At 38.7% G+C, this 57,671-nt stretch carries 54 protein-coding genes and 2 pseudogenes (2 of these 56 only partly in view); 4 read left to right on the top strand and 52 right to left on the bottom strand.

All coding sequences use genetic code 11. From position 1 onward, the window contains the following. The 21 genes from recA to T479_RS05185 form a co-directional block, all read right to left on the bottom strand. Positions 1 to 601: the 5' portion of a recombinase RecA gene (recA, locus tag T479_RS05285; protein WP_025218823.1), read on the bottom strand. 464 nt of this gene lie to the left of the window's left edge; 601 of the gene's 1,065 nt are visible here — the first part of the coding sequence; its start codon is at positions 599 to 601; its stop codon lies off the left edge, out of view. A 243-nt stretch (positions 602 to 844) separates the two neighbouring features. After that, on the bottom strand, positions 845 to 2,104 hold the full coding sequence (locus T479_RS05280) for a competence/damage-inducible protein A (protein ID WP_025218822.1): 1,260 nt from the start codon (positions 2,102 to 2,104) through the stop codon (positions 845 to 847). A 17-nt stretch (positions 2,105 to 2,121) separates the two neighbouring features. Then, a complete protein-coding gene (pgsA, locus tag T479_RS05275; protein WP_024361963.1) occupies positions 2,122 to 2,700 on the bottom strand; it encodes a CDP-diacylglycerol--glycerol-3-phosphate 3-phosphatidyltransferase in 579 nt (192 codons plus the stop codon). Between the two features lie 47 nt (positions 2,701 to 2,747). Continuing rightward, the gene (locus T479_RS05270; protein WP_174412969.1) at positions 2,748 to 3,659 is read right to left on the bottom strand and encodes a helix-turn-helix domain-containing protein; all 912 of its coding nucleotides are present in this window, start codon (positions 3,657 to 3,659) and stop codon (positions 2,748 to 2,750) included. A 16-nt stretch (positions 3,660 to 3,675) separates the two neighbouring features. Next, positions 3,676 to 4,464, bottom strand: coding sequence for a DUF3388 domain-containing protein (locus tag T479_RS05265; protein ID WP_024361965.1), 789 nt, complete (start codon positions 4,462 to 4,464; stop codon positions 3,676 to 3,678). A gap of 227 nt (positions 4,465 to 4,691) precedes the next feature. After that, the gene (locus tag T479_RS05260; protein WP_024361966.1) at positions 4,692 to 4,949 is read right to left on the bottom strand and encodes a DUF3243 domain-containing protein; all 258 of its coding nucleotides are present in this window, start codon (positions 4,947 to 4,949) and stop codon (positions 4,692 to 4,694) included. Positions 4,950 to 4,997: 48 nt separating this feature from the next. After that, positions 4,998 to 5,726 carry an elongation factor P 5-aminopentanone reductase gene (ymfI, locus tag T479_RS05255; protein ID WP_025218820.1) on the bottom strand — a complete coding sequence of 243 codons (729 nt, stop codon included), beginning with the start codon at positions 5,724 to 5,726 and terminating at the stop codon, positions 4,998 to 5,000. Beyond that, positions 5,726 to 7,024, bottom strand: a complete 1,299-nt coding sequence (yfmH, locus tag T479_RS05250) for an EF-P 5-aminopentanol modification-associated protein YfmH (protein ID WP_025218819.1) — start codon at positions 7,022 to 7,024, stop codon at positions 5,726 to 5,728. Before yfmH ends, ymfI begins: the two co-directional genes overlap by 1 nt. Then, entirely contained in the window at positions 7,021 to 8,292 is a 1,272-nt protein-coding gene (yfmF, locus tag T479_RS05245; protein ID WP_025218818.1) for an EF-P 5-aminopentanol modification-associated protein YfmF, read from the bottom strand. The genes yfmH and yfmF overlap by 4 nt, the downstream gene beginning before the upstream one ends. A gap of 221 nt (positions 8,293 to 8,513) precedes the next feature. Next, positions 8,514 to 9,473: an ABC transporter permease gene (locus T479_RS05240; protein WP_025218817.1), complete on the bottom strand. Its 960-nt coding sequence runs from the start codon at positions 9,471 to 9,473 to the stop codon at positions 8,514 to 8,516. A 1-nt stretch (position 9,474) separates the two neighbouring features. Next, the gene (locus tag T479_RS05235) at positions 9,475 to 10,521 is read right to left on the bottom strand and encodes an ABC transporter permease (RefSeq protein ID WP_024361971.1); all 1,047 of its coding nucleotides are present in this window, start codon (positions 10,519 to 10,521) and stop codon (positions 9,475 to 9,477) included. Further along, positions 10,521 to 12,068: an ABC transporter ATP-binding protein gene (locus T479_RS05230; RefSeq protein WP_025218816.1), complete on the bottom strand. Its 1,548-nt coding sequence runs from the start codon at positions 12,066 to 12,068 to the stop codon at positions 10,521 to 10,523. Before T479_RS05230 ends, T479_RS05235 begins: the two co-directional genes overlap by 1 nt. A gap of 355 nt (positions 12,069 to 12,423) precedes the next feature. Beyond that, on the bottom strand, positions 12,424 to 13,506 hold the full coding sequence (locus T479_RS05225) for a BMP family lipoprotein (protein ID WP_024361973.1): 1,083 nt from the start codon (positions 13,504 to 13,506) through the stop codon (positions 12,424 to 12,426). A gap of 53 nt (positions 13,507 to 13,559) precedes the next feature. Next, complete coding sequence (locus T479_RS05220; RefSeq protein ID WP_024361974.1) at positions 13,560 to 14,288, bottom strand: GntR family transcriptional regulator; 729 nt, start codon at positions 14,286 to 14,288, stop codon at positions 13,560 to 13,562. A 188-nt stretch (positions 14,289 to 14,476) separates the two neighbouring features. Beyond that, a complete protein-coding gene (locus tag T479_RS05215; RefSeq protein WP_024361975.1) occupies positions 14,477 to 16,771 on the bottom strand; it encodes an FtsK/SpoIIIE family DNA translocase in 2,295 nt (764 codons plus the stop codon). Positions 16,772 to 17,076: 305 nt separating this feature from the next. Next, the gene (locus T479_RS05210; protein ID WP_024361976.1) at positions 17,077 to 18,744 is read right to left on the bottom strand and encodes a ribonuclease J; all 1,668 of its coding nucleotides are present in this window, start codon (positions 18,742 to 18,744) and stop codon (positions 17,077 to 17,079) included. A gap of 324 nt (positions 18,745 to 19,068) precedes the next feature. Then, positions 19,069 to 19,968 (bottom strand): 4-hydroxy-tetrahydrodipicolinate synthase, encoded by a 900-nt coding sequence (dapA, locus tag T479_RS05205; protein ID WP_024361977.1) that lies wholly within the window; start codon positions 19,966 to 19,968, stop codon positions 19,069 to 19,071. Between the two features lie 13 nt (positions 19,969 to 19,981). Next, positions 19,982 to 21,019 (bottom strand): aspartate-semialdehyde dehydrogenase, encoded by a 1,038-nt coding sequence (locus T479_RS05200; protein ID WP_024361978.1) that lies wholly within the window; start codon positions 21,017 to 21,019, stop codon positions 19,982 to 19,984. A gap of 82 nt (positions 21,020 to 21,101) precedes the next feature. Beyond that, positions 21,102 to 21,692: a dipicolinate synthase subunit B gene (locus T479_RS05195; protein WP_024361979.1), complete on the bottom strand. Its 591-nt coding sequence runs from the start codon at positions 21,690 to 21,692 to the stop codon at positions 21,102 to 21,104. After that, positions 21,686 to 22,465: a dipicolinate synthase gene (locus T479_RS05190; RefSeq protein ID WP_024361980.1), complete on the bottom strand. Its 780-nt coding sequence runs from the start codon at positions 22,463 to 22,465 to the stop codon at positions 21,686 to 21,688. Before T479_RS05190 ends, T479_RS05195 begins: the two co-directional genes overlap by 7 nt. A gap of 9 nt (positions 22,466 to 22,474) precedes the next feature. Continuing rightward, positions 22,475 to 22,738, bottom strand: coding sequence for a YlmC/YmxH family sporulation protein (locus tag T479_RS05185; RefSeq protein ID WP_024361981.1), 264 nt, complete (start codon positions 22,736 to 22,738; stop codon positions 22,475 to 22,477). Positions 22,739 to 22,883: 145 nt separating this feature from the next. On the opposite strand from T479_RS05185, the gene T479_RS05180 reads away from it, so the two are divergent. Genes T479_RS05180 through T479_RS05165 form a run of 4 tightly spaced genes read left to right on the top strand, consistent with a single transcriptional unit; the run spans position 22,884 to position 25,363 of the window. After that, positions 22,884 to 23,261, top strand: a complete 378-nt coding sequence (locus T479_RS05180; protein ID WP_025218815.1) for a GntR family transcriptional regulator — start codon at positions 22,884 to 22,886, stop codon at positions 23,259 to 23,261. Then, positions 23,262 to 24,110, top strand: coding sequence for an ABC transporter ATP-binding protein (locus T479_RS05175; RefSeq protein WP_025218814.1), 849 nt, complete (start codon positions 23,262 to 23,264; stop codon positions 24,108 to 24,110). Then, positions 24,107 to 24,733, top strand: a complete 627-nt coding sequence (locus tag T479_RS05170; protein ID WP_024361984.1) for an ABC-2 transporter permease — start codon at positions 24,107 to 24,109, stop codon at positions 24,731 to 24,733. The genes T479_RS05175 and T479_RS05170 overlap by 4 nt, the downstream gene beginning before the upstream one ends. Positions 24,734 to 24,748: 15 nt before the next feature. Further along, positions 24,749 to 25,363 (top strand): ABC-2 transporter permease, encoded by a 615-nt coding sequence (locus tag T479_RS05165; RefSeq protein ID WP_025218813.1) that lies wholly within the window; start codon positions 24,749 to 24,751, stop codon positions 25,361 to 25,363. Positions 25,364 to 25,583: 220 nt separating this feature from the next. On the opposite strand, the gene T479_RS05160 is transcribed toward T479_RS05165, so the two are convergent. The 31 genes and pseudogenes from T479_RS05160 to T479_RS05015 all read right to left on the bottom strand — a co-directional run. Further along, positions 25,584 to 26,807: a M16 family metallopeptidase gene (locus tag T479_RS05160; protein ID WP_024361986.1), complete on the bottom strand. Its 1,224-nt coding sequence runs from the start codon at positions 26,805 to 26,807 to the stop codon at positions 25,584 to 25,586. Positions 26,808 to 26,880: 73 nt separating this feature from the next. Next, positions 26,881 to 28,995 (bottom strand): polyribonucleotide nucleotidyltransferase, encoded by a 2,115-nt coding sequence (gene pnp / locus T479_RS05155; protein ID WP_024361987.1) that lies wholly within the window; start codon positions 28,993 to 28,995, stop codon positions 26,881 to 26,883. Positions 28,996 to 29,277: 282 nt separating this feature from the next. Then, positions 29,278 to 29,547, bottom strand: coding sequence for a 30S ribosomal protein S15 (gene rpsO / locus T479_RS05150; RefSeq protein WP_008178982.1), 270 nt, complete (start codon positions 29,545 to 29,547; stop codon positions 29,278 to 29,280). A gap of 170 nt (positions 29,548 to 29,717) precedes the next feature. Next, positions 29,718 to 30,668, bottom strand: a complete 951-nt coding sequence (gene ribF / locus T479_RS05145; RefSeq protein WP_025218812.1) for a riboflavin biosynthesis protein RibF — start codon at positions 30,666 to 30,668, stop codon at positions 29,718 to 29,720. A gap of 13 nt (positions 30,669 to 30,681) precedes the next feature. After that, positions 30,682 to 31,593: a tRNA pseudouridine(55) synthase TruB gene (truB, locus tag T479_RS05140; RefSeq protein WP_024361989.1), complete on the bottom strand. Its 912-nt coding sequence runs from the start codon at positions 31,591 to 31,593 to the stop codon at positions 30,682 to 30,684. A gap of 77 nt (positions 31,594 to 31,670) precedes the next feature. Continuing rightward, a complete protein-coding gene (rbfA, locus tag T479_RS05135; protein ID WP_025218811.1) occupies positions 31,671 to 32,012 on the bottom strand; it encodes a 30S ribosome-binding factor RbfA in 342 nt (113 codons plus the stop codon). 131 nt (positions 32,013 to 32,143) lie between these two features. Continuing rightward, a complete protein-coding gene (locus T479_RS05130) occupies positions 32,144 to 32,422 on the bottom strand; it encodes a DUF503 domain-containing protein (RefSeq protein WP_024361991.1) in 279 nt (92 codons plus the stop codon). Then, positions 32,422 to 34,707 (bottom strand): translation initiation factor IF-2, encoded by a 2,286-nt coding sequence (gene infB, locus T479_RS05125; RefSeq protein ID WP_025218810.1) that lies wholly within the window; start codon positions 34,705 to 34,707, stop codon positions 32,422 to 32,424. The genes T479_RS05130 and infB overlap by 1 nt, the downstream gene beginning before the upstream one ends. Before the next feature lie 14 nt (positions 34,708 to 34,721). Beyond that, the gene (locus T479_RS05120) at positions 34,722 to 35,030 is read right to left on the bottom strand and encodes a YlxQ family RNA-binding protein (protein WP_024361993.1); all 309 of its coding nucleotides are present in this window, start codon (positions 35,028 to 35,030) and stop codon (positions 34,722 to 34,724) included. After that, entirely contained in the window at positions 35,027 to 35,305 is a 279-nt protein-coding gene (gene rnpM / locus T479_RS05115) for an RNase P modulator RnpM (RefSeq protein ID WP_024361994.1), read from the bottom strand. The genes T479_RS05120 and rnpM overlap by 4 nt, the downstream gene beginning before the upstream one ends. A gap of 206 nt (positions 35,306 to 35,511) precedes the next feature. Next, positions 35,512 to 36,645 (bottom strand): transcription termination factor NusA, encoded by a 1,134-nt coding sequence (nusA, locus tag T479_RS05110; RefSeq protein WP_024361995.1) that lies wholly within the window; start codon positions 36,643 to 36,645, stop codon positions 35,512 to 35,514. 24 nt (positions 36,646 to 36,669) lie between these two features. Beyond that, entirely contained in the window at positions 36,670 to 37,146 is a 477-nt protein-coding gene (gene rimP, locus T479_RS05105; RefSeq protein WP_024361996.1) for a ribosome maturation factor RimP, read from the bottom strand. A gap of 231 nt (positions 37,147 to 37,377) precedes the next feature. Further along, positions 37,378 to 38,781 (bottom strand): annotated as a pseudogene (locus tag T479_RS05100) (PolC-type DNA polymerase III); the annotation flags it as partial. A gap of 109 nt (positions 38,782 to 38,890) precedes the next feature. Next, on the bottom strand, positions 38,891 to 40,321 hold the full coding sequence (locus T479_RS05095; RefSeq protein WP_227665450.1) for a reverse transcriptase domain-containing protein: 1,431 nt from the start codon (positions 40,319 to 40,321) through the stop codon (positions 38,891 to 38,893). Between the two features lie 15 nt (positions 40,322 to 40,336). Then, positions 40,337 to 40,717 (bottom strand): RNA-dependent RNA polymerase family protein, encoded by a 381-nt coding sequence (locus tag T479_RS24020; protein ID WP_227665414.1) that lies wholly within the window; start codon positions 40,715 to 40,717, stop codon positions 40,337 to 40,339. Between the two features lie 719 nt (positions 40,718 to 41,436). Further along, a pseudogene (locus tag T479_RS05090) lies at positions 41,437 to 44,364 on the bottom strand (PolC-type DNA polymerase III); the annotation flags it as partial. A 274-nt stretch (positions 44,365 to 44,638) separates the two neighbouring features. Then, complete coding sequence (locus T479_RS05085; RefSeq protein WP_025218807.1) at positions 44,639 to 46,345, bottom strand: proline--tRNA ligase; 1,707 nt, start codon at positions 46,343 to 46,345, stop codon at positions 44,639 to 44,641. 210 nt (positions 46,346 to 46,555) lie between these two features. Beyond that, entirely contained in the window at positions 46,556 to 47,818 is a 1,263-nt protein-coding gene (gene rseP / locus T479_RS05080; protein WP_025218806.1) for an RIP metalloprotease RseP, read from the bottom strand. Positions 47,819 to 47,864: 46 nt separating this feature from the next. Further along, a complete protein-coding gene (dxr, locus tag T479_RS05075; protein ID WP_025218805.1) occupies positions 47,865 to 49,010 on the bottom strand; it encodes a 1-deoxy-D-xylulose-5-phosphate reductoisomerase in 1,146 nt (381 codons plus the stop codon). 234 nt (positions 49,011 to 49,244) lie between these two features. Beyond that, a complete protein-coding gene (locus T479_RS05070; RefSeq protein ID WP_025218804.1) occupies positions 49,245 to 50,045 on the bottom strand; it encodes a phosphatidate cytidylyltransferase in 801 nt (266 codons plus the stop codon). Beyond that, positions 50,042 to 50,836, bottom strand: coding sequence for an undecaprenyl pyrophosphate synthase (locus T479_RS05065; RefSeq protein ID WP_024362002.1), 795 nt, complete (start codon positions 50,834 to 50,836; stop codon positions 50,042 to 50,044). Before T479_RS05065 ends, T479_RS05070 begins: the two co-directional genes overlap by 4 nt. Before the next feature lie 359 nt (positions 50,837 to 51,195). Next, positions 51,196 to 51,753, bottom strand: a complete 558-nt coding sequence (frr, locus tag T479_RS05060; protein ID WP_024362003.1) for a ribosome recycling factor — start codon at positions 51,751 to 51,753, stop codon at positions 51,196 to 51,198. Next, positions 51,750 to 52,478 (bottom strand): UMP kinase, encoded by a 729-nt coding sequence (gene pyrH, locus T479_RS05055; RefSeq protein ID WP_024362004.1) that lies wholly within the window; start codon positions 52,476 to 52,478, stop codon positions 51,750 to 51,752. Before pyrH ends, frr begins: the two co-directional genes overlap by 4 nt. Before the next feature lie 236 nt (positions 52,479 to 52,714). After that, positions 52,715 to 53,602: a translation elongation factor Ts gene (tsf, locus tag T479_RS05050; RefSeq protein ID WP_025218803.1), complete on the bottom strand. Its 888-nt coding sequence runs from the start codon at positions 53,600 to 53,602 to the stop codon at positions 52,715 to 52,717. Positions 53,603 to 53,703: 101 nt separating this feature from the next. Further along, the gene (gene rpsB / locus T479_RS05045) at positions 53,704 to 54,423 is read right to left on the bottom strand and encodes a 30S ribosomal protein S2 (protein WP_024362006.1); all 720 of its coding nucleotides are present in this window, start codon (positions 54,421 to 54,423) and stop codon (positions 53,704 to 53,706) included. Positions 54,424 to 54,580: 157 nt separating this feature from the next. Beyond that, positions 54,581 to 55,156: a hypothetical protein gene (locus T479_RS05040; protein ID WP_025218802.1), complete on the bottom strand. Its 576-nt coding sequence runs from the start codon at positions 55,154 to 55,156 to the stop codon at positions 54,581 to 54,583. A 9-nt stretch (positions 55,157 to 55,165) separates the two neighbouring features. Then, positions 55,166 to 55,474: a hypothetical protein gene (locus T479_RS05035; RefSeq protein WP_024362008.1), complete on the bottom strand. Its 309-nt coding sequence runs from the start codon at positions 55,472 to 55,474 to the stop codon at positions 55,166 to 55,168. A 31-nt stretch (positions 55,475 to 55,505) separates the two neighbouring features. Next, positions 55,506 to 56,276: a FliA/WhiG family RNA polymerase sigma factor gene (locus T479_RS05030; RefSeq protein WP_025218801.1), complete on the bottom strand. Its 771-nt coding sequence runs from the start codon at positions 56,274 to 56,276 to the stop codon at positions 55,506 to 55,508. A 365-nt stretch (positions 56,277 to 56,641) separates the two neighbouring features. Further along, positions 56,642 to 57,013 (bottom strand): hypothetical protein, encoded by a 372-nt coding sequence (locus tag T479_RS05025; RefSeq protein ID WP_024362010.1) that lies wholly within the window; start codon positions 57,011 to 57,013, stop codon positions 56,642 to 56,644. Then, positions 57,013 to 57,519, bottom strand: coding sequence for a chemotaxis protein CheD (locus T479_RS05020; RefSeq protein ID WP_024362011.1), 507 nt, complete (start codon positions 57,517 to 57,519; stop codon positions 57,013 to 57,015). Before T479_RS05020 ends, T479_RS05025 begins: the two co-directional genes overlap by 1 nt. Before the next feature lie 3 nt (positions 57,520 to 57,522). Continuing rightward, positions 57,523 to 57,671 carry the 3' end of a chemotaxis protein CheC gene (locus T479_RS05015; protein ID WP_024362012.1) on the bottom strand. It continues 484 nt past the right edge of the window, so 149 of the gene's 633 nt are visible here — the last part of the coding sequence; the start codon falls outside the window, past its right edge; its stop codon occupies positions 57,523 to 57,525.

Raw genomic sequence — 57,671 nt, 5'->3', positions numbered from 1 at the left:
ACATAACACCAATTTTTTCACGAATTTGGTTAATGAAAATAGCGATTGTTTTAGACTTATTAATCGCACCTGAAAGCTTACGTAATGCTTGAGACATTAAACGAGCTTGTAAACCAACGTGCGAATCACCCATATCGCCTTCGATTTCAGCTTTTGGTACAAGTGCTGCAACAGAGTCAATAACGATAATATCAATCGCCCCACTACGCACTAATGCTTCTGCAATTTCAAGCGCTTGCTCACCTGTATCTGGTTGAGATAGTAATAGTTCATCAATATTTACGCCTAATTTTTGAGCGTAAATTGGATCTAATGCATGTTCAGCATCGATAAATGCTGCTTGTCCGCCCTTAGCTTGTACTTCCGCAATCGCATGAAGCGCAACGGTCGTTTTACCTGATGATTCTGGACCATATACTTCAATAATACGTCCACGTGGATAGCCACCAACACCTAATGCTGCATCAAGCGCTAGCGAACCACTTGAAGATGTAGCAATTTCTAAATCTGTTTTTTCGCCTAGCTTCATGATAGAGCCTTTACCGAAATTCTTTTCAATTTGTTTTAACGCCTGTTCTAAGGCTGCTTTACGATCACTCATTGTTTTTCCTCCTTTGAAACTGTTCACTGTTTTTATCTATCTCTACTATACTTGTTTTTGAGAGAACACGCAAGAAAAAAGCGAACATTTATTCGATTTTTGTGCAAAATAAAAATTTGGATAAGTTTTTCCTACCCAAATTCTCATTTTGAACTATCATAATCAATGCTATTTTTAGTGTAATAGCTTCATAACCTGTACATGCATCTTACACTTTTAGAAGTGATAGACTTGTGAAGCAAGCTAAATACGTTTCTTGTAACCTCGTGCTTCCAATTGCTGCATTAAATAGTGACAAGTAAACTTCACGGCACGCAATCGGTTTGTATTGCGCATACCCGATAAGTGAAGTAAATACGTAATTGGCTCTTCGTCATCTATGGCAATACCAATCCATACCGTTCCTACCGGCTGATGGTCATGTGCTGTAGGACCAGCCGCACCTGTTAGTCCGATACCGATACTTGTACCAAATTTTTGACGTACTGCACTAGCCATTGCCGCAGCACATTCACTGCTCACAATACCATGCGTATCTAGTAATTGTTGAGAAATGCCAAGCTGCTTTACTTTCGCATCTTCGGTATAGGTCACCAGTCCTCCAATGAGCACGTTGCCTACACCTGGTATTTCAGCCAGCTCTGATTGAAATAAACCAGCTGTTAAACTTTCTGCCGCAGCAATCGTTAAATTATTGTCCTGCAACATTTCCACCGTTTTTGAGGCGAGTGAGTCATCATTTATGCCATATTGATAGTCGCCAACAATAGCACGAATTTCTGCCACTTTTGCAGCAATCAACTGGTGCGCGTCGTCCTCTGATTGGGCCTTCGCTGTTACGCGTAAAGTGACCTCTCCATCAGCTGCTAGCGGGGCAACCGTTGGATTGGTTTGTGTATCTAAAATATCCTGTACATATACTTCTAACTCTGCTTCCCCAATACCATAAAAACGCATTACGTGAGACACAATTACTCCGCCATCATTAAGCATTTTACCAAGCTTTGGCTTCGCTTCAAATTGGAACATCGGCTCTAATTCCTTTGGAGGGCCAGGAAGTAAAATATAAGTGCAATTATCTTTTGTTAAAATCATTCCTGGTGCCATACCATGATGATTAGCAAGCACCTCACTACCTGCTAATATTAGCGCCTGCTTGCGATTATTGTCCGTCATTGAACGGCCTCGTTTAGCAAAAAACTCCTCAATATATGTCAATGCAACTTGATCGAATACAAGGTCTACTCCAAGATGGCGAGCAATCGTCTCCTTCGTCAAATCATCCTTTGTTGGACCTAAGCCTCCTGAAAAAATAATGAGATTAGCGCGCGCTTCCGCTATGCTAATGGCTTCTTCTAACCGTTTTGAATTGTCACCAACAACGGTATGATAAAACACATTAATTCCTAACTCAGATAGCTGATTTGAAATAAATTTTGCATTTGTATTTGTAATCTGTCCAAGTAATAACTCTGAGCCAACTGCAAGGATTTCAGCATTCATAATCCACAAGACCTTTCTTATTTAGACTCAAGTAACACACGTCGATTTAGATAGAAATAATCCCATCCAGACCATAGTGTAAAGAATAATGCAATATATAGCATTATTTTATCAAACGGGATACCGAAATACACAAATATTGTATTGTGTAAAAGGGCTGCTGCAATCGCAACAATTTGTGCCCATGTTTTGATCTTGCCAAGCTGATTGGCTGCTACTACTTCTCCACCGCCTGCAAGAATTAAACGTAAGCCAGTTACAGCAAATTCGCGGCTAATAATAACAATAATAATCCAAGCTGGTGCCATACCAAGCTCTACCATTAGAATAAACGCTGCAGAAACAAGTAACTTATCTGCTAATGGGTCTAAAAATTTACCAAACGTTGTTACAAGATTATACTTTCTCGCATAGTAACCATCTACCCAATCCGTAGTCGATGCAATAATAAAAATAAGAGCTCCCACAAAATGATGGACTGGCATCTCTGCACTAAATAAGGTCATTGTTCCCCAGCCGAAATCAAACATCATAACAATGACAAAAAACGGAATAAGTAAGATACGTGAAATGGTAATTTTATTTGGAATGTTCATTTTACTAACACCTTTCATGATGAAAGAAAGTAGTCATCATAGGATGACTACTGTTCTTTATTGAAATTGACGACAATATTTTGCGTTACGATTTGCTGTGCATACGTTAAAAGCTCGTCATTAATATAGACCTTAGCTTGCGTAGAATTACCTAAACGAATACGTGCATAGCTTTGTGCTGTTGCATCAAACTCTACAATTTCCCCCGCTTTATACACACGCGTATCAGTCAGTAATTCTTGCTGCTGTTGGTTACGAATACCAATAAATGTAGGTCCTGATACTTCAATTCGTATTTTAAATGTATCAGTACCCGTTAAAGTGTAAGATGTTGTAGCGCCATCTGCTTCGATTGTACCTGCTGAAATCGTTTGCTTAACCTCTTCGGTTTTACTATCATCTGGTGTTACATCTTCTGTCTGCTCTTTTTCTGTATTAGCTTGAGCTTTTTTATCTTCTTCCTCTTTATCTTTTTCATTATCTATTGGTTTTGGTTTTTTATCGTACTCCATTACTGGTGGTGTATCATTACTTTCACCCGTTCCTGAGTTGCTTCTATTTTGAAATAGAACCCAAATTGCCACGATAATAACAATAATAAATAAAGCGACAATGACTTTCGGCATAGCCTCCATCATTTTATTCGAAGAGGTTTTTGAAACCTTTCTTCTAGTTGAAGTTTGAGTCAATGATTGGCTAACTTGGTCGTTCGGTGTCCCTGGCAATTCGCTTTTAAATGTCTCTAAAATTTCCTCTGGATTTAACCCAACAGCCTCTGCATATTGTTTAATAAAAGCTCGTACATAAAACGAACCTGGCATAATTGAATAATTGCCTTCTTCAATACCTACTAAATAACGTTTTTGAATTTTTGTTATTTCTTGTAAATCGTCTAAGCTGTAGCCTTTAGACAGTCTCGCCTCTTTCAGTCGAGTCCCTAATTCCGCCACTAATAACACCTACTTTAATATCAAATTAAAAATTAAATCCTCCAAATGAATCGGATTCGGACATCATATGATTTTTTTCCATTATTTCATAAGTAATTTCTTCATCTGGGTGATGCCGTAGTTCAATGATATAATCAAAATCCTCAATCTTATATTCAGAATGCTGAACAAACATATCTGGATGCTCTACAACTTTAATCGAAGGCATATTCATCATTTCACGCACTAATTGCAAATGTCGCTCATCAGCGGAACGACGTGTTACAATGCCATCCAGTATAAAAATATTATTGTCACTGAATTCATCGCCTGCAAGCTTATTACGAATAGTTTGTTTAATCATTGTAGATGATAAAAAAATCCACTTTTTATTGGCACAAACACTTGCCGCAACAATAGATTCCGTTTTACCAACCCGAGGCATCCCACGTATCCCAATGAGTTTATGACCTTCCTTTTTAAAGAGTTCTGCCATAAAATCCACTAAAATACCTAGTTCATCTCGGACGAAGCGAAAAGTATTTTTTTCATCTGCATCTCGAGGAATATAATGACCATGCCTAATAGCTAAACGATCACGGAGTTTTGGTTGTCGAAATTTAGTAACGTGGATATGTTCCATTGTCGAAACAATTGTACGAAAACGCTCAATTGCTTCATCATTGTCTGTATGCACTAGCATACCACGCCGGTCTTCATCGACACCATTTATTGATATAATATTGACACGAAGCATCCCTAAAAGTGAAGCAATATCTCCTAATAATCCAGGGCGATTCACCTGAATTTCATATTCAAAGTACCAATCGCTCAAACACACTCGTTCCCTTCCTATTAGTTAACGTAAAAAATCTTTTATAAGTTCCATCATAGCTGATTTTTTATGTAATGGAAAGTTAGAATACATGGAATTATAGCGTTATTTTTAAATTCTTACTAAAATTTATTGTCCCACCGGAAATAGACTTACATACGTTCCCTTTTCCACGCAAATATCGATTTTTAATATAGAAAAAAGAGGAGAGTAGCTCTCCTCTTTTTTTACTGTACATGTTTATTTTGCACAAGTTTTACGACACAATTCGCCAACGCTTGCTTTTCATCATCAGAGGCAACGCCCCATAAATCCGACAGCACTCGTTCTTGTTCATTTTTAGGGTCGATATTTGTCGCCAAATATTCGCCAATTTGTACAGCAGCTTGTTGAATCATTTTCTTTGGCATACCGCTTGATTCAGCCTGCATAACATTTTGTCCTAAAAAAGATGTCCATTTTTGCCAGTTTTCTAAAATGGTCATATGTTTCCTCCTCCTTTACACATGTAGTATGTGCAAAAAGAAGAGATATTATATGTACCAACCACCATTTAATCGAATTATTTGTCCTGTCACATAATTTGCTTTTCCTGACAGATAAAAACGAACCATTTCAGCTACATCTGTTGTATGACCGACTGAACCTAATGGAATATCTTCTAAAATGTACTGTAGTTCTTCATTACTTAAATGATTATTCATCGAAGTATTGATAAAGCCTGGGGCAATTGCATTAACACGAATACCAGATAATGCAGCCTCTTTGGCATAGGACTTCACAAAAGCATGCTGCGCACCTTTTACCGTTGCGTAAAGTGCTTCTCCAGCAGATCCTGCTTCGCCCCAAATAGAACCGATAAAAAGCACATAACTGACATCATGAGTACGTAGTTTTGAAGATAATAAAGCTGTTAATTGCATCGGGTTTTGCACATGAACACGCCATAATGCATCCATTTCCTCCGCTGTTGTATCCTCCAACAAGGCATAATGTGCTTGCCCGTTCGCAAAAACAATTGCTTGGACACTAAATACTTGTGAAGCCAATTTTTGCGCTGCTTGTATATTTGTAAAATCTCCTTGTACAAGCATAAATTCCTGCGCTGGAAAATCGCCTGCGAGCGTATCACATAAAACTTGTGCCATTTGCTTGTTATGGGCATAATGCACGTAGAGAGACCAGCCGTCTTGTGCCAAACTTCGACAAATAGCACGACCGATCTCACCCGATGCACCTACTATTAGGGCAAATTTTTTCATTATGCGCCCTTTTCTGTTGGTAACACTTTGAATACAGTTTGTTGAGATTCACCTTGGATAGAAGCAAACGCTTTAGTTAAATCTTCAATTGTTAATTCTTCTAAGACAGGGACAACGTCGAATAAATTCATATCATTAAAAGAATAACGTGTAAATTGATTCGCGATAAATTCGATTGAATTTAATGCACGTAAGAAAAAGCCGATTTTTTTACGCTTGATGCGTTCTAAATCTGCACTGGCAAATTGCGCACCTTTTTCGTATTTTTCTAATTCAGCTTTAATGGCTTTTGCTAATGTATCAGGTTCTGTAGAATCAGAGCCAATCAACGCAAAGCCAAAACCTTTTTCTAACGTAAAGTCAAACGCATAGGATTCGTCAATCAAGCCTTCATCATAAACGCGTTCATAAAAGCTTGAAGTTCGCCCAAAAATAAGCTCTAATGCAATTTGTACGGATAGCTCATGTTTTAACATTTCTCGGCCAGACAAATTCGTGTCTTTCGCTTTTAAGCCCATGTAGACCTTTGGTTTTTGCACATCCATGTGCAATGTGCGTTCTTTTACAGCAACATCCGTTGGCTCTTCCTCAAAGAAACGCTGAATTGGTGTAGGCTCTGGGAACTCTTTTTTGCCTTGATTTTCACGTATAAATGCCATCATTTCTTCAGGCTCCACGGCACCAATAGCAAATAATAGCATATTAGATGGATGATAAAACGTATTGTAACACGTATATAGATGGTCAGCTGTAATGCCGTCAATTGATTCAATTGTCCCCGCAATATCAATTTTCACTGGGTGAGTATGATACATATTTTCAATTGTGCCAAAGTATAGGCGCCAATCTGGTTGGTCATCATACATTGTAATTTCCTGACCAATGATCCCTTTTTCTTTATTAACCGTAGCCTCTGTAAAGTATGGCTCTTGAACAAAATTCAATAAAGTTTCAGTGCTTTTATAAATATTATCTGTTGATGAAAATAAATACGCAGTCCGTGTGAAAGAAGTAAAAGCATTGGCTGAAGCACCATATTCGCTAAATTTTTGGAACACATCGCCATCTTCTTTTTCAAACATCTTATGCTCTAAAAAGTGGGCAATGCCATCCGGTACTGTAATGCTTTGCGATTCTCCAAGCGGTACAAATGTGCGGTCAACAGAACCGTACTTCGTTGTGAACGTTACAAATGTTTTTGAGAATCCTTTTTTTGGTAAAATATAGACATCCAAACCATTCTCTAGTTTTTCATAGTAAAGTGTTTCATCTAATTGTTTGAATTCAATTGTTTTCATTGTGCGGTTTGCTCCTTTCCACTTAAGAAATAGACCGCTTCTAACTTCACTTGTTTCGCCATGTCGACAACATCTTCTTTTGTCACAGCTTGCCACTTCGTTGCCCAAGCTTCGACAGAAAATTCCTCTGGTAAATCTTTGTATTGGTCAAAAATTTCAATTTGACCACGCGCAGAATCAAGCGATTCCTTTAACTGATTTGTCAGCATCGCTTTCGTTTGGTCTAATTCTAAATCGGTAATATTCCCTGCTTGTATTGCCACAAGTTGTTCTTTAATCAAATTTAGTGCTTTTTCTTCATTTTTCGCCTCAATGCCAGACACCACAAATAATAAGCCATAATGTGATGCATATGAGCTAGAAGCATAGTAGGCCAAACTTTCTTTTTCACGAACATTCATAAATAATTTGGCATGTGGATAACCACCGAAAACACCATTAAAGATTTGCATTTTAGCAAAATCTGCATCACCAAATCGCACTGGTGTACTAAAGCCAATATGCAGTTTCCCTTGCTTCATTTCCTGTTGTTCGCGTACATAATCATTTTGTGGGTGTTTCTGAGGCACAACAGTTGGAATTTCTTCTGGTACACGATCTTTAAAAGGCAGTGCCTTTTTAAGTTTTGCAACAAGCTCATCTTCATTGATATCGCCTGCAACATAAATATCGATTTTGTCAGTAGTTAGCATTGATTCGTACGCTGCCACTAAAGATGCTGGAGTAATACTTTGGATGTCTTCCACTGTCCCATTTGCTGAAATAGAGGCAGGCTCATTTGGACGTAAAATTTCTTGAAGACGCATCTGTGCAAAGCGAGACTTATCATCAAAAATAGATTCAATACGTTGAATGACCATTTTCTTTTCGCGTTCAACAATGGATTCCTTAAATATACCGTTTTCTAAATTCGGCTCAAAAATTGCTGTATGCATGATGCCTAGCACTTCGTTTAATACACTTGTATTCGCCAAATATTGATCGTTTACGGTTTCAACATTCATCAATACCGTATGCTCGTTACCACGCTTTGATGTATCAAAATACAACACTGTTCCGTATAGGTCATCTAAAAAACTACGAAAAGCAGCAGTTGTTGTATATTTTGCATTGCTATGTTGCAATACATTGGTTAACACCGTACGTTCAGACGCACTTTTGGCTGTTAATGCTCTTCTCCATTTTATCGAGAAATTTACTGTTTTAAATTGGGTCGTTTGTCGGATATGCAAATTGACACCTTTTGCAAAAGGTATTGTTTTAAACATATGAAACCCTCCTATCTTTCTTAATATAACAATGTACTACAAATACTATACATGTCTATTGTCTATAATTGCAAAAAGAATCCAAAGTATGTATGTGGAAAGGTAAAATAATTTACTGCATAAGGCAAAAGACTGGGCATGGTTTGCCCAGTCTTTTTATTCGCTTCATTTCTTTCCAACCTCGTCCAGTCATTCAACGAATAAAACCTGTTGCCTGATACTTATCGTTTGCCTTTAATGTAAGGTTGACCACTTGCTTTTGGTGCATTTGCTTTCCCAATAAATCCGGCTAACGCAAAAATCGTTAATACATAAGGTAAAATTTGTAGATATACTGCTGGAATATCTTGCACATACGGAATTTGATTCCCTGCAATACTTAATGTTTGGGCTAAACCAAAGAATAACGCTGCCCCAAGCGCTCCGATTGGATGCCATTTACCAAAAATCATCGCCGCAAGTGCCATGAACCCTTGCCCAGCAATCGTTGCATGTGAGAAATTCCCTGTAATTGTTTGTGCATAAACCGCACCACCCAGACCACCAAGTGCACCTGAAATAATAACAGCAATATAGCGCATTTTATTAACTTTTACACCCATTGTATCAGCTGCCATTGGGTGTTCTCCTACTGCACGTAAACGTAAACCAAACGGTGTTTTATAAATGATAAACCAAGCACCTATTGCCACAGCAAAGGCTAAAATCGAAGTGCTATATACGTTATGGAATAATAATGGTCCAAAGAACGGAATATCCTCTAAGTAAGGAACAGCAAAACGACGAATTGGTTGTTCAATCATATCTGTCTGACCTTTATCATAAATCATTTTCACTAAGAATACTGTAACCGCTAAACCAAGTAAGTTAATAGCTACCCCAGAAACCGTTTGATCGGCACGGAATGAAATCGCTGCGACGGCATGTAGCAAGGAGAAAATTCCTCCGATAACCACTGCTGCAAGCATTGCCACCCATACTGTTGCGGAACCTAATTGTGATGCATACTCTAAATTGACAAAAATACCAACAAATGCGCCGACAATCATTAAACCTTCTAGCCCGATGTTAACAACACCTGAACGTTCAGAGAATACACCACCGATTGCAGTGAAAATTAATGGTGTCGCATAAAGGATTGCAGAAGGGATGATGAAATATAACATTTCTAAAAAGCTCATGTTATTGTCCCTCCTTTTTCTTACTTAACTTTTGTAATCCTACTCGAATAACATAGCCTGAAGCTACAAAGAAAATAATCAAGGCGATAATAATTGATACGATTTCCTCTGGAATACCTGCAGCATTCGGCATATTAAGCGCACCATATTTTAACGAGCCAAATAAAGAAGCCCCGAATACTACGCCAAGAGGTGTATTTGCCCCAAGTAAGGCAACAGCGATACCATCAAAACCAATCCCTGTGAAGCCAGCTTTAATGGATGCATTTTGGAAAGTACCAAGTGCCTCCATGGCACCACCAAGACCAGCAAACATACCTGAAATCGTCATAGCTAATATAACGTTTTTATTGACACTCATACCAGCATATTCAGCCGCATGTTGGTTAAAACCAACTGCTTTTAACTCATAACCACGCGTTGTTTTTTCTAAAATAAACCACATTACCATTACCATCAGAAGTGCAATCAGAATCCCATAGTGAAGACTTGAGTTGTCTGTTAGCTCTCTTAAAAACGGAGAACGTAATGAAGCCGATTCAAGAACACGTTCTGTTTTAAAGCTACCATCTGACAATTTTTTTATAACAGCGTTCGCAATATAAAGCGCTGTGTAGTTTAACATAATTGTCGCAATGACTTCATGAACTTTAAATTTCGCTTTTAAGAAACCTGCAATAAAGGCCCAAAATGCACCTGCTGCTGCTGCTGCAAGTAATGCCAATGGCAAGTGAATAATTTTTGGTAGTTCAAAAGCATAGCCAACCCATGCTGCTGCAAGCCAACCTAAAATTAACTGACCTTCAACCCCGATGTTGAATAAGCCAGTACGGAAAGCAAATGCTACCGCTAGACCTGCTAAAATATACGGTGTTATTTGACGAATTGTGTTCCCGATTGAATATGAATCTCCAAAAATACCTGTCCAAAGAGCACTATACCCTTGGATTGGGTCATAGCCGCTGACTACCATTACGATAGCACCAACAATTAAACCGATAATGATTGAGATGATAGGAACGAGTATATTAATGACACGATTTGACATTAGTCGTTCCCCTCCTTCGCTATATTTGTGCTATTTTTTTTACTTTGTCCCGCCATTAATAGACCAAGCTCTTGCTCTGTTGTTTCTTTTGGATTTAACTCATCCACAATTTGACCGTCATAAATAACAGCGATTCGGTCTGAAACATTCATTACTTCATCTAATTCAAATGAAATTAATAATACGGCTTTCCCTTTATCACGCTGCTCGATTAGTCGAGAGTGAATAAATTCAATTGCCCCTACGTCTAGCCCACGTGTCGGAAGTGCTGCAATCAGTAGATCCGGATCTCGGTCAATTTCACGACCAATAATCGCTTTTTGCTGGTTACCACCCGAAAGAGCTCGTGCAGGCGTCATCTCGCCATTCCCTGTACGCACATCATATTCTTGAATAACTTGTTTCGCTTTTTCCGATACCTTTTTATAATCCATTACAAAGCCTTTAGCAATCGGTGGTTGATAATATGTTTGGAGTGCAATATTGTGACCGATTGGGAAATCTAACACTAGTCCATGCTTATGACGGTCTTGTGGAATATGCCCTACACCTTGTTCAGTAATTTTACGTGGTTTCATGTTCGTTACATCTTTGCCGTTAAGCTTTACCGTACCGCTTTTCACTTTACGTAAACCCGTAATTGCCTCGATTAACTCTGATTGACCATTACCATCAATACCAGCAATCCCGACAATTTCACCTTTGCGAACATTAAGGTTAAGACCTTTTACTTTATCGATATTACGGTAGTCTGTTACGACTAACTTCTCAATCGTTAGTACTTCCTCGGTTGGATTAGCATCTATTTTTTCTGTTTTAAACTCAACCTGACGACCAACCATTAATTCTGCTAATTGGTCAGGGTTTGTTTCAGCCGTTACAACTGTACCAATCCCTTCCCCTTTACGAATAATTGTCACTCGATCAGATACATCCATAATTTCTTTCAGCTTATGTGTAATTAAAATAATCGATTTACCTTCAGCGATTAATCGGCGCATAATTTGAATAAGCTCTGTAATTTCTTGTGGCGTTAAAGAAGCAGTCGGTTCATCAAAAATTAAAATTTCTGCGCCACGATATAGCGTTTTTAAAATCTCAACACGTTGCTGCATTCCTACAGTGATGTCTTCGATTTTTGCATTTGGATCTACATCGAGCCCATACTTCTCAGAAAGCGCTTGCACCTTTTTCGCTGCATCTTTAATATTGACTACACCCATTCTTGTAGGTTCTGAACCTAAAATAATGTTTTCTGTTACTGTAAAGTTTTCCACCAACATAAAGTGTTGATGCACCATGCCAATTCCCAAATCATTGGCAACATTCGGGTTTGTAATTTTAACAGCTTTCCCACGAACACGAATTTCTCCACCCTCTGGCTGATACAGACCGAAAAGGACGTTCATTAAAGTCGATTTACCTGCACCATTTTCTCCTAGCAGTGCATGAATCTCGCCTTTTTTTAGTTGGAGGGTGATGTTATTATTTGCTACGAATCCACCAAACTCTTTGCGGATTCCAAGCATCTCAATCACGTATTCCAATATTGTCACTCCCTTATTAGGCAATTTTCTCTAAAATAATTTTTATTCACTGGTGTATTTCTTCCTGCCTCTATTACAATACAGCACAACCCTCACCTAAAGATAAGGCATTTTCTAATTGAAAAATAAATTAATACAGGAAAGGTCATCGTTAGAAACCTTTCTTCTATTAACTTGTTACCATCATATCTTAAACTTACGATAATCTAATATAATAATTCTATTTATATATGAAAAAAATATATAAAAATAAAATGTATCCAAACAGAGTATTACAAATAGTCGAAATATAACGATAGATTGAAAAATCATCATAAGGGCAGTTGTAAAGCCCTTATGATGATTAAGAGATGAATTATTTTTCCACTTTTTCTGGAACTACGATTTCACCGCTAGCAATTTTTTCTTTATATTCGTCAATAACAGCTTGTACGTCTGCTGGGATTGCACCACGAGAATCAGCCAGTTTCACACCGTCTTCAGCAAGACCGTAAACAACTGTTGTACCGCCTGGGAATTCACCATTTTTCGCTTTGTTTGAGAAATCTACTACAGCTGTGTTAACACCTTTTAACATAGAAGTTAAAGTAACGTTTGTTTTATCATCTACTTTACCTTCATCATATTGGTCAGCATCTACACCGATTACCCATACGTTTGCCTTAGGGTCTTTTGCTTTACGCTCTTTTGCTTCAGAGAATACACCGTTACCAGTTGCACCAGCAGCGTGGAAAATAATATCTACGCCTGAAGAGTACATGCTGTTAGCCGCAATTTTACCAAGGTCCGCTTTATCAAATGCACCTGTATAGTTGCGTTGAATTTCGATATCAGGGTTAACAGCTTTAGCACCTTCAACGAAACCAGCTTCAAAACGATTGATAACTGGAATATCTACGCCGCCTACGAAGCCGATTTTACCTGTTTTAGACATTTTAGCAGCCGCTACACCTGCTAAAAATGCACCTTCTTGCTCTTTGAAAAGAATAGATACAACGTTGTCAGCTTTTACTTCAGCATCGATTAATGCAAAGTGTTTGTCTGGGTTGTCAGCAGCTACCGCTTCAACAGCATCAGCCATCATGAAACCAATACCAAATACTAGGTCGAAGTTACGACGTAGTAAATTGTTTAAGTTCGTTTCGTAGTCAGCATCAGAAGCTGATTGTAAGTAGTCGAAACCACCCTCACCTTTTTTCAGGTTGTGTTCTTTACCATAAGCTTGAACACCTTCCCATGCTGATTGGTTAAATGATTTGTCATCAACGCCACCAACGTCAGTAACCATTGCTACTGAAAAAGTTTCTTCTGTCTTGTTATCGCCTGATGAAGCATTGTCTTTTGCAGGTTTTTCTTCGTCTTTCGTACCACATGCACCTAAAATTGCACTTGCAGCTAAAACTGATGATAAGACTAAACCAAATTTACGTTTTTTCATTTTGTTAACCCCCCAAGGTATTGTAATTAGCAGGAAAATAATTTAGAAATGTTCTACACCCGTTTACGTACTACATGGAAGCTGAATTTATCAGCTCGGAAATAATTTTTTGAATACAGCACTACTTGATCATTGTCATCGTAATGGAGCTGTTTCAATACTAAAAGAGCTGTTTCACGACCACAATTTAAAATCGGTGATGCTTGTTCATGATACCCAACCGGATCAATATACGTTACAGCATAGGCAACATGAATTTTACCCGATTGCTCAAGTGCCGAGAAAAGGGAAACTTCTTTTTTGTCAACAAAGTCAGTAGGCAGGAAGCTAGCTGGTAGTTTATCTATACAATAAACTACTGGCTCACCATCTGCTGTTCTGACGCGTTCAATCGTGAGTATTTTATCTTCGCCATCACATTGGAAGCGTTTTAAATCTTCATCAGAAGGGATATTCTCAGTTGCCTTTAAAAACTTAGACCCTGGTTCCATACCTGCTGTTTCGATCATAGAAGAAATACTGGATAAATGCTCGATGCCTGATGTAAACAACGGCTTAGGATTGACAAATGTACCAACCCCATGTCGACGCACAATCACATTTTCCTCTTCCAACAGTCGAAGCGCCTCTCTAAGTGTTGCTCGACTTACTCCTAGTGATTTCGATAATTCAAATTCTGATGGAAGTTTTTCATTTTCTTTGAAAACGCCCGTCTCGATGTCAGACTTTAAACGATCAATTACTTGAAGATAGAGATGACGATGATCTGCTTTAATAGTCACATAAATCACCACCAAAATCAGAGATCAGACATCTGATGTACAACATTCCTACTAATCGTTCATAAATATAACATTTTTGCAGAATGAAATAAACTATTTTGAGCAAAATCAATAATAGAAATCATCCTTTCCTTACTTTCGACGCAAACATTTGGACATAAATTCCGCAATGACCCCATGTTTTTTCCTTAATTATCATATTGATGAATTAGCACCTGTCGAGGCTTGCTTCCCTCTGGAGGCCCTACAATACCGCGTTGTTCCATCTGATCGACAATACGCGCAGCACGCGAATAACCAATTCGGAAGCGACGTTGTAGCATTGATACCGAAGCGGTCTGCATATTTACTACTAATTGCACAGCCTCGTCAAATAATTCATCCGTTTCTTCTAAAACAGTCTCTTCTTCACTTGGAATCATCTCTTCCTGGTACTGTGCTTTTTGTTGTTCTATAACAAAGTCAACAACCGCTTCTACTTCCTGATCAGATAAAAAGGCACCTTGCACGCGTTTCGGCTTCGATGCACCAGCAGGTAAAAATAACATATCGCCACGTCCAAGCAGGCGCTCTGCTCCACCCATATCTAAAATCGTTCTCGAATCAATTGCAGATGATACTGCAAACGCGATTCGAGATGGGATATTCGCCTTAATAACACCCGTTAGAACGTCTACACTTGGTCTTTGTGTCGCTAATATTAAATGGATGCCCGCTGCTCGCGCCATTTGTGCTAAACGCGTAATGGAATCCTCGACGTCATTTGAAGCAACCATCATTAAGTCTGCTAACTCATCTACAATAACTACGATGTATGGCAATTTAGGGTGCTTTTCCTCTGTTTGTTCATTGACCTTTTGGACATGCCCATTATAACCTTCAATATTTCTCGTGCCCGTATGTGAAAATAAATCATAGCGTCGTTCCATTTCTGAAACGACCTTTTTCAGTGCTTGTGACGCTTTGCGCGCATCGGTTACAACCGGTGCTAACAAATGAGGGATTCCATTATAAACATTCAATTCCACCATTTTCGGGTCAATCATCATCAGTTTGACTTCATGTGGCTTTGTACGCATTAGTATGGATACGACAATGCCATTTATACACACACTTTTCCCGCTGCCCGTTGAACCTGCCACAAGTAAATGCGGCATTTTATTGAGTTCTGCTAACACAGCTTGTCCTGTAATATCACGCCCTAAAGCTACTTGTAATAGCGATTCCGGCTTTGCTCCGTCTTTTGACTCTAGTACTTCTCGCAATGTAACGATTGCTACCTCACTATTTGGAACTTCAATACCAATGGCAGACTTTCCAGGAATCGGTGCCTCCATCCGAATATCTTTCGCTGCAAGTGCCAATGCAAGATCATCTTGTAGGTTGACAATTTTACTGACTTTTACACCAATATCCGGTAAAATCTCATACTTTGTTACAGCAGGTCCCAAATGAACTTGTGTCACTTTGGCTTTTACACCGAAGCTTTGCAATGTTTGCTCTAGCTTTTTCGCATTTGCCTGAATAACGGAATATTCTCCGCTTTGGTCATGTTGTGGAGGCATTTGTAATAGATTGAATGAAGGAAGCTGATAATCTGCATTTTCCACAGCGTCTGCACTACCAATATGAACATCATCAATAAGCTCTCCGTCTTCAATCTCCGCAGGCTCTACAGTCTGCAATGGTTCTACTCGCTCATGTGACACATTTTGCGTAAAGGCAGAAATAATTGGCTCATGAGGAACTTCCTCTTCTTCCTCATAGGCTGCTTGTACGTGATTGACCGCTGCAACCTCGTCTGTACTTTCCGCTCTGGAACGGCGACTTTTCGGCTTCTTTGGCGTATTTTTTTTCTTTTCTTGCTGCTTTTTTTGCCATTTTCCAAAGAGCACAGGCATTTTTTCAGCTAAATATGGAACGAGTGCTTTTCCTGTAACTAGAATTAAGCCGATAAAGAAAATAACCCAAGCTACCACTTTGGCTCCTGTAGCTTCAAATAATACATGAAGACCGCTAAATAACAGTGCACCTACCATACCACCGCCAAGTGCATTACTTCGATGGACTACACCATCCGTATCGATTAATATTCGCCACGACTCCCTCAAAACAGACTCCGATAATAAACCACCTGATTTTGTTAATTGCTCAAATAAAATACCATGACTAAAAATAGTCAAGCTCATAACAATGAGAACCATCCCTAACATAAGCCGGTCCTTTAGGCTTACTTTTTTCTGTCCAATCATAAGAAGCAATGCGACAAATATAAGCATAAATGGCACTGCAAAATGTAAATTCCCTAAAAGAAACATGGCAATGGTTTGTAAAATACGCCCGATCATGCCATATTCAAAAATCATAATGACCGCAATCGCGATTAAGATGAGCCCTAAAATTTCGTACATGAGCGGATGCATTTCTTTTTTATCGGATGTTGGTTTTGCTTTCGTGACTTTTTTCCTTTTATTACTTGCCATCTTTTTCACCTTCTTTTGCAATCCATTCTATATATGTAGCGAATAATATCATGTAGAACTCGATTATTTCAAAAAAAGGATTTTCCACCGTTTTATCGGCAAGAAAATCCTTCCTCCTTCGCTACTTCTTCAAAGCTTGCTCTACTTTCGACTCCTATCAAAAAACAAGCTTATTTATAAGTGCTTGACTATGTCATGTCACATTTTCATGTAAGACATTTACATACTTTTGACATTCAATCGGTAACGCAGCAAAATGTGGCGTCACTCGTTAGCAATGTGCGTTAAAGAAATCTTTTAAAATTTTAATACTCCATTATGATTGGGATAATCATAGGGCGGCGCTTCGTTTTTTGGAATAAATAAGTATTTAATGTATCACGAATTTCTTGTTTAATATTTGTCCATTCGAAAGTATCTTTCCCAACATATTTTTCAATCACGTTTTTCGCAATTTCAGATGCTTCTACCATCAGTTGCTCTGACTCACGAACATAGACGAAACCACGCGATAAAATTTCGGGACCTGAAGCAATTTTCTTTTGTGCACGGTTTAAAGTGACAACAACAATGAAAATACCATCTTGCGAAAGTAATTTACGATCACGTAAAACAATATTTCCAACATCGCCTACACCGATACCGTCTATTAATACATTACCAGCTTGTACACGACCACTCATTCGCATTTTGCCATTTTTGTATTCGACAATATCACCTTTATCAGCGATAAAAATTTGTGATTTTTGCATACCAAGCTGTTGTGCTAACTTAGAGTGTGCAATCAGCATACGATATTCCCCTTGAACTGGAATAAAGTATTTCGGCTGCATTAAATTCAACATTAGTTTTAAATCTTCTTGGCTACCGTGACCTGATACATGGACATTTTTACTCGATGTCAAAATTTCAGCTCCAGCTTTTGCGATGGAGTTCATCGTATTGGCCATTTGCACTTCCATCCCTGGAGACGGCGTAAACGTAATAAGTACTGTATCATTTTGTTTAATTTTAATGTCTCGATGATGCTTACGAACAATTTTCTCTAACGCATCTAACGGTTCGCCTCTATTACCAGTTGTGATAATAATAATTTCTTCTTCTTGATATTTTTGCATCTCAGAGATTGGAATAATCGTATCTTCTTCTACCGTTAAGTACCCTAACTGTACACCTAAATCAACAGCTTTTTCTAAAGGTTTCCCCACAATAACCACTTTGCGGAATGATTTTTGCGCTTGCGTTAGGACTTGTTGAATACGAATGAAATTAGACGCATAGACAGCTACTAAAATACGACCTGGTGCCGAATGGAATGTTTTTGATAATTGCTCTTCAATCACAATTTCAGATGTCGTATAGCCTGGTCGCTCTGCTTCACAAGACTCCGATAGTAAGATAAATACGCCTTCTTCACCTAACTGTGCCATTTTGGCTAAATCCGGTTTAAACTTACCTGTTGCCGATTGGTCGAATTTAAACTCTCCAGTATGAACAATCGCTCCTTCAGAAGTATGGAACACAACCCCTAACGAATCGGGAATACTATGTGTTGTATGGAAGAATGTCACATACGTAGAGTTGAAATTCATACGGCTACGATTTGTTACTTCAAAGAATTTCACCTGATGTGGTGCAGGTAATTCCTTTAAATGTTCTTTGGCAAGTGCAATCGTTAATTTTGATCCATACACTGGTGCTTTCACTTTTTGTAAAATATAAGCGATTGAACCAATGGCATCCTCATGACCATGTGTTAAGAAAATCCCTTTCACACGCTCTTTGTTTTCTTCTAAATACGTAATATCAGGTATTACGATGTCAATGCCCAACATCTCGTCTTCTGGGAACATTAAACCGCTATCTACTACAAATAGCTCTTCGTCAATTTCTACTACGCACATTGCTTTTCCGATTTCGCCCACACCACCTAGTGGAATGATGCGAATTAATTCATTTTTCTTTTTTGTCAATTTGTTTCCTCCTAAAAAATATCCCGAACAGCAACCACTTATTTTCATTATACGATTTGCAAGGCTTTTGCACAAATTATTTTAAGTGCCAGTCACCCAAACAATTCTATCGTAAAAATCCACTACGCTTTCCGCGGGCACGTTGTAAGCCGAAACTCCTCGCTAACACGCGGTTTGTTGCGGCTTACACCTGCGCCTTCCCCGCTGGATTCTACCTTGAATTTTCACCTAGCTTGTTATGAAATTGTTTGAGTGCCTGGCACCGCAACAATAAAAAAACTATAGATAAACTCTTATTGGCGAGTTTATCTATAGTTTCACTTATTATCTAAAATTTTTAGCTTTTTCTTGGTACGTTTCCCATATTTGGTCGAAGTTCGCTTTTTCTTCATCTGTCATTTCCACCATTGGTAGTCGAACATTTAATGTATCAAAGCCTAGTTTTGTCATCGCATATTTGATCGGTGAAGGATTCGGTTGTGCAAATAGCGCACGCACTAAAGGTAATAATGCTCGATGAATTTTTGCAGCCTGTTCATGCTTTCCTTCTTCAAATAATCTGATCATTAACTGCATATCATTTCCGACAACGTGTGAAGCAACTGAAATGACACCAGCACCACCAATTGCTAACAATGGTAATGTTAATCCGTCATCCCCGCTATAAACTAAAAAATCATCTGCCGCTTCAACGTTTTCAATAATATCGCCCATTTGATCTAAATTCCCGCTCGCCTCTTTAATCCATGAGATATTAGGAATTTTACTTAAATCAACAGACGTCTCGTAGGCAACATTTATACCTGTACGTCCTGGAACATTATAAAGCATCACAGGCAACTTTGTTTCTTTTGCAATCGTCTCAAAGTGCGCGTAAATACCTCGTTGGTTTGGCTTATTATAATAAGGTGCTACTAACATAATGCCATCCGCACCATTTTCCTCAGCCTTATGTGTCATCGCGATTGAATAGGCTGTTTCATTGTCCCCTGTACCTGCAATTACCGGTACACGGCCCGCTACTTTTTCTACTGTAAATCGTACAACTTCAATTTTTTCTTCTGTGGTCATAGTTGGGTTTTCAGAGGTTGTGCCACATGCAACAATGCAATCCGTACCATTATCAATTAAATGATTAATAATACGTTCTAGTTCTGGATAATTAATCGTACCATCTTCTTTAAACGGCGTTATCATTGCCGTTCCAATTCGACCTAAATTCATCCTTACACCCCTCTTATAGTAAGTTATCCTCAAGCATTGCTTCTGCAATTTGAATAGAGTTCAATGCAGCGCCTTTTAATAAATTATCTGATACGATCCATAGGTGGAATCCTTTTTTATTATCTAAGTCTTGACGGATACGTCCTACAAAGGTAGCATCTTCCCCTTCTGCGTAAATCGGCATTGGGTAAGTTTGTGTTGCGATATCATCTTGTAATACAATTCCAGGTGCATTTCGTAATACTTCGAAAATGCCTTCTACTGTTGTCTCTTTTTCTACTTCAATATAAACAGATTCAGAGTGTCCTGAAACAACTGGTACACGTACACATGTAGCAGCTACTTTTAACTCTGGTGCATGCATAATTTTCTTCGTTTCATTAATCATTTTCATTTCTTCATATGTAAAGCCATTGTCAGTAAATTTATCAATTTGTGGAATGACATTACGGGCAATTGGGAAATGACGTTTGTCGCCACCACTCGGTAAAATATTTGCTTCTACATCTTTACCTGCATCCCAGTTTGCGCTTTGTGCTTTTAGTTCTTCAATTGCTGAAATCCCTGCACCAGAAACTGCTTGGTACGTCGATACCAATACTTTTGTTAAACCAAATGTTGCACGGATTGGTTCAAGCGCTGCAACCATTTGGATTGTTGAGCAGTTCGGATTAGCGATAATCCCCTTATGTTTAGCAAGATCGCCGCGATTCACCTCAGGTACTACTAGGGGCACCTCTGGGTCCATACGGAAATGGCTCGTATTGTCAATGACTACTGCCCCGCGTTTAGCCGCTTCTGGCGCAAGCACTGCCGATACAGAACCTCCCGCAGAGAATAAAGCGACATTGACGCCTTCAAAAGCTTCAGGTGTCGCTTCTTCAATTGTATACGTCTCACCATTAAATTCGATTGGTTTTCCTGCGGAACGTGCAGAAGCTAAAAACTTAATCTGTCCGATCGGAAATTTACGTTTAATTAGCTGTTCCATCATTTTTGAACCTACTGCTCCTGTTGCACCTACAACCGCAACTGTTAACTGCTTAGTCATCTGTCATCTCTCCTTGAATACAAGTTCCATAATGTGTGCTATTGTATCATAAAAATACTGAAAATTGTGTGCAATTAATGATTTATTTGAAATATTGTATCAACAGTGGTTGTAATTGCTTTTTCTGCGTAATTGCTGCATGAACCGTGTCGACCATTTGGTCAAAATCAGCAATTAATGAATTGGGTTTTCCATGTGGTGAATCCTGACCAAATGGAATAAAGTAGATGTTTTTCGCATTGAGCAGTTTCATAATATTGATGCCATTTAAGCCCAGTGCATCATTTGTAGAAATACCTAGAACGACTGGGGAGCCATTTCGCAAAGTTGCCTTTGCAGCCATGAGCACAGGACTATCCGTCGCGGCATTGGCAAATTTACTAATACTATTGCCAGTCATTGGTGCTATGACCATTGCATCCAACGGATTGGAAGGTCCAAATGGTTCCGCTTCTTTTATAGAAGAAATAACCTTTTCCCCTGTCAAAGCCTCTATTTTCGCAATCCATTCTTCCCCTGTTCCAAAACGTGTTGCGGCATGTAATACTGAATGCGTAATAATGGGGATAACGGTCGCCCCTGCATCAATAAAATTTTGAATCTTTGGTACAACATCTTCATACGTACAATGTGAAGCCGTAATGCCTAAACCAATTCGTTTACCCGTCAGCAATTTTCTTCCTCCTCTATTGCCTTGCACAAAATTTCTGCCGCATCATGTGCAAAGTATTTCCCAGGTAATGATGGCAATAGTACATACGTTTGCAATTGGTCCGCATCAATATCTAAACAGCCTGGCTCCGAAGCTAAATCATATAACACGGCTGGCACATGATCCTGAAACGATTCTGTAATCCACTTAGCTGGAATCGTATTAATGAAAATCCCATCATGTATGGACCATTTTCGATCGTCTAAATTCGAAGCTTTATAGCCATATGCTTTTGCTTCACTCACTTGTACCACTGAACGCGCAACAATATGCACATTAGCGCCCATCTTTACGAGTAAAGAAGCGAGCATTTTGGCGATGCGACCAAAGCCTGCGATCGTAAAGTTTTGTCCGTAAATACATTTCTGCTCGAGTCCGTAAAACGTGGCGATAAATCCCTCCGCCGTCAACCTTGCATTTTGCCAAATAAAAGACTCCTGTTGCAAGTAACAATTCGTGTCATTTTTTTCTAGCAATTGCTTCCAATGCATCGTTAATCGACCCGTATAAAACTTCACTTGTGATATGCCATACAATTGCTCCACTTCTATCTTCAATGGAAGTATAGGGAGAACAATTTTATTAGGCTGGAACTCTAAAACAAGTTTATTTAACTCCTCATTCCAAACTGAAGTTCTTTTATAAAATACTGTACGTGAAGGACTTCGCAACATCGTCGCTAATTCTTTTAATCTTGAGTCCTCGCCGATTACCAGCCATTTTTCGTTTTCCAAAAGCTCACCTCACTGTAAAAATTCAGACTGTACTGTCGTCGTTTTGTTAAATAAAATACGATCTTCTCCAATTAATATAATTTCATGCCACGGAATCATTTCACTAACTTTTACTTTCTTCTTTTGGAATGGCATTTTTTCTTTAATAATCTCAAATCCATGTATCTTTCCTGTCTGCACATCTAATAGGCATTCTGTGTGTGCCAGTATGCCAAAATGTACACCACCTTCAACTTGAATCAATTCTTTATCCACCATTTCAGATAATAGCATGCCTCATCTCCCTCCTTGAGCCGTTAACCCAATATATGCCGAGTTTTTGCAATTCGTGCCCCATACAAAAGTACTTCTAGGTTGCAACTTTCATACATGCTGTGTATAGTGTGTATATACAGTTATAATCAAGAGGTGAAAATAAGTGCGTATCCATTTAAGCAATGCGAGTGATAAACCAATCTATGAACAAATTACTGTTCAGCTAAAAGAAGCCATTTTAGCCAATAAACTTCACGCAGGCGATGCACTACCCTCTATACGTGCACTCGCCAAGGATCTCAAAATTAGCGTGATGACAACCAAACGAGCATATGCAGATTTAGAGCGAGACGGCTTTATTGAAACGGTAGCGGGAAAAGGTAGCTTTGTTACTGAACGTAACCAAGATTTTTTACGGGAGGAGTTATTGCGCCAAGTAGAGGAGCATTTGCAAAAAGCCGTCAGAACAGCTAAAACCGCCGGACTTGCAAAAGAGGAGTTAGTAGACTTACTTTCATTAATTGTAGAGGAGGACAACTAAATGAATGCCATTGAAATCCATGATTTACACAAAGGCTTTGAAGGCTTTTCACTAAAAGATATTAGTTTTTCAGTACCTCAAGGAACAGTAATGGGCTTTGTTGGTGAAAACGGTGCAGGTAAATCCACTACCATAAAATGCATGCTTAATTTATTAAAAAAAGAATATGGCGAAATTTTGCTATTCGGTAAAGATATTGTCGAATATGAGCTTGCGATAAAAAACGACATCGGTGTCGTTTTCGACGAGCTGCATGTACCTGAAACGCTGAATGCGACGCAACTCGACAAATTTATGAAAAGGGTGTTTAAAACATGGGATTCGAATTATTATTTTGAGCGATTGACGCAATTTAAGGTGCCTAAGCGAAAAAAGGTAAAAGAGTTGTCTCGAGGAATGAGGATGAAGCTATCGATAGCGTTAGCATTGTCGCACCATCCAAAATTATTAATTTTAGATGAACCAACCAGTGGATTAGACCCAATTATACGTGATGAAATTCTCGACTTATTTTTAGCGTTTATGCAGGATGAAACACATAGCATACTATTTTCATCACATATAACAAGTGATTTAGAAAAGATAGCTGACTATATTACATTTATTCATAACGGTGAAATATTATTTAGTGAAAGCAAGGATGTCTTACTATATGATTACGGGATTTTTAAAGGAACGAATGAGGAAATAAGCGAATTACCTGAGCAAGCAATTATTCAAAAACGCGATGGTACTTTCGGGCTTGAAGTACTTGTGCTAAAAAATGAAATAAACGAAGCATTTACCGTTGAAAGACCGACTATTGAGGATATCATGCTATTTTTCGTGAAAGGTAGTGTTCAGCCATGACTGCTCTTGTAGTAAAAGATTTAATGACGATACAGCGTCAGCTAAAGACACAAGCTTTTATACTTATCCCCATGCTGCTTTTTTCCATACTAATGGGGCAAGGATCAATTATTTTTTCCTTTATATTATTTATCCTTGTTATTCAGGCTATTACTGCCCTTACCTACGATGAACTTTGCAGCTGGGACAAATATGTCAATACCTTACCCATTAGCAAGAGCGAAATTGTCCTTAGTAAATACATGCTTAGCCTTGTGTTAATGTTAATTGGTCTGATTATTGCATTACCTGTAGTTTTTATCATGAATCATTTTACAAACGATTGGGGAACCGCTAATTTTTTCCTTACATTCAATCTTCTAATTGGGGCGGCATTTTGTTTGCTTGCTTTAATCCTACCGATTTATATCAAATACGGTTCTATAAAAGGTCGAATCGTTCTAATTGTTTTATGCTTTATTCCTGGTTTACTCATTGGGCTGTTAGAGGAGTATTTTGCAGATGTTGTGATTACGATTTCTAAGCTACAACAGTTCAGCTATTTAGCACCATTTATTGGACTATTTATTTTATGGTTATCTTCTCTAATTGCAACAGCAATCTATAAACGCAAGGATTTTTAAAAAGGGGTGTGCACCATGAAAGCTTTATTATGGCATAGATTGTCCATGCAAAAGGGGCATATTTTTATAGTGATTATCATTAGCTTATTTATAACTTTAATCAACTTCCGTTATTTTAGTAACGCTTCTATCGCCATGTTTGCGTTAATTTTATCTGCAACGATAGTTCAAAGCATGTATACGCAAGATCATAAAGTGAAGTGGGAACTCTTTGTAAACAGTCTTCCTTTAACTAAAAAAACGCAGTTACTAGCGGATTATCTCTATTGCTACAGCTTTATTGCATTACTTTTTATCACATCTGCTCCTATTTACTTTTCATCGTTTTACGAACAAAGTAATCGTTTCGAGCATTTAGCTATTTATTTCGCTAATATTAGCTGTGCGATTTTGCTTATTTGTACACAGTTTTATTTACATCATTTAGCGGAAACTAAAGGGACGCGTTCCTTTAAAATGTTCATTTATATAGTAGGTATTTTTTTCATTAATTTTCCAATTCATTATTACTTAGCAATGGTAGCAGCCAATTTGTCTGTCATACTAATACCAACAGTCCTTAGCGCCATTATTAGTGTTGTCGTTTTTCGAAAATGCCATGTGCTCTATACAGCAAAAGAGATTTTTTAATGCTCTTCAATATGCTAAGCCTCATCATAAGTATCGTGATGGGGCTTTGCTCAAATTTAATTGAGTCCCAATTCCATTCCATGCGCTCGCTTTTGGGAACATATCTCTCACACTTGTGGCGACAATCCCTCTTAAGTATCAGTTTTTCGTAAGAAAAGGCATCCAACATTTGAATCGTTGGATGCCTCGCACTTTTTATATTAGCGTGATCCGCTTTATGTTAAGCTTCAGGTCCGATGATGGAAATCGCTGGCTCAGCTTTTAATATTTTCGAGATAAGACGATCTACAGACTCCATTGTTACCGCATCGATGGACGCGAGTACTTCATCTACTGACCGATGTCTTCGGTGCACTAATTCACTAGTACCATTTCGGTTCATGCGTGCGCCTGTTCCTTCAAGGCCAAGCACAAAGCTTCCTTTTAACTGTTCCTTGGCATTATCTAACTCTTCCTCCGTCACGCCCCCCGCTACGATATCAAGTAATGTGGCATCAATGGTATGTTGCAATTGCGATAGTTGTTGACGACTTGCACTGCCGTAAATTGTAAATGCCCCAACATCTGCGTAGCAAGATTGGTAGGAGAAAATTGTATATGCTAAGCCACGCTCTTCACGTACTTCTTGAAATAGTCGAGAACTCATATTGCCACCAATAATATTATTTAACGCAATAAAGCTATACATATCCGGATCTTTGACGCCAATAGCTGGGTAAGAAAGGGCTAAATGCGCCTGCTCCGTATCTCGCGTTTTCGTTATTTCTCCTGGATGGAACTGAGGATTTGTTAGGACAGGTACAACAGCAAGTGGTGATGCTTCGTAACGTCCGAATAAATCTTCAATCGTAGTTAATAGGGTTGGAGAAATATTGCCTGCCACAGAAATAACAATTGATTCTGGTCCATAATGTTTCGCCATATAATTGCGAATCATATCTGCTGTAAATGTTTTTAACGTAGCGGCGGTCCCTAAAATCGGGCGACCTAGGGCATCATTTGGATACATGACTTCCCAAAGCTTTTCATGCACATCATCATCTGGAGCATCCTCACTCATTAATATTTCCTCTAATACGACTTGACGTTCCTTTTCTAATTCCTCTTCTGCAAATGTCGAATGAAAGAACATATCTGCTAGGATGGAAATAGCCAGCTCTGCATGATGGTCTAAAACTTTCGCATAGTAGCAAGTATTTTCTTTTGAAGTAAAGGCATTTAATTCGCCTCCAATACGGTCAAACTCTTCAGCGATTTGGCGGGCACTTCGCGTTGTTGTACCTTTAAAAAGCATATGCTCGATAAAGTGCGTAATCCCATTTTCCTCTGGTAATTCATAGCGTGAACCAGCATTGACAAATATGCCAAGTGCAACAGATCTAACATGATCAATTTGCTCTGACACAATACGCACACCGTTTTGACATGTATGTACTTGTACCAAATATTTTCCTCCTCTTATACATCCGTTTTATTTAAAAAAGGCTGCGCATCATACGCAGCCTTTTTTTATCAAATTATTTACCTTGTTCTGCGCGTTCTTTTTCTTCTTGAATAACCACTTTACGAGATAAATTCACACGACCTTGTTTGTCGATTTCAATTACTTTTACAAGTAATTGATCGCCTAGTTTTAACACATCTTCCACTTGCTTTGTACGTTCCTCTTGAATTTCAGAGATGTGTAATAAGCCATCTTTCCCTGGGAAGATTTCACAGAATGCACCGAATTTTTCGATACGTTTTACAGTGGATAAGTAGTATTCGCCCACTTTTGCTTCACGTACGATGTCTTCGATAATTTGTTTTGCACGAGCGTTCATTTCTTCGTCTGCTGAAGAGATGTAAATTGTACCATCTTGTTCTGTATCAATTTTTACGCCAGTTTCTTCAATAATTTTATTAATTTGCTTACCGCCTGGTCCAATAACATCGCGGATTTTATCTGGATTGATACGTACAATCACGATTTTTGGTGCATAAGCAGATAATTTTTCACGTGGTTGAGCCAATGTTGCAAGCATTGATTCTAAAATATGCATACGGCCAATTTTAGCTTGAGTCAATGCTTCTTCTAAAATATTACGTGATAGACCGTCAATTTTAATGTCCATTTGAAGTGCTGTTACGCCTTTAGCCGTACCTGCTACTTTAAAGTCCATATCGCCAAGATGGTCTTCCATACCTTGGATATCTGTTAAAATGGAATAATGCTCGCCTTTTTTAATCAGCCCCATCGCGATACCTGCAACAGGTGCTTTTAACGGAACACCAGCATCCATCATAGCTAATGTAGAAGCACAAATTGATGCTTGTGATGTTGAACCGTTCGATTCAAGTACTTCTGATACACAACGGATTGTGTATGGGAATACAGATTCATCAGGAATGACTGCTTCTAGTGCACGCTCACCTAGAGCACCGTGACCGATTTCACGACGACCTGGTCCACGAATTGGGCCAGTTTCTCCTACAGAGAATTGTGGGAAATTGTAGTGATGCATAAAGCGTTTAGATTCCTCAACACCTAAGCCGTCAATAATTTGAACATCACCAAGTGCACCTAATGTACAAATTGATAAGGCTTGAGTTTGTCCACGTGTAAATAATGCTGAACCGTGCGTACGTTGTAATAGCCCTGTTTCAGAAGAAAGTGGACGAATTTCATCCAACTTACGACCATCTGGACGGATTTTATCTTCTGTAATTTGACGACGTACTTCGTCTTTTACCATTTTATCTAAAATAGTATGCACTTGTTTCATTGTTGTTTCATCGGCTTCTTGCTCTTCATAAGAAGCAATGATACGATCTTTCACCGCAGTGATTGCTTCATCACGTGCATGCTTTTCAGCTGTTTGAATAGCGTCATGCATATCAGTTTCACAAGCTGCTTTAATATCTGCTTGAATCGCTTCATCAATTTCAAATAATGTGACAGGTAATTTTTCTTTCCCTACTTCAGCAACAATTTGTTCTTGGAAAGCAATTATTTTTTTAATTTCTTCATGACCGAACATAATTGCTTCTAACATTACTTCTTCAGGCACTTCTAAAGCGCCCGCTTCAACCATGTTAATAGCATCCTTGTTACCCGCTACAGATAAATGGATTGTTGACATGTTCGCTTGCTCAACAGTTGGGTTCACGATGAATTCACCGTCAATATAACCAACTTGTACACCGGCAATTGGTCCATCGAATGGAATATCAGAAATTGCTAATGCTAATGATGAACCTACCATTGCTGCCATTTCAGATGTGCAATCAGGGTCATTAGACATAACCATAGAAATAACTTGTACTTCATTACGGAAACCGTCTGGGAACATCGGACGAATTGGACGGTCAATTAAACGGCTTGCTAGAATTGCTTTTTCAGATGGGCGTCCTTCACGTTTAATAAAGCCGCCAGGAATTTTACCTGCTGCATATAAACGTTCTTCGTAGTTTACTGTTAATGGGAAGAAATCAAGTGGTTTGGGTGATTTTGACATTGTTGCTGTTGCAAGTACAGAAGTATCACCGTAGCGTACTAATGCTGCTCCATTTGCTTGTTTTGCTAACTGTCCTACTTCAATTACAAGTGGACGGCCAGCCCATTCGTAGGAATAGACTTTCTTTTCGTTCATTCAATGAACCCCTCTCTATTATAAAAACACTTACTCGTCTGTATGTACTAATAGTAAGTGTACCAAAAATGCTTGTTCTATGCTAAATATTTCATGAAATAATCATACATTTAAATTCAGTTATTGCCAATTTATTTAGGATTTATTGCTTTATTTGGTTGGAATGGCGTTTTTGCTTGTTTTCATCTTATATTTTTACTTATCTTGTTGCGATTCGTCGTTAGCTAGAAAGTTTATAAACATAAAGAAAAAGCGGGAATAATCCCGCTTTTCGATTGTCAATTAGCGACGTAAGCCTAAACGATTGATTAGTTCACGGTAACGTTGAACGTCAGTTTCACGAAGATATTTAAGTAAGTGACGACGACGACCTACCATTTTAAGAAGACCACGCTCAGAGTGGAAATCTTTTTTGTGTGTACGTAAGTGAGTGTTTAAAGCGTTGATTTCAGCTGTTAAAACTGCAACTTGTACTTCTGGAGAACCAGTGTCACTTTCGTGAGTACGGTACTCAGCGATAATTTCGTTTTTACGTTCTTTTGTAATAGCCATTTGTATTGACCTCCTAAATAATTGTTAAATCCCCATTAGCACAGTAAACGTTGGAGTCATCGGTATACCGAGCTAAGGTTAAGCACTTTATGCACTTATGAATGTTACCATAAAACAATGGGGCAAGCAAGTAATAACATAGCTCATGCCATGTGATGCTGCGGACAGCGCTATTTCATAACATGAAAAAATTGTATAGCCTCTTGCTTATCTTTCTCTATTTGCATTTTTAGCGCTTCAATTCCGTCAAACTTCCGCTCGCTTCGAATACGTTTATACCAAGCAACATGTACTTCTTCCCCATAGATGTTTTTCTCGAAGTTTAAAATATGTACTTCGATAGATAATTGCTTGTCGTTTGGATCTTTAAATGTTGGTTTATAACCTACATTACATACACCATCAAACCAATTATTTTGTACAAGCAGTCGTACTGCATACACACCACTTGCTGGAATGTAAGTACCCTCTAGTGCTTGTACATTTGCAGTAGGAAAGCCGATTGTACGTCCACGTTTATCGCCATGCACCACAATACCCTTTATTTCAAATGGACGGCCTAGAAGCATACGAGCAGCCTCCATATCGCCCTCTTGTAATACTTTACGAATGCGTGTCGAGCTGATTTTCTCAAGCGAGTCAGCTTTCTTATCGACCACCGTTACACCATATTCGCCATTGCTTAAGACACGCATATCTTCCATCGTGCCTTTCCCAAATGCACCAAATGAAAAATCAAATCCTGCTGTAACATGTTGAATATTTAACCCTCGAATAAAGGTATCAATAAAAGCAGCCGGTGACAGCTTCGCAAAGTCTGATGTGAAGTGTACAACAAATACCGTATCAACACCTAGTTCTTCAAACAGCTGCAATTTTTGCTGTAGTAATGTAATATAAAATACTTTTTCATTGCGTCCGCCTAGCACTAATGATGGATGCGGATCAAATGTCATAACGGCAGTCGGGATTTGTCGCTTGCCCCCCTCTTGCTTGGCCGCTTCAATAACCGCCTGATGTCCAATATGTACACCATCAAAAAAGCCAATTGCCAATGAGTACGGCTGGATACTTTCTCGCTGTTGTAATTGGTGTGGGTATTTTAAATGAATGACCTCCATACAAAAAATCCTCCTACTCTATCGTTGGGAACATTTTATGTGGCTTCATCAACCCTTCTTTTGTCGGATGGGCTTGATAAACCGCAAATGCTTTCCCTTTGATTCCAAACACAATTTTATCATGCACCTTTAATAATGCATCTGCTGGAAGCACTTGTCCATTGAAAATTTCTTTTTCAATCGATGATGTTATTTCAATATATGGATAGTCTGATAAGGCATATTCTACTGGAAGAATGCATGTATGAATTTGTTCATTTTCCATTAATTCGGCAACTTGTGCTAGTGTAAAACAATTGTCTTGTGTAAATGTGCCCGATGCAGTTCGCACAAGCTCTTGCATATGTGCAGGATAGCCAAGCGCTTCCCCAATTTGTACAGCTAATGTACGAATATATGTGCCTTTGCTACATGAAATCCTTACAGGGAATGTAATTTCATGCCCTTCGTAAATTTCCTTATCATCAAGTAACTCTAACGCATAAATGGTCACCTGTCTTGTCGGTCTTTCCACCGTTTCGCCTTTACGAGCATATTCATATAGCCGTTTCCCATTGACTTTAACAGCTGAAAACATCGGTGGTGTCTGATTAATAACACCCGTTAAGGAAGCTAAGACATCCAGCAACTCGGCACGCGTAAACGTCTTATTTGTAGTATCTTCCTTAACCGTTTCCCCTTCTGCATCTTCAGTCGTCGTTGTTCGCCCAATGGAAATAACTGCCTCATAGGTCTTCCCTGCATCCGTTAAATATTCGGCAATACGTGTTGCCTGTCCGATACAGATGGGCAGAACCCCTTCTACTCCTGGATCTAAAGTGCCCGTATGGCCAACTTTTTTTGTTCGCAATATTTTTCGTAATTTAAAGACGCAATCATGACTCGTCATGCCACGTTCTTTCCAAAGCGGTAAAATACCGTTCATCTAAATCCCCCTTTTAGTACCATCACATGAAAAAAGCCTGCCTGCATGAAGATGCATGTGGCAGACTTTTACTGTTGTTATTCTTTGTGTAAACCACGTAGTAATGAATCAATGCGGTTACCATACTCAATCGATGAGTCAAATTCAAAGATTAATTCTGGTGTTCGACGTAAACGAATACGAGAACCGATTTCAGAACGGATAAAACCAGCAGCTTTTACTAAAGCTTTTAGCGTTTCCTCACGTTCACGTTCATTGCCTAATGATGTAATATAAATTGTCACTTGTTGTAAATCACCTGTTACATCTACACCAGTAACAGTAACGAAGCCAACACGCGGATCTTTAATTTTACGGCCAATAATATCACCAAGCTCTTTTTTCATTTGCTCAGCAACACGGTTTGAGCGTAGAGACATAATTAGTCACCTCTATTTCGATGTTCAGCTATTTGCGTTAAGCGAATGACTATGTCAATAAAAGGTTTTAAACAAACCTAACACTTTCATTGACAATAACCATCCTAAATCTTACAAATAACCTTTGCTGCTTATAAATAGTCTCGCCACACATTAAGTTGTTCCCAAGACGGATTTGACTGCAAATAATGAAGGGCGTGATTAATTTCACGCTCTGCTGCGTCCTTCGAGGAAGAAACAGCAACAAGCGCTAATTTCGTACGCTGCCATACATTTTGATGGTCAATTTCGGCAATGGATACATTAAACTTCTGTTTTGTGCGCGTAATCATACGCTGTAATACAGCGCGTTTTTCCTTTAACGAATGGGCAGTTTGGATAATAAATTCTACCTCAACGTATACAATCATTATGCACGTTTAACTTCTTCCATAATGTAGGCTTCAATGATGTCGCCTTCTTTAATGTCATTGAAGTTTGTAATCGTAATACCACATTCGTATCCTCTTGCTACTTCTTTTACTTCATCTTTGAAACGTTTTAATGTATCTAATTCGCCTTCGAAGATTACCACGTTGTCACGAATTACACGGACACCAGAATCACGTGTTACTTTACCTTCTGTTACGTAAGAACCTGCGATTGTACCAACTTTAGATACTTTAATTGTTTGACGAACTTCCGCTTGACCGATGATTTTTTCTTCAAATTCTGGGTCTAGCATACCTTTCATCGCTTGCTCAATTTCTTCAATTACTTTATAAATAACGCGGTGTAGACGAATGTCTACGCCTTCTTCCTCTGCTGCACGTTTTGCATTTGTATCTGGTCGTACGTTGAAACCAATTACGATTGCATTCGATGCTGCGGCAAGAGAAATATCTGATTCTGTAATTGCGCCAGCGCCAGTATGAATAATTTTCACATTTACGCCTTCTACATCAATTTTCATTAATGAAGCAGCCATTGCTTCTACAGTACCTTGAACGTCAGCTTTAACGATTAAGTTTAACTCTTTCATTTCGCCTTGACTCATTTGTTCAAATAAGTTATCAAGCGTGACACGTTGTTTTTCAGAACGTTGTGCTTGAATAGCTGTCATTGCACGAGTTTCCCCAACTTGACGAGCTGTTTTTTCGTCTTCGAAGACAACGAAGCGGTCCCCAGCTTGCGGTACATCGTTTAAACCTGTAATTTCGACTGGTGTAGATGGACCAGCTTCTTTTACGCGACGCCCTTTATCGTTAACCATTGCACGAACACGACCATAAGCGTGACCAACTACGATTGGATCACCAACTTTTAATGTACCGTCTTGTACTAATAGTGTTGCAACAGAACCACGGCCTTTATCAAGCTGTGCTTCAATTACAGTACCAAGTGCTAAACGATCTGGATTTGCTTTTAGCTCTCCCACTTCGGCAACAAGTAATACCATTTCTAGCAATGTATCAATACCTTCACCTTTTAATGCTGAAATTGGCACGAAAATCGTATCGCCACCCCAAGCTTCAGGTACTAAACCATGCTCAGTTAATTCTTGCATTACACGATCAGGGTTTGCTGAAGGTTTATCCATTTTGTTGACAGCAACAATAATTGGCACTTCTGCAGCTTTTGCATGGTTAATGGCTTCAACTGTTTGAGGCATCACACCGTCGTCAGCTGCTACTACTAGAATTGTTAAGTCCGTTACTTTTGCACCGCGTGCACGCATTGTTGTAAATGCAGCGTGCCCTGGTGTATCAAGGAACGTAATCTTTTTGTCGCCTTCTGTTACTTGGTAAGCACCGATATGCTGTGTAATACCACCAGCTTCTCCAGCTGTCACTTTTGTATGACGAATTGAGTCAAGTAAAGTCGTTTTACCGTGGTCAACGTGACCCATAATTGTTACTACAGGTGGACGTTCTGATAATTCAGCTTCATTGACTTCTTCTGTTTGCTCGAAGTGAGTTTCTAAATCCGTAATATCTACACGGATTTCTTCTTCAACTTCTACACCGTAGTCTGCGCAAATTAATTCAATTGCATCCTTATCTAATTCTTGGTTAATTGTTGCCATTACGCCAAGCATAAATAATTTTTTAATGATTTCAGATGGTTCACGATATAATTTTTTTGCTAATTCTGCTACTGAAAGCGACTCAACAAAAGTAATTTTTTCTGGTAGTTCTTTTTGTTTAATTGGTAATGTTGGTTGATGCGTTTTTGGATGACGGCGTTTACCACCGTGGATTCCTGGTTTTGGACGTTGGTTGTATCCACCACCGCCTCTGCGATTATTATTATTATTGTTATTATTATTATTTTGTGTCATATTTCTATTTTGATTACCTTTAGTATTCTTAGATTTTTCGTTAGACGAATTTGAGTTTTGTTGCGTATTATAATGATTTGCTTTCGGCGTCGATGTAGCAGATTGCTGCTTTTGTCCATCTTGCTTTTTCACCGATTGCTGTGGTTTTTGTTGTCCATTCGCTTGCGAACGTTGTGTTACATTTTGAGTAGCTTGCCTTGCCTCTCTTTTCTCTGTCGGTGCTTTAAATGATTGATTTAACTTTGCCACAGTATCTTTTTCCAACATAGACATATGGTTCGTTACACTCACATTTAATTTACTTAGCGCTTCAATAACCTCTTTACTCGATTTATTCACTTGTTTGGCATATTCATGAACTCTGATTTTGGTCATCTGCTCACCCCCGATTATTTTTCGTTGAGTAGACTAGACAATTTACTTGCAAAACCTTTATCGGTAATAGCTAAAGCCACACGGGCTTCCTTACCTGTAGCATGTCCTAGATCATAACGATCGCCAATTACATGATACTCAACGTTGTAATAAGTGCATTTATCTTGAATTTTTTTACTAGAGTTTTTAGAAGCGTCGTTTGCAAGCAGTACAAGCTTAGCATTACCATTGCGGACTTCCTTTACTACTAACTCTTCTCCTGAAATAACTTTACGAGCTCTTGCAGCTATACCAAGCAAATTAAACACTGCTTGATTGGTCATAAAATAGCCTCCCTACGAATGAGCAACAGTAGCTCTTCGTATATCTCTTCAGGAATTTTTGCATCAAGTTGGTGCCCTAAAACATTTTTCTTACGCGCGATGTCAACCGCCTGTTCAGACTTTGAAACATAAGCGCCTCGTCCAGGCTTTTTCCCTGAAACATCTACGCTAACCTCGCCCTCTTTCGAGCGAACAACACGAATCATTGCTTTTTTTGGTAGCATTTCTCCAGTAGCTACACATTTTCGAAGTGGTACTTTTTTATTAACCGCCATAAGAATCACCTTTCCTCTCTGAAGCTTCGTAAGAGGTGGACCAGCCATAACCAAAACGCAAAGGTAGAATTTTGTGATTTGAACATTGCGGAGTACAATCCCGTCTCTCAACATTCAAGACCTTCGCCACAGTTCCTGGCTTTATTCAGTCGGCCCAGGACGCCCACTGAATAAAGCCAGGTGACCAGTCACACGGGCTTTCTTACTTATTCTTCGTCGTCTTGATATAAGTCAACTGTAGCTTCTTCGTAGTCACTATCATCAGCAGGTACGAAAGTGCTTGTTGCAGATGGATAAATCCCTAACTCACGTGCATCTGTTTCACTTTTAATATCGATTTTCCATCCAGTTAATTTTGCAGCTAAACGAGCATTTTGACCACGTTTACCAATTGCAAGAGATAATTGGTAATCTGGTACTACAACAGTTGTTGATTTTTCTTCTTCATTTACTTGCACATCTAAAACTTTTGATGGGCTTAATGCATTTGCTACAAATACAACAGGGTCTTCTGACCATTCAACGATATCAATTTTTTCACCATTTAATTCATTGACGATTGTTTGAACACGTGCACCTTTCGCACCTACACATGAGCCTACAGGATCAACTTCTTCGTTATGTGCATGGACTGAAATTTTAGAACGGTCTCCCGCTTCACGAGCAATTGACTTGATTTCTACAATGCCTTCATAAATTTCAGGCACTTCCATCTCAAATAATCGACGTAATAAGCCTGGATGTGTTCGTGAAACGATTACTTGTGGACCACGTGTCGTACGTTCAACCTTTGTAATATATACTTTAATACGATCATGTGGATGATACGTTTCACCTTGGATTTGTTCATTTTGTGGTAATGCAGCTTCTACTTTACCAAGACCCACGTAAATATTTCGCGCATCTAAACGCTCAACTACACCCGTTACAATGTCATCTTCACGATCTACGTATTGCTCATAAATTAAGCCACGTTCTGCTTCACGTACACGTTGAGTAACGACTTGCTTCGCTGTTTGTGCAGCGATACGCCCAAAATTACGAGGCGTTACTTCCTGTTCAACAATATCTTCTAATTGGTAAGCCGGGTTGATGGCCTTCGCATCTTCTAAAGCAATTTGTAAACGGTCATCTTCTACTTCTTCAACAACATCTTTACGTGAAAATACACGAATTGAGCCTTTGTCTAAGTTTAAGTCAACACGAACATTTTGAGCTTGGTTAAAGTTGCGTTTGTAAGCTGTAACTAATGCTGCCTCTATCGCTTCGATTAACACATCTCTTGAAATTCCTTTTTGTTCTTCCAGCGCCGTTAGCGCATCTAACAAATCACTACTCATTTTATTTTCACTCCTAAATATGCATTATGCTGAAAAATCGATGGCAAGTCGTGCCAAAGCGATTTTTTCCTGTTCAATTGTTACTGTAATTTTGCGTGTTTTAATAGGTACTTCCATCACTAATGTATGTTCATCGTATGACGTTAAGTAGCCTTGGAATTCCTTCATGTCCTTAATGGGCTCATAGGTTTTCACATAAATAAATTTGCCAACGGCTTTTTTAAAATCAGTATCTTTTTTTAATGGACGTTCTGCACCTGGTGAAGATACCTCTAAATAATAATTTTGTGTAATAGGATCTTTTTCATCCAACAGTAAACAAAGTCGTTCACTAACTTGAGCACATTGGCCAATGTCAATTCCACCCTCAGGTGTATCTACATAAACACGTAAAAACCAGTTACGTCCTTCTTTCACAAACTCAACATTCACCAACTCAAGATTTAACTCTTCGACAATCGGTGTAGCAAGTTCTTCAATTAAAGATGGTACTTTGCTCATTGTTTCCTCCTGCATTTTCAATTTCAGGCGTAATAAAACAGAAATTCCACCAGTAATGTTGGTGAAATTTGACGGTCTTACCTGCTGTTAGTCTAAAAAATTTGTTTTGCTTCGGTATAACAACAGAAAAGAGCGGGAATGCCCCACTCTTTTGCTGGAAAACTATCAACAAATTATTACCATAAGGATAGCACAATTTACGTCACAATGCAAACTTCCTTATTTTAGACATTAGAAGAGCGATAACTGGTTCGCATCAGGCATACCTTCTAAACAACCTAATTGATCCATATACTCAATTAATGTTTTTGATACACGTCCACGTTGCTGTAAATCTTCTTTCGATAAGAACTCGCCATTTTCACGTGCCGCTACAATGGTTTTGGCAACGTTCGTGCCGAGTCCAGGAATCGCATCGAATGGCGGTATTAAAGAATTGCCATCAATAATAAACTCACTAGCCTGTGAACGATATAAGTCCACCTTTTGGAAGCTCATGCCACGCTCGCACATCTCCAGTGCAAGTTCCATTACTGTCAGTAAGTTTTTCTCTTTCGTCGAAGCATCTAAGCCCTTCATATTAATTTCATCGATTCTTGCACGTATCATTTGGGAACCTTGCGTCATCGCGATTAAATCAAAATCATCTGCCCTTACGGTAAAATAGGCAGCATAATACAAGATTGGGAAATGCACTTTAAACCAAGCAATACGTACTGCCATTAAAACGTAAGCAGCGGCATGGGCTTTAGGGAACATGTATTTAATCTTTTTACATGATTCGATATACCAAGCAGGCACTTTATTTGCTAACATCTCTGCTTCAAATTCCTCTGATAAGCCCTTCCCTTTACGCACAGACTCCATAATTTTAAACGCTAGAGATGGTTCAAGCCCTTGGTAAATTAAATATACCATAATGTCATCGCGACAGCCGATTACTTCTTTTAATACACATGTACCATTTTGTATCAGCTCCTGTGCATTACCAAGCCATACGTCTGTTCCGTGTGATAGACCAGAAATTTGCACAAGCTCCGAAAATGTTGATGGTTTCGTATCTTCTAGCATTTGGCGAACAAATCGAGTACCAAATTCCGGAATGCCTAGTGTTCCGGTCTTACACCCAATTTGCTTTTCTGTCACACCTAGCGATTCAGGTGAACTAAAAATTTTCATAACAACCGGATCATCGGTTGGAATTGTTTTCGGATCTATGCCAGATAAATCTTGCAACATACGAATAACAGTCGGATCATCGTGTCCAAGAATATCGAGTTTTAAAATATTGTCATGAATGGAGTGGAAATCAAAGTGAGTTGTTCGCCACTCCGAATCTTGTGCATCCGCTGGGAACTGCACTGGTGAGAAATCATAAATATCCATATAATCTGGTACAACGATAATCCCACCTGGATGTTGACCTGTTGTTCGTTTAACACCTGTACAACCCTGTACTAAACGGTCTACTTCAGCACCTCGGAAATGAAGGTTATTGTCGCTCGCATAGCCTTTAACGTAACCATATGCTGTTTTCTCTGCAACAGTACCGATTGTTCCAGCACGGAACACATAATCTTCACCAAACAGTACTTTTGTATAGTTGTGGGCTTGCGGTTGGTATTCACCTGAGAAATATGACGATAGGTAAGCATTTGAAGTCATCGCTAGCTTTTCCCCCGTCCCACACCGTGCATGAGGCTTTCACACTCACACGGCGTTCCATCGTTAATATTGTTGAAAGTTAGAGGCTAAGCTTTGGATTTCCTACTTCCGTTCTTAGCCTGTTTAGTTTATTAATTGCTTTTACTTCGAATTTACTAATTATCTTTTGATATTCTTTATTTGTTAGTGGGTCTGAATGATGGATAAGCATATGATATTGCTTGTTGATAATAATTAAATTATCATATTCATCTGTGCCACCAAGAGCTATTGGTTTTCTATGGTGGCAAATTGCTTGATGAGGTGTTAATCTCTCACCTGTAATACCACAACAACCTTTTTGTGCTACATATTTACTTAAGCGGTTATTTTCATACAGAACACTTTTTGATTTATATATTCCTTTACGAAACATTTCAATTTCCCTAACAGACACTTGTTTTAAACCTTTATGAATTGCAAGCCGATCTTTTGCGTTATAAATCGTAAAATCCGGTTTGCGTTGTCCTCGTATATCATGTCGAATTGCTTCAATAGGATATACCAATAATCCATTACTTTTGAATCGAGGATAATTATAGTCTCCATAAAACCTATCAATCACTCCATTTGTTTCTTTTGTTCTCACAAAGATGTTTCTGAACATTAGTGATTTGATATTAGGGTGAACATTATGCCTTATTTCATTAAAGTCTTGCGCTATCCTAGTAGCAATCTTGTAGTAATTTTGCAATCCTAAAATATTTGCATTGAAGTTCATTACCTTTTTTGGAGTAGGATTCTTTCTTAACTTAATAAGTTGATGTCTAATTACGGCTTGTACCTTATCTTTTGCTTTTGGGTCCATTTTTGAATTTACAATATAACCCGTTTTCGCATTTCCTTTTGATACCGCTCTAAATCGAATCCCTAAAAAGTCTGTACCGTTTTTCCGCAAGTTTGTAATTTTACTTTTTTCTTCACTTACCTCTAATCCCAATCGTTCTTTTAACCATTTTTCAACAGCTATTTTTATCCTTCGGGCGTTTTCATAGGAATTTGTGAATATTTTAAAATCATCTGCGTACCGAACTAAGTACATTGGTTTTAACTTTGTTTTCTTTAGAGCATCGGTTTTGTTGCGTTTTAGCTTATAAGGTACTTTTGTAGGTTTTGTTTCCCATTGATTCGAAATCCACCAGTCTAACTCGTTCAATACTACATTTGCGAGTAGAGGAGATAAAATTCCACCTTGTGGTGTTCCTTTTGACGGTACTCCTTCACCTAGTATTTCAGCTTTCAGCATCTTCTTAATAATAGCTAATACTTTTTTATCCCGAATGCCAATCGTCCATAATTGTCTCATAAGTTTTTTATGATTTACGTTATCGAAGAAACCTTTGATATCAATATCAATTACAAAGTGTTGATAGCTGTGATTCACCATATGATAACATCTTGCCAATGCATCGTGTGTGCTGCGTTTAGGTCTGAAACCATAACTTTGTGGGTTAAATTTTGCCTCCGTAATTGGTTCTAATACTTGTTAAAACATTTGTTGTATTAGCCTATCTTCAATTGTCGGAATACCTAGAGGTCTCATCTTTCCATTTGGTTTCGGGATAAATAATCGCCTAACAGCATGTGGTACATAATCTTCAAGCCTTCTTCGGACAAGTTTGACTAATTTATCAGCATTCATTTTATTCAAGTGTTTAATTGTGTGTCCATTAGTACCTTTCGTTTTACTACCTGTATTGCTCTTTAGGTTTCGAAAGGCTAATAAAATGTTCTGTTCAGAGATAATTATCTTATAGATATCTGTAAAGTATCGACCACTTTTACTTTCTTTATAAAGAATATCGAAAATCGATTGTAAACCGAAATATTCGTTGTTTCTTAGCTTTTGTATCATTAGGTCAGCCAACTAATCACTCCTTTGACGAAGCTTTCGTTCTCTTTAGTCATACTAGAATCTGACTTTAATGTAGGTTTGTTTTCAACATTAACGACTTGTGCCCTTCCCTCTGAAATGTTTTGTCCTCCGACTTATTGGATATTCAGTCATCTATGGCATTTCTTCACTGGTACTACGGCACTACTGCCACTCCTTTTAAGTAAGTTATAGCTAATAGCCTTTCCTTACACCGTCGTCAGCGGAATGCAATTTCCTCTTACGTTAGGAGCTTCACACGTTCCACTATTTCTATCTGTACATCTTTCCTTAGGTTCCCCCTAAATTCCGCTAGGCCAGCATGTGCCTATAACACACGATGGATTTTCATAACCAAACGCTTACTCATCCACACCTAGAAGTCCTATTTGGACCCCGCAGCATTTCTACTACGTGACATTCACGAAAAGTCAGTCGAGGGTTCGTCCCAGTCATTCTACTGATTCTAACCATAGAAAGTTTATAGACGCCAGACCTATCATTCACAAGATTGCTCTCTTTCCACAGCCGTACTGTTTGGGTGAACTTCAGCCTACTTTAACGAGCTTCATACAAGTTTCAATTTTGCAGTTATTCACTTGCATGTCGTAGCTTCAGCGAGTATGTTTCAGGGCGTTACTCCGTCATTCCATACTTTGAAATAGTAGTTCTACCAAATTGGTGGCTAATCTTTTCAATTAGCAACGTGTCGCACTCAAATCGATATCAGGTACTTTATCTCCTTTAAAACCAAGGAAAGTTTCGAATGGGATATCTTGTCCATCTTTTTTATAAGGTGTGCCACATTCCGTACAATCTTTGTTCGGTAGGTCATAGCCGGAGCTAACAGAACCGTCATTGAAAAACTCGGAATGCTTACAATTTGGACAAATATAATGCGGTGGTAACGGGTTTACCTCCGTAATTTCCATAAAGGTTGCCACTAATGAAGAACCAACGGAACCACGAGAACCTACTAAATAGCCATCCGCAAGTGACTTTTTCACAAGCTTTGCAGAAATTAAGTAAATCACACCAAATCCATGCCCTAAAATTGACTTTAGCTCTTTCTCAATACGAGCTTTAACGATTTCTGGTAATTCTTCACCATAGATACGGTGGGCCATCTCATACGTTAAATTGGTTACTTCATCATCAGAACCTTCAATTTTAGGTGTATATAAGTCATCCTTAATCGGCTTTACATCGTCAATCATATCCGCAATTTTTTGCGGGTTTGTAACGACGACTTCTTTTGCAAGATCAGGACCTAAAAAATCGAACTCTTGCAACATCTCGTCCGTCGTGCGAAAATGAACCGCTGGCAGCTTGGATCGATTTAAAATATTGGCGCCACCTTGAGAACCAATCAGTATCTGTCTAAACATAGCATCGTTCGGATCGAGGTAATGAACATTTCCTGTAGCAACTACAGGCTTATCCATCTTCTTGCCAAGTTTCACAAGCTTGCGAATAATATCCTCAATAGTCCATTCATCGCGCACGACATTACGTTCAATTAACGGAGCATATACAGCCTTCGGTTGTACTTCAATATAATCGTAAAACCTTGCGATTTGTTCCGCTTCCTCAGGTGATTTATTCATCATCGTCTCAAACAATTCACCATTACTACAGCCGGAACCAACTAACAGTCCTTGTCGATATTGTTCCAACGTCGCGCGTGTTACACGAGGGACACGATAGAAAGTTTTTGTATGCGAATGAGACACAAGCTTAAATAGATTTTTTAAACCGTCATTATTAACTGCTAAAATCGTACAATGCATTGGGCGCGCTTTTTTATAGGCATCACCGCCGCCAATATGCTTATTGAAATCATCGTGATATTTAATGCCGAGTTCATCCGCTTCTTTTAACAGATGCAATAATAAGTAACCTGTTGCTTCCGTATCATAAATGGCGCGGTGATGTTGCGTTAATTCAATGCCGAATTTTTTACATAATGTATTTAAACGATGATTTTTCATCGTAGGATGGAGCAAACGAGCAAGTTCTAGAGTATCAATTACTGGGTGAATCGTATCTTCTAGACCGTATTTTTTATAACCAGTATAGAGGAAGCCCATATCAAAAGAGGCATTGTGTGCCACTACGATTGCGTCTTCTATAAAGGCATGGAACTCATGAATCACTTGCTCCACTTCTGGCGCATTGCGAACCATCTCATCTGTGATGCCGGTCAATTCGATTGTTGTTGCAGACAATGCATGATGCGGATTTGCAAAACTTTCGTATTTGTCAATCACATGTCCGCCTTTAATTTTTACTGCTGCAAGCTCTATGATTGTATCGTAAGCAGTAGAAAGCCCTGTCGTTTCGACGTCAAACACCACATAGGTCGCATCGTCTAATGAACGATGCTCAGAAGCATACGCAATCGGTACACCGTCATCGACTAAATTAGCTTCTAAACCGTAAATTATTTTTATGCCATGTTTTTTGCCCGCACTATAAGCCTCTGGGAACGACTGCACGACCGCATGATCCGTTATCGCAATCGCTGGATGACCCCATTTCGCCGCTTGAGCCACTAACCTATCTACCGGTGTAACTGCATCCATTTGACTCATAGGTGTGTGCAAATGGAGCTCTACTCGTTTTTCACCTTCTGGCGCCTTGTCTTGTCGTGTTTCTTTTTTAATTTCATTAATATCATTTGCCATCACAATTAAATCACGAATAAAGGTATCGGTTTGAACCGAGCCACGTACTTTCACCCACATACCCTTTTTCAAATGCTGCATCAATTCCGCATCATCGTTATCCCGTGAGAACATTTTTACAACAATTGAATCCGTATAGTCCGTAATTTTAATTTGTAGAAGTGAGCGTCCACTTTTTAGCTCTTTAATTTCGGTATCGAACACAAACCCTTCAATAATAACACGACGTTCCTCTTCCACTATGCGCTTAATTTCCATAATTTCATCGTCTTTAATTTGCATACCGAGCTGAAATGGACGATCACCAAGGGCTGCCAATGCCGGATTATCCTTTTTGTCCTGTTCACGTTTTTGGAAGTCTTGCATTGCTTGTTGAGCCATCGCTGCTTCTTCTAAACGTTTTTGCTCGATAAAAGCTTCTTGAGCTTCACGCATTTCTTCTGTTTCCTCTTGCAGCATAAAATCAAAGGCAATTTGCGGAAATCCAAATTGACTGTAGCTAAGAGCTAGCTTTTCCGCATATTTCGTTTTCAGCATCATCAGTTCCATTTCCTGCACGCAGGATAACGTAATTTTTTGCCCATTCCACATCGGTATTTGCGATACAAGGCAATTTTTTAAGGTTGGTGCCATATCGTCGATTTGCTCAACAATGGTTAACCAATACGCTTGAATCAGCTCTTCCGTAACATTTTTTTCAACTGTTTCAAAAGTTGTTTCGATTTGGGCTATAGCAGCGAATTTTTCAGCTAGATGTGTACGAAATAGTTGATATAACGGAAATGGAAGTATGCCACGTAATTTAATATTAAAATGCCAGAGTCTATTTTTTTTATGCACAGTAAGACGGGCTAATTCGCCTTCTTCAAAAAAGGACATATAAACATCTTCTGTTAACTCTAGTTGTTGCAAGAGCATTTGAAATCTTTGTCTTGCTTCTTGTTGCTGTTCCAATCAATGACACCTACTTTCACTTTAATGGGCAAGAGTCTCTAATCACCACTTGCTCATTGTTATCTAGCAAATACTTTTTCAACTATGATGCAAAAAAATTCGCTCCCTTTCCACGGGCTATTCCAGCAAGCCTCACTTTGCTTTTATAGCAGTGAGATTTGCTTGGTTTCCCGTAGGAGTGTCGCGAATTCGTTTGCTTGTCCTCATTCATCTTCCAAAAGATGTTACTAGTAAGAACATCTATATCTTTTGGCTATTATGTTACCAAAGGATATTAATTTTTGCGGAAAAATTCATTTAAACGATCAATGACTTCTTCTTTTTTCCATTCAAATGTTTCACCTGTTTGACGGAATTTCACTTCGACAACACCTTCTGTTGCCTTTTTACCGACTGTTACACGAACTGGTAAACCTATTAAATCTGCATCTGCAAACTTAACACCTGCACGTTCCGCACGATCATCTAATAGTACATCATAGCGATATGATTTTAATAAGCCATATAACTCATTTGCTAATGAAACTTGTGTTTCATCTTTCGTATTAACAGGTACAACATGAATGTCATACGGAGCTAGTTGTATTGGCCAAGTAAAACCATTTTCATCTTGGAAATGTTCTGCTACGGCAGCTAAAATACGTGACACACCAATACCATAGCAACCCATAATAAACGGCTGTGCCTTTCCTTGCTCATCTAAAAATGTTCCATTCATTTTTTCAGAATAGGTAGTACCTAATTTGAAAATATGACCAACCTCGATACCTTCTGCAAATTTAATGATACCTTGTCCATCAGGAGATGGGTCTCCTTCTTGAATAAAGCGAATATCCAAGTATTCGTTGACAGCAAAATCTCGCTCTGGGTTAACATTTACTAAGTGGAAGCCGTCGTCATTAGCACCCGCTACCCCGTTACGAATTGATTTAATTGCATGATCTGCGACAACTTTGACTTCTACCGGTAATTTTACAGGGCCGATTGAACCTACGCCACAGCCTAGCAATTGACGAATAGCTACTTCGTCAGCAAGTTCTACAGAACCAGCATCTAGCGCATTTTTCAGTTTAATATCGTTAATTTCGTGATCGCCACGAGCAAGGACTACCACTAATTCGCCATCAACATTAAATACTAATGATTTAATAACATTTGAAGGTGCTACTTGTAAAAATGCAGATACTTCTTCAATTGTTTTTTGATCTGGTGTTGCAACTTTTTCAAGATCTTTTAATGCTTCATTGGCTGGTTGATATTCTACAGTGACTTCTGCCATCTCAATGTTTGCCGCATAATCGGATGTATCAGAGTATGCAATTGTATCTTCCCCAATTTCAGAAAGTACCATAAATTCATGTGTACCTTTACCACCAATTGAACCAGCATCGGCAATAACTGCACGATAGTTTAAACCAAGACGCGAGAAAATATTAGAGTAAGCGCGGTACATATCCTCATATGTTTCATCTAAGCTTTCCCGTGAAGCATGGAAAGAATAAGCATCTTTCATAATAAACTCTCTTCCTCGTAATAAGCCAAAACGCGGGCGTTTTTCATCGCGGAATTTAGTTTGAATTTGATAGAGTGTTAATGGTAATTTTTTATATGATTTAATTTCATCACGTACTAAAGTTGTAATGACCTCTTCATGTGTTGGTCCTAAGGCAAAGTCACGATCGTGGCGATCTTTTAATCGCATTAGTTCTGGACCGTATTTTTCCCAACGGCCGGATTCTTGCCATAATTCAGCAGATTGCAATGCAGGCATTAATAATTCGATAGAATTGATGGCTTCCATCTCTTCGCGAATAATATTTTCGATTTTTGTTAACACACGTTTTGCAAGCGGTAAATACGAATATACCCCACTTGTATTTTGACGAATAAACCCTGCACGTAATAATTGCTTATGTGATTTTACATCTGCATCAGCAGGTACTTCACGTAGCGTTGGGATAAATGTTTTACTTTGCTTCATTCAGTGTTCCACCTTTTTAATAAATAAATTTATACTCTAATTAGCATAAACAAATTTAGCTTTGAACGCAATGTTTCAAAATAATTGCGCTCAAAGCTATTTTACATTTTATTTTCACTTTAGCCTAACTTTGTTTCGATGTTACGTTATAAACATTCACGCATCATCTAAATATTGGAAATATAAAAGCCAATTGTCATTACGTACTTGCTAGAAGAAGAAACGTTGGATATCGTTCCAAGTTACAACCACCATTAATATCATCAGCAAAACGATACCTACAAAGTGCACCATTCCTTCTTTTTGACGATCAATTGGTTTGCCTCTTAAAGCCTCATAGCCAAAGAACAATAATCGGCCACCATCTAATGCTGGAAGAGGTAATAGGTTCATAATACCAAGGTTGATACTTAGCATAGCAGCAAAATTGATTAAGGCGAAAATGCCATATGTCGCCACTTCTTCCGTTGTTTTATAAATCCCTACAGGTCCTGATAATGCATCAATAGTAAATTGTCCTGTAATAAGCATACCTAGTAATTCAAAGATTTTAACCGTCATATTATACGTTTCTTGAGCTCCGTATACCACTGCTTTTAATGGGTTATAAACACGCGGACTTTCATACTTCACACCAATTTGTCCAAACGTCTCGCCTTTCTGCTTCACTGCTTTCACTGTCATATTGAGGTTTTCGATTTGCCCACCACGCTCAACCGTTACATTGATTTCTTGATTCGGGTGATTCTGTACAATGGCAGCTAAATCTTGCCACTTTTCAACTGCTTGTCCATCAATCGAAGTCACCTTATCCCCTGCAAGCATCCCAGCTTGTGCTGCTGGATCATTTGCTACCACTTCTGTAATAATCGGCTCGTATGTTGGTACACCGTTTATTAAACCAATAAGCAAATAGATGAAAAAGGCTAATATAAAGTTAAATAATGGTCCTGCAAAAATGGTCATTGCACGTTGCCCAACGGTTTTTGCGTTAAATTGACGATCATATGGCGCGATTACGGTTTCTCTGCCATTTTCTACAACAACACAATCTCTTGCAACACTGTAACGAACTAAATTTTCTTCCTCATCATAGCCTTCAATAAATAATTCTCGTTCTAAATCAGCTCGTTCCACCTCTAAAAATAATAAATCTGGTAATTGTCTATTATTTTGATTGAAGATAATTTTTTTGGCGATATTATCTTCATCGACAATAAGCCCTACACGGTAGCCAGGCTGTAATTCAATACCATCCATATCTTCGCCTGCCATGCGGACATATCCACCGATTGGCAATAAACGGACTGTATAAATTGTTTCCCCATGCGTCTTGCCATAAATTTTCGGACCCATGCCGATTGCAAATTCACGCACCATAATTCCTGCACGCTTTGCAAATAGGAAGTGACCAAGTTCATGGAAGAACACGAGCAAGCCAAATATTAAAATAAATGCAATGGCTGTTTGCATAATACCCCACCTTTAAAAGCGAATAGTTAACGAAAGCTTCCTGTCGTTATTTTACCATGTCTAACACTATTTTTCTTGTTTCTCTGTCCACATGTAAAATTGTTTGCAAATCTGGCACGGATACATTATTGTGTGCCTGCATGATCCGTTCAATTGTTGCATCAATTTCAAGGAACGTTATTTTCCCTTGTAAAAATGCTGCAACTGCCGCTTCATTCGCAGCATTCATTGCCGTTAAAATGGTACCGCCTGTACGCCCTGCTTCGAATGCTAAGCGCAACGCAGGATACCGTTCAAAATCCATTTCTTTAAAATGCAGTTGACCAATTTGCGCTAAATTAAGACGTTGTCCATTTTGGAGCGGCATACGATCTGGATAGCTTAATGCATATTGGATTGGTACACGCATGTCCGGCGTACCAAGCTGAGCAATTACGCTAGTATCATGATACTCAACAAGAGAGTGAATAATACTTTCTCTGTGTAAAAGTACATCAATTTTATCATAAGGCATATCAAATAAAACATGTGCTTCGATTACTTCAAGCCCTTTATTCATCATAGTAGCTGAATCTATCGTAATTTTTGCACCCATTGACCAGTTCGGATGATTAAGTGCATCGGCAACCGTAACATGTTTTAACTCTTCACGTGTTTTGTCGCGGAAACTTCCTCCAGAAGCTGTAATGATTAAACGCTCAATATTTTTCGGGTTTTCGCCATTCATCGATTGGAAAATAGCCGAATGCTCACTATCCACTGGTAAAATTGTAGCATTGTATTTTTTTGCCTCTGCCATAACTAAATGACCTGCTGTGACAAGCGTCTCTTTATTGGCAATCGCAATTGTTTTGCCCATACGAATAGCAGCTAGTGTCGATTCAAGACCAACGCTACCGAGCACTGCATTCACGAGCACCGTCGATTCAGGATGTGTAGCAACCTCTACAAGCCCTTTTGCACCAAATGTAAAGTGTACTTGCGGGTAGTCTTTTGCGAGAATAAGTGCATCTTCCTCAAGCTGAACCGATACCAGTTCAGGCTTTAAAGTCTCTATCATTTCACGTGTTTTTTCTATGTTTTTTCCTGAAGAAAACGCTACAAGATGAAATGCATCACGTTGTTCTTTTAAAATATCATAGGTTTGCCAACCGATAGAACCAGTTGCACCCAATAAACTAATTTTTTTCACGACAAAACGTCCCCTTTTTCTATCTAAGCGATCTATTTCATAATTCGCATTTTCATCCATCATTGCGTCCCGATTTTATTCCAAGCTTGCTCGACAAGCAGCTGGCGTCGCCCTTTGGTGAGTAAGTCGAGCTATTTACGGCTCGCTTTTCAAAGTGAGGTCGCCCGCCTTGCGCCCATCGATATATCTTTTCCTAAAACTATAGGCAAATGACGCTTCCTAACAAGGTCATACTTAGCTACCGAATAAATGTAAAAAATGCAGTAGTGGCACGACAAATAATAAACTGTCAAAGCGGTCTAGAATCCCGCCATGTCCTGGTAAAATATTGCCTGAATCTTTTACGTCAAAATGGCGCTTGATAGCTGATTCCACTAAATCGCCCATCTGACCAATTATCGAAGCAAAAATCGTGATCACAATAAGTGAAACATAACCGTTAGCAAATGGATAAATCGCTTGCATAGCTATAGCAAAAATAACCGCTATAACAATCCCACCAACAAAGCCTTCAATCGTTTTCTTCGGTGATATTTCAGGCCAAAGCTTATTTTTACCTAGTTTTCTACCTACAAAATAGGCTCCTGAATCTGTTGTCCAAACAACAAGTAAACAATATACAACAAATTCAAGACCATAGTTTCGCGTTTCGATTAAATAATGGAAACCTAATCCTACATAAAACGCCCCAAGCAAAATAAAGCCAACTTCATCAAATGTAATTTTATTTTTTACGAGGACTACATAAATAAGTAACAGCATGACCAGTCCGTAAATAACCATTAGAACCGATGAATAGCCGATTGCATGTACTACCTCATTTGCCCAATCTTTTGGTATGACAAGCATAATAAGCGTTAGTAACCCGATCATACCAGGTACTGAAAAAATCGAAATACCTTTCATCTTCAGTATTTCATAAAAGCCTACAACAGCCATTGCTAGTACAAGTAGTGTAAATGGCACCTTTCCATAAATAACAAATGGAATAAACAGTGCCGCGGCAATGATTGCTGTGATGATTCGTTGTTTCAAGATGTTTCTTCTCCCTTCAACCCACCGTAACGGCGATTACGTTTTTGATAGTTTTCCACCGCTTCCAGAAAGTTTTCCTCGCTAAAATCTGGCCACAATGTATCTGTAAACCAAAATTCTGTGTAGGCGAGCTGCCATAACATAAAGTTACTTAATCGTACTTCACCACTTGTACGAATGAGTAAGTCTGGCTCTGGTAGATGAGCTGTCATTAAATGAGCTGTCATACATTCCTCATTTATGTCTTGTATAGTTAATTGACCGTCCTGTACTTTTTGAAGCATCGTTTTCATGGCACTTACCATTTCTGAACGACTACCATAATTTAAAGCAAAGTTTAAAATTAACCCTGTATTATGCTTCGTCTCTTCCATTGCCTCATACAATGCTTTTTGTGTATGTGCTGGCAAGAGTGACGGATCTCCAATCATTTCAACTCGCACATTGCGCTCCATCATTTCCGGTAAAAAAGATCCTAAAAATTCTACAGGTAGACGCATCAGAAAATCGACTTCAGGCTTTGGCCGTTTCCAATTTTCTGTAGAGAACGCATACACTGTTAATACTTTTATGCCAAGATCAGATGCAAATCTAGTTACCTTCCGTACCGTCTTCATACCTTCATGGTGCCCAGCAACACGTGGCATGGCACGTTTTTTAGCCCAACGTCCATTTCCGTCCATAATAATCGCTACATGGGCAGGAATCGGCTCGCTTTTCGCAAGGGCAACACGTTCCTCCAATGATAGTGTATCCATATTTACTTGTTTACCTAATAGCTTCTTAAACATGCTAACTCCCCCACTACAACTAATCGGACGTATACTAACCTATCATAACAAACAAAAGTGCTTTTTGTCTTTTTTTTCCCTCTAATTGACTATGTATGAACTAGCTTATTTTAGAACAACACACATCTCAAAGAAAAATCTTGTCTTGCTACATTCAGCAACTGCTAGTAAGCCAGAACAATGTAATTCGTATACTACGTGTAAACGAGTTAACCATTACGGCTCGTAGATAGCAGGTGAAAATTGTAACACCGATAAGAAATGAATACTTTTACAATAAAAGAGAAAAGACGTCCTGTTATGTATAGGACGCCTTCATCTCATCAAAAAGTTCCATCATAGAAATGCAAAGCGCCTGCTTACACTTCTAGAATTTCTTTTTCTTTTTCTTTCGCTACTTGGTCTACTTTCACGATGAACTCATCTGTTAATTTTTGAATATCGTCACCGTATCCACGTAAATCGTCTTCTGTGATTTCGCCTGCTTTTTCAAGTTTTTTAAGATCATCATTAGCATCACGACGAACATTACGTACTGCGATTTTTGCATCTTCAGCTTCTTTTTTCACTTGTTTTACAAGGTCTTTACGACGTTCTTCTGTTAACGCTGGAATCATTAAACGAATAACAGAACCATCATTTGTCGGTGTAATACCGATATCTGACTTCATAATCGCTTTTTCAATTTCACCTAAAATGGATTTATCATAAGGTGTAATCACGAGTAAACGAGCTTCTGGTACTGCAACACCTGCAAGTTGATTGATTGGTGTTGGCGCACCATAGTACTCTACAGAAATACGGTCTAGTAGAGATGCGTTTGCACGGCCTGCTCGGATCGATGCTAATTCACGTGAAAAAGCAGCAATTGATTTGTTCATTTTTTCTTTCGCTTGGTCTAATACTTGTTTAGTCATTGTGCATTCCTCCTAACAACAGTTCCAATTTTCTCGCCCAGTACGGCACGTTTAATATTACCTTGCTCCGTAATTGAGAAGACAATTAACGGAATATCGTTATCCATACATAAAGTTGAAGCAGTTGAATCCATTACTTGTAACCCTTGCTGAATAACGTCTAAGTATGTGAGTGTATCATATTTGATAGCAGTAGTATCGACCTTTGGATCTGCAGAATAGACACCATCTACATTATTTTTCGCCATTAAAATCGCATCTGCGTCAATTTCCGCTGCACGTAATGCAGCTGTTGTATCTGTAGAGAAGAACGGGTTACCTGTACCTGCAGCAAAAATAACTACGCGTTTTTTCTCTAAATGACGAACTGCTTTACGACGAATATATGGCTCTGCTACTTGTGTCATCACAATAGAAGATTGCACGCGTGTTTCGATACCTAATTTTTCAAGAGCATCTTGTAATGCTAATGAATTCATAACCGTTGCTAGCATACCCATATAGTCAGCTGCTGCACGATCCATGCCCATTTCACTACCGATTTTTCCACGCCATATATTACCGCCACCTACAACTACAGCAACTTCTACATCAAGATCTACTACTTCCTTCACTTCTTCAGCAACAGACTTGATAATTTTTGGTGATAAACCGAAGCCAGCCTCTCCTGCTAACGCTTCACCACTTAGTTTAATAACTACTCGTTTATATTGTGGCACACTCATTGTAAACCTCCGTCAGACATTTATTTAAAACTTTTCTTTTCCTTTTCCATTATAGTATATCTAACAATAATTGCTAGTTGTGAATAATGGTAATAGAAAATTCTATCCTTTTTTAGCTCATCTCGGAAAAATAGGGAACACGTTATGTTGTGTTCCCCATTTTTGTCTAGAAAATCTAGTTATTATTTGATTAGGATCAAATGCAAGCCAATCCATCAACTGAACTAGTCTACAAATTAGTTACCTTTAACTTGGTTCATTACTTCTTCAGCAAAGTTATCTTCGCGTTTTTCGATACCTTCACCAACAGCGTAGCGTACAAAACCAGTTACATTACCGCCAGTTGAAGCAACGAAATCGCGAACTTTTTGATCTGAATTTTTAACGAATGATTGGTCAAGTAAGCATACGTCTTCGAAGTATTTACCAAGACGACCTTCAACCATTTTTGCAACGATGTTTTCTGGTTTACCTTCGTTAAGTGCTTGTTCAGTTAACACTTTACGCTCACGGTCAACTTCTTCAGCAGAAACTTCTTCACGAGAAACGTAAGTTGGGTTAATCGCTGCGATATGCATAGCGATATCTTTAGCAGCAGCAGCATCTGTAGAACCTTCTAAAGATACTAATACACCAATACGGCCACCCATGTGTAGGTAAGAACCGAAAGCATCTGCATCAGTTTTTGTTTTTACTTCAAAACGACGAAGTGTAATTTTTTCACCGATAGTTGCTACAGCTGTTGAAATTTGGTCAGCGATTTTTACGCCTTCTGCATTTTCAAGCTCTACTGCAGCTTCTACTGATGCTGGTTTAGCAGCAAGTAATTGCTCAGCTAAAGAAGAAACTAATACTTGGAATTTATCGTTTTTCGCAACGAAGTCAGTTTCAGCGTTTACTTCAAGAATAATTGCTTCGTTACCTTTTTCTAAAATATAAGTTGTACCTTCTGCAGCGATACGGTCAGCTTTTTTAGCAGCTGAAGAAAGACCTTTTTCACGTAGGAAATCGATTGCAGCTTCTAAATCACCATCAGTTTGTACTAACGCTTTTTTACAATCCATCATACCAGCGCCAGTTTTTTCGCGTAATTCTTTTACTAATTGTGCAGTAATGTTTGCCATTTAGTGTTGCCTCCTCAAATTGGTTAAACTATTTATAGTGGTAGGTTCTAAAAAAGGTGATAAGGGTTCTGAGCCACTTATCACCTTTTTGTAAACGTGAATTACTCAGCAGCAGCTTCAGTAGCTGGAGCTTCTTCTTCACCTTGTTTTGACTCGATTAAAGCGTCAGCCATTTTAGCAGTTAAAAGTTTAACAGCGCGAATAGCATCGTCATTAGCAGGGATAACATAGTCGATTTCATCTGGATCACAGTTAGTATCAACAATACCTACTAGAGGGATGTTTAATTTACGAGCTTCAGCAACAGCGATACGTTCTTTGCGTGGGTCAACCACGAACATAACGTCTGGAAGATCGTGCATATCACGGATACCGCCTAAGAATTTAACTAGACGTTCGTGTTCTTTTTTAAGTTGGATTACTTCTTTTTTAGGTAGAACTTCAAAAGTTCCTTCTTCTTCCATTTTTTCGATAGCTTTCATACGTGCAACACGTTTTTGAATTGTACCGAAGTTAGTAAGAGTACCACCTAACCAACGTTGGTTGATATAGTAGTTGCCTGAACGTTCAGCTTCGTCTTTGATCGCTTCTTGTGCTTGTTTTTTCGTACCAACGAAAAGAACTTTACCACCGTCTTGACCAACTTGACGCATGAAGTCATAAGCTTCCTCTAATTTTTTAACAGTTTTTTGTAAGTCGATGATGTAGATCCCGTTACGCTCAACGAAGATAAATTTCTTCATTTTTGGGTTCCAACGACGAGTTTGGTGACCGAAATGTACACCAGCTTCAAGTAATTGTTTCATAGAAATTACTGACATGTGAATTTCCTCCTAGAATGTTTGGTTTTTTTCCTCCGCATTTATCACTTGCAACAAGCTACCCTAATCTTAGAGCACCACTTACTGCATCAAAATGCGTGTGTAGTAATAACACCATTTGCTACTATATCACAGCTTTATGGCATTCGCAACTGTTTTAGCTATGAAATTTCAATAAAAGCTCGATTTCTGTCTTTCCTTTTTGCAGCTTTTTCGCAATTTCTTCAGCAGTTTTTCCCTGCTCAGCCATTTGAACAATTTGTTGTTCCATCGTTAACGGCTTTGATTCTTCTTTTGGTAAACTATCAACCTTTGGCGCAGCCGTTTGCACAGCCGTCGTTCCTCCCTGTTGTTGACGAGAATAGGCATTCGCTACGATATTTTTCGGCATTAAAATACGTGGCTCACTATTAACAGTCACTGCCTTCTTCTCACCATCGGTTTGTGACAAAGGCTGTCCTTGACTTTTAGGCACAGCTATTGGTTGTGCCTGTTGTCCAGTATCAGGTGTCATAGTAGGTTTTGGTACCACTTGCAACGCTTGAATTAGACGATTATTTTCATCCTTCATTTCAGCTAAATAGAGGCTAATCGTATCATCCATTTCTCGCATTAAGCGTTCCTGCTTTACTTCTAAATCTTTGAATTTCGCTAATTTCGTATTTAATATAATAATGAAATAAAATGATAGTAGCTGCAAAACAAAGAGAACAGCAATTAATATGGTTGTCATAGTAAACTCCTATCCACTAAAGTCCACGAAATTACCTTTGAACGGATGCTGAGCCTGTTTTTCTGGTTTTTCGTTATGGTTCTTTTTCTTTTTACGCGTTCCTTTTATATACTCGCCACCCGCTTCTTCCTCTTCGCTAATCTCCGTCATACCTTCTGAAGTATTTACAGCTTTTTGCTTGCGCTCTAATTCCTTTTTTAACGCTTCATTTGCATGTACTTGTTGAGCTAAAGTTTGTTGTTGTGCCTGATCTGCCATTTTACCCGCTTCAAACGTTTTTGGAATAGCTATTTGTAATTCGACACCTTTTAAACTCATTAAAATTCCTCCCTCAACAATCCGTTAGATACTATACATTAATCATTTCATTGGACAATAGCTTTCGCAACTTAAATAATGCTTTTGAGTGAATTTGAGAAATACGTGATGTTGACAATTCGAGCATTTCACCTATTTCAGTTAGTGTCAACTCTTCTGTATAAAATAAACTCAGTACGAGCTGCTCTTTATCATTAAGCTTTTGTATATTTACCGCTAAATCATCGAGTAACTCCGATTTTATTACGACTTGCTCTGGAGTCTTTGTCGTATCATCACGGATTACAAAGGACTTCCCCTCTGCTTCTTCCTGATCTTGTTGCTCATTGATGGAGAGTACATTTGAGAAGAAATGCTCCTGCACCGTTTGGTATACGTCTTCCACAGGTAACTCCATATGCTGAGCAAGCTCCTCAGGCGTCACATGGCGCATTAACTGTTGTTCTAATTGTTCAATCTTGGCATCCATCTTTTTGGCCTTTTCTCGTGCAGAACGAGGTAGCCAATCCTCTTTACGCAAGCCATCGATTATAGCGCCTCTCACCCTAAAAGAAGCATATGTATCAAACTTTAAGTCTCGATTTATATCAAATTTATTTAAAGCATCAAATAGACCTAGCATGCCTAAGCTTGTTAAATCGTCACGCGATACGCTCTTAGGTAAACCTGCACCAATTCGCTGCACATGGTAAGTCACAAGAGAAGTATATTTTTTTATTAATAAATCACCCGCATCAGGATCACGTTCATTCACCCATCGATTCCACAGCTTTTGTTCATCGTTTAGAATTAGTTGTGTCATAAAATCCACCTCTCTACTTTGCGCCTGTTTGCACGGACTTTTTGCGCTTTCCTCTCAAATGCTCCAAGGCGCCAATAGTTCTGTCGCTTTGTTAACGCTGTACGCTTGAAAATTAAAAAACATACACATGTCTATCAAAAAGAGACTCACTTATCACATATTGAGTATTTTGCTTACAATGACTGACAGATTTAGATACAAACCTATGCCATTCTTTCCTTTTATTATAACAACATTCGACTATAATTTCATATGATTCTCTAACACTATTCTATTATTAATAGCTGTTCTATTTTAGGCAGAAGAAAACTGCCTCCAATAATTAGTCGACAGCTAACATTAGAGGCAGTTTAAAGTGTTCTGGCTTATGCATTTACTTGTTGTTCATCTTCACGATGCATCATCGTTCGAACGGCTTGTGCAATATCTTCTGTGCTTTCATCTTGAAACTCAACCGTTGAATTTGTCGTAGAAGTTTCTTTCCCCTTCTCATCGACGACAGAAGCACTATTTTCTTCTAGTCCACTGTCATCTTCCGACGGGTCGGCAGTTGGTGTAAATAACACATACGCAATTAAAAACCTTACGATATACATGACAAAAAATACGATAATTGCTGCTACAAATGAACCGATGATAATACGTAATGGTGTATAGGGCTGTTGCAGTGTCATAAAGAAATAAAGGGAAAAGGCAATCAATGCCCCCCATAGGTTATAAAAAATAGAACCAAACATTATATTTCACTCACTCCTTGGTTAACCGTTCGAATATGTAACATCGACGTAGCAGGGTTAAATTCAATTGTTCGACCGCTATTACCGCCCGTATTTTCGGCTACTAAAGGAATTCCATGACGTTTTAATTCAAACTTTACAGCCTCCACATTACGAGGACCGATGCGCATTGAATCTTTGTCGGACGTAAATTGAAACATTTGCGCACCCCCCGCAATTTTTGCCTTCAGTTTAAATTTTTGAACACCCTCTAGCTTTAATAAATCAATCATAGCTGAAATGCCCGTATCTGCAAATTTCGCTACATTTATTGACTCTGCTCTACCTAAACTTGAATCTGGTAGCATGACATGTATTAAACCAGCTATTTTCTTTGACTCATCGTATAAAATAACGCCTACACAAGAACCAAGTCCTGAAGTTCTAATCGTGTTCGGAAATTTCGCTACATCCATTTGAGCAATTCCAACTTTTATTACTTGTCCATTATTATTGTTGTTAAGCATAGGCTATGAAACTCCCAATGCTTTAAAAATAGCATCAAAAGAATCTGGATCAGGCAGTAAGAAGAAATGTCCCCTAACTGTTTCATGATCCTCCACACCGTCTTCAAAAATGGATGTATTAATTACGATGACATTATCACTCACATGCGATA

This window comes from Lysinibacillus sphaericus (assembly GCF_000600105.1).
Taxonomy (GTDB): Bacteria; Bacillota; Bacilli; order Bacillales_A; family Planococcaceae; genus Lysinibacillus; species Lysinibacillus sphaericus.
The sequence above is the reverse complement of the archived record's forward strand: the minus strand, read 5'-3'. Positions and strand labels throughout refer to the sequence as shown.

Excerpts from the sequence above, each read along its gene's own strand:
- T479_RS05215 (WP_024361975.1), bottom strand. The coding sequence starts at position 16,771 with ATGGCAAGTAATAAAAGGAAAAAAGTCACGAAAGCAAAACCAACATCC.
- T479_RS05040 (WP_025218802.1), bottom strand. The coding sequence starts at position 55,156 with ATGACAACCATATTAATTGCTGTTCTCTTTGTTTTGCAGCTACTATCA.
- dapA (WP_024361977.1), bottom strand. The coding sequence starts at position 19,968 with ATGAATTTAGGTCGAATTGGAACGGCAATGATAACGCCGTTTAAAGAA.
- T479_RS05235 (WP_024361971.1), bottom strand. The coding sequence starts at position 10,521 with ATGTCAAATCGTGTCATTAATATACTCGTTCCTATCATCTCAATCATT.
- rimP (WP_024361996.1), bottom strand. The coding sequence starts at position 37,146 with ATGAGCAAAGTACCATCTTTAATTGAAGAACTTGCTACACCGATTGTC.
- T479_RS05035 (WP_024362008.1), bottom strand. The coding sequence starts at position 55,474 with ATGAGTTTAAAAGGTGTCGAATTACAAATAGCTATTCCAAAAACGTTT.
- T479_RS05120 (WP_024361993.1), bottom strand. The coding sequence starts at position 35,030 with ATGACCAATCAAGCAGTGTTTAATTTGCTTGGTATAGCTGCAAGAGCT.
- rbfA (WP_025218811.1), bottom strand. The coding sequence starts at position 32,012 with ATGTCTCTACGCTCAAACCGTGTTGCTGAGCAAATGAAAAAAGAGCTT.
- ribF (WP_025218812.1), bottom strand. The coding sequence starts at position 30,668 with ATGGAGGTCATTCATTTAAAATACCCACACCAATTACAACAGCGAGAA.
- T479_RS05065 (WP_024362002.1), bottom strand. The coding sequence starts at position 50,836 with ATGTTTAAGAAGCTATTAGGTAAACAAGTAAATATGGATACACTATCA.
- T479_RS05130 (WP_024361991.1), bottom strand. The coding sequence starts at position 32,422 with ATGATTGTATACGTTGAGGTAGAATTTATTATCCAAACTGCCCATTCG.
- rseP (WP_025218806.1), bottom strand. The coding sequence starts at position 47,818 with ATGCAAACAGCCATTGCATTTATTTTAATATTTGGCTTGCTCGTGTTC.
- T479_RS05020 (WP_024362011.1), bottom strand. The coding sequence starts at position 57,519 with ATGCTTAACAACAATAATAATGGACAAGTAATAAAAGTTGGAATTGCT.
- rpsB (WP_024362006.1), bottom strand. The coding sequence starts at position 54,423 with ATGTCAGTAATTTCTATGAAACAATTACTTGAAGCTGGTGTACATTTC.
- infB (WP_025218810.1), bottom strand. The coding sequence starts at position 34,707 with ATGACCAAAATCAGAGTTCATGAATATGCCAAACAAGTGAATAAATCG.
- nusA (WP_024361995.1), bottom strand. The coding sequence starts at position 36,645 with ATGAGTAGTGATTTGTTAGATGCGCTAACGGCGCTGGAAGAACAAAAA.
- pgsA (WP_024361963.1), bottom strand. The coding sequence starts at position 2,700 with ATGAACATTCCAAATAAAATTACCATTTCACGTATCTTACTTATTCCG.
- yfmF (WP_025218818.1), bottom strand. The coding sequence starts at position 8,292 with ATGTTTAAAACAATACCTTTTGCAAAAGGTGTCAATTTGCATATCCGA.
- yfmH (WP_025218819.1), bottom strand. The coding sequence starts at position 7,024 with ATGAAAACAATTGAATTCAAACAATTAGATGAAACACTTTACTATGAA.
- T479_RS05240 (WP_025218817.1), bottom strand. The coding sequence starts at position 9,473 with ATGAGCTTTTTAGAAATGTTATATTTCATCATCCCTTCTGCAATCCTT.
- pyrH (WP_024362004.1), bottom strand. The coding sequence starts at position 52,478 with ATGAGTGTGCCACAATATAAACGAGTAGTTATTAAACTAAGTGGTGAA.
- T479_RS05085 (WP_025218807.1), bottom strand. The coding sequence starts at position 46,345 with ATGAAGCAAAGTAAAACATTTATCCCAACGCTACGTGAAGTACCTGCT.
- T479_RS05280 (WP_025218822.1), bottom strand. The coding sequence starts at position 2,104 with ATGAATGCTGAAATCCTTGCAGTTGGCTCAGAGTTATTACTTGGACAG.
- T479_RS05170 (WP_024361984.1), top strand. The coding sequence starts at position 24,107 with ATGACTGCTCTTGTAGTAAAAGATTTAATGACGATACAGCGTCAGCTA.
- T479_RS05025 (WP_024362010.1), bottom strand. The coding sequence starts at position 57,013 with ATGTTTGGTTCTATTTTTTATAACCTATGGGGGGCATTGATTGCCTTT.
- T479_RS05185 (WP_024361981.1), bottom strand. The coding sequence starts at position 22,738 with ATGCTATTATCTGAAATGGTGGATAAAGAATTGATTCAAGTTGAAGGT.
- rpsO (WP_008178982.1), bottom strand. The coding sequence starts at position 29,547 with ATGGCTATTACAAAAGAACGTAAAAACGAAATTATCGCTGAGTACCGT.
- T479_RS05175 (WP_025218814.1), top strand. The coding sequence starts at position 23,262 with ATGAATGCCATTGAAATCCATGATTTACACAAAGGCTTTGAAGGCTTT.
- T479_RS05165 (WP_025218813.1), top strand. The coding sequence starts at position 24,749 with ATGAAAGCTTTATTATGGCATAGATTGTCCATGCAAAAGGGGCATATT.
- T479_RS05200 (WP_024361978.1), bottom strand. The coding sequence starts at position 21,019 with ATGACTAAGCAGTTAACAGTTGCGGTTGTAGGTGCAACAGGAGCAGTA.
- T479_RS05225 (WP_024361973.1), bottom strand. The coding sequence starts at position 13,506 with ATGAAAAAACGTAAATTTGGTTTAGTCTTATCATCAGTTTTAGCTGCA.
- ymfI (WP_025218820.1), bottom strand. The coding sequence starts at position 5,726 with ATGAAAAAATTTGCCCTAATAGTAGGTGCATCGGGTGAGATCGGTCGT.
- tsf (WP_025218803.1), bottom strand. The coding sequence starts at position 53,602 with ATGGCAAACATTACTGCACAATTAGTAAAAGAATTACGCGAAAAAACT.
- frr (WP_024362003.1), bottom strand. The coding sequence starts at position 51,753 with ATGACTAAACAAGTATTAGACCAAGCGAAAGAAAAAATGAACAAATCA.
- T479_RS05030 (WP_025218801.1), bottom strand. The coding sequence starts at position 56,276 with ATGACACAACTAATTCTAAACGATGAACAAAAGCTGTGGAATCGATGG.
- pnp (WP_024361987.1), bottom strand. The coding sequence starts at position 28,995 with ATGAACGAAAAGAAAGTCTATTCCTACGAATGGGCTGGCCGTCCACTT.
- truB (WP_024361989.1), bottom strand. The coding sequence starts at position 31,593 with ATGAACGGTATTTTACCGCTTTGGAAAGAACGTGGCATGACGAGTCAT.
- T479_RS05260 (WP_024361966.1), bottom strand. The coding sequence starts at position 4,949 with ATGACCATTTTAGAAAACTGGCAAAAATGGACATCTTTTTTAGGACAA.
- rnpM (WP_024361994.1), bottom strand. The coding sequence starts at position 35,305 with ATGGCGGTTAATAAAAAAGTACCACTTCGAAAATGTGTAGCTACTGGA.